The organism is Nostoc sp. (genome assembly GCF_036916735.1).
Classification (GTDB): Bacteria; Cyanobacteriota; Cyanobacteriia; order Cyanobacteriales; family Nostocaceae; genus Nostoc.
In genome coordinates this window covers 115,344-173,014 of record NZ_JBALFV010000121.1, presented here as the reverse complement: position 1 = coordinate 173,014, position 57,671 = coordinate 115,344, and the positions used below count along the sequence as shown (strand labels likewise).

Genomic DNA, 57,671 nt, shown 5'->3' with positions numbered 1-57,671 from the left:
ATGTAATAGTGAATAAGAGATAGTAAAGATATGTAGAGAAGGAAGAAAAGTAAAGTAATCAAGTAAGTAGGTAGAAGTTAAACATCCTTAAGTTCAAAAAAAATAAATAGTTTCGATTGTAATCACTATGTATGACAACATTTGCAAATTCATTGCTGAAAACTTCAAAGATGACTTAGCAACATGGTTACTAGGTTCACCAATTAAATTAACAGAACTAAGCCCCACAGAATTATCAAACGAACCGATTCGTGCTGACTCGCTAATACTATTACAATCAGATGACTTAGTTCTGCATACCGAATTTCAAACCGACCTTGATGAAGATATCCCCTTTCGGATGTTAGATTATCGAGTTAGGGTTTATCGTCGGTTTCCTCACAAAGAAATGCGTCAAATAGTAATCTATTTGAGAAAAACAAGTTCACAATTAGTTACTGAAAACAGTTTTAAATTAAACAACACTTACCATCAGTTTGAGGTAATACGGCTGTGGGAACAACCCACAGAAAGATTTATGAGTATTCCAGGTCTATTACCCTTTGCCGTGCTAAGTCAGACAAACGATCCTACAATGGTATTAACCCAAGTAGCTAAAGCAGTTGAAGCAATTAGCGATCAACAGTTACAAAGAAATATAGCTGCTGCCAGTGGCATTTTAGTAGGTCTGGTGTTAAATAAAAATGTAATTAGCAAGATTTTAAGGAGTGAGATTATGCGCGAATCAGTCATTTATCAACAAATCCTAGAAGAAGGGGAAGCGAAAGGGGAAGCGAAAGGGGAAGCCAAAGGTAAAGCACAAACAACAAGAAAGTTGGCTTTAAATTTGTTGCGAATTGGAATGAGTTTAGAACAAATTGCTCAAGTTACTGAATTACCTATTGAGCAAATTCAAGATTTACAAGAGGAGATTCAAAAATCTTAACTTTAACTAATCGCTTTATAAAATACGCGGCTATACAAGCAAAAATCTGCATTCGCGGGTTTCAAACTTCTTATGAGTACGCGCAGACGGACTTGGTTTATTTAGACGCGATTTCTAATCGCCTGGGTTTCAAATTCTCAAACTAAAACTCAGCACTTTGTGGTGTACGGGGAAACGGAATCACATCACGAATATTTCCCATACCAGTCATAAATTGTACGAGTCGTTCAAAACCTAACCCAAAACCAGCGTGGGGAACAGTACCATAACGACGCAAATCAATATACCACCACAAGTCTTCTGGGTTTAAACCCTGCGCTAATACCCGGCGTTCTAGAACTTCTAAACGCTCTTCTCTTTGAGAACCCCCGACAATTTCGCCAATTTTAGGTGCGAGAATATCCATTGCACGGACGGTTTTTTCATCGTCGTTCAAGCGCATATAAAAAGCTTTGATTTGCGCTGGATAATCTGTAACGATTGCAGGTTTTTTAAATAATTGTTCAGCTAGGTAACGTTCGTGTTCTGATTGTAAATCTAAACCCCAACTCACAGGATATTCAAATTTAACATCGGCTTTTTCTAAAAGTTTGATGGCTTCTGTATAAGTTAAGCGTTCAAACTGATTATTAATAATATTTTCGGCTGTTGCCAACACAGATTTATCAATGCGTTCATTGAAAAATTCCATATCTTCTGGGCAGGTTTCCAACACATACTTAAAAATGTGTTTGAGAAACGCCTCAGCTAAATCCATATCGCCTTCTAAGTCACAAAAAGCCATTTCTGGCTCAACCATCCAAAATTCTGCTAGGTGGCGGGAGGTGTTGGAATTTTCTGCACGGAAGGTAGGGCCAAAGGTGTAGACGTTAGAAAACGCCATCGCCATTACTTCCGCTTCCAACTGGCCGCTAACTGTTAAATATGTGGGTTTAGCAAAAAAGTCTTGGCTGTAATCTACTGCTTGGTTTTCTGTGCGGGGAATATTCTTTAAATCCAAACTAGTAACGCTAAATAGTTCACCCGCGCCTTCGCAGTCGCTAGCAGTGATAATGGGTGTGTGTACCCATAAAAAGCCTCTTTGTTGGAAAAATTGGTGAATTGCTGTCGAACAAGCATTTCTGACGCGGAAAACTGCACCAAAGGAATTGGTACGCGATCGCAAATGTCCAATGGTTCGCAGAAACTCGAAGGAATGGCGTTTCTTTTGCAGGGGATATGTATCGGGATCAGCTTCTCCGTAAACTTTCACGGAGTCGGCTTTCAACTCAATTCGCTGTCCTTTCCCAAGAGAAGCCACTAGTACCCCTGTCACCTCAACAGCAGCACCCGTATTCAATTTTTTTAAGATAGCTTCGTAATCTGGCAAATTCTGATTGATGACGACTTGCAAATTAGCTAGTGATGAGCCGTCATTGACTTCAATAAAAGCAAACCCTTTGGACTCGCGCTTCGTCCGTACCCAGCCTTGTACTAGGAGAGACTCATCAGGTTGACCACTTAGCAATATTTCTGCAATCCGTCGATTTGCCATATTTTAAACCAGTTAAACCAATCCAAAATCCAAAATCTAAAATCCAAAATTGGAATTATCCAGCATAAGACTTTAATATCCAGCCTATGATAACGCCCATTCCACCAAAGCGGACAACTTGCCAGAAAGGTTTTTTGAGGCTACGCCAAGAAAATAACTGGCTTTCCAAGTTTAGTTCTAGCATTTCTAACTGCTGTTGAATTTGCCGTAACTCTGCTTTTATTTCTAGTGTCTGAGATTTATTGTGCTTTAGTTGATCGCGGCGCTGTTGCCATTGTGCCTGTTCTTGGCGATCGCGTTGTACTTGATCGTAACGTTCTTTTAAGGATACGAGCGATCGCTCTACTTCTTCTAGTTCTTGTTCAAAATCTGGTTCAGGAGTTTCTCCTGGCTGTTGTGATTGTTTAGACGGCTTCATGTATAAGTAGTAAACTAAGATTAAATGTAAACCAATTGTCATTAGTTATTAGTCATTGGTAATTTCCCAAAGGACGAAAGACAAAGGACAAATGACAAATGACAAAAAACTTAAAATTATGTCCCAATCTACCCAACTGCCGAAAACCAGTCAACTGAATGAACTTAGTACTTTGGAACTAGCTCAAGCTCTCATGGAAAGGCTAACTATTTCCCCTAACGATTGGCATCGCCTCAAGTCTAACCGCAATTCCCGCGCTAATGAACAAGTGGCAGCAGCTATTATCTATCTTTTAAATAATCAGCCACAAGAAGCTCAAGCTAGATTAGAACAGGCTATTGGTTGGTTAGATCGCTCTATTTCTGCCCCTCCCTGTCCAACTCATGGAAAAAGTTAAAATTTAGGAGTGAGGAGTTAAAAGTTTTAACTTATTAACTCCTGTACAGATGCGATTAATCGCGTCTCTACTCCTAACTTCTAAATCAGCTACCGTCGCAGAGATAAGCGAGGACGATTTTCCATTTGTTTACAAAGTCTCAATTCTGTGCCTTTGTGGTTCCACTGTACTTGATCAAAGATTTGATGCAGAAGACATAAACCACGACCACTTTCTGACTCATCTGGTGGGAGATAGTCTGTTGGTTCTTCTTCATTAGTAGATGAAGGAGTAAAACCGCTACCCTGGTCTGATATTATCCACCAATATTGATTATCTATTAAGGAAAAACGGACTACAACTGTTTTACTAGGATCGAGATTATTGCCATGTTTAGCTGCATTTACTAGGGCTTCTTGAAGTCCTAGCCGCAGTTCTCCTTGTAATTTTGATGGGATTTCTGCCAACAGTAAATCTAATATTGGACAAAGGTAGAGGGTTGAGGCAAAGCTAATAGTGCCCCAATAACGTGCAACTGGACGGAGTGAAATTGTAATCACAAAAGAAACCCCATAGCTTTCAGTTAGCTAGACATCAGTTTGCTATTACAGGCACCCTGATAAAATTGAGGTGGTCATGCTGCCTTCAAACTTGCGTCTTTAAAACTAAATTTTGAAAATGCTAGGGAGCATTAGCTCTATAGTATGAATTGGAATTGTTTAGATAGATAACGGCTGGAATAGTCTTGATAATGGATTTAGCAACTTAAAAAGATGCTACTAATTTGACAGAGTATTGGCATACTCTATTTAATTGCCGATTTGTCATTTATACAATCCAAATCATATTTTTAAGAACCTATGCAGCTTGAATTTATTTAAACAAAATGAATTTTTATTTTTGCCTTAATTCAATTTTAGCATCTTTAGTATGCACTAGACTAAAAATTTCAAATTTCAGTTTTTGCAAAGGAATTACTATCCTTGTCCAAATGTGATAGCACAAGAAAGGCGGCAGCTTCAACATGAGCAGTTTGAGGAAAAAAATCAGCAGGTTGTACCCGTGTGATAGTATATTGCCCATCTTGACAAAGCAATTTCAAGTCGCGGGCGAGGGTGGCTACTTTACAGCTGACGTAAACTATCCGAGATGGTTTCAATTGCCGTAAAGTGTTTATGACTGAGCGATCGCACCCCTTACGTGGCGGATCAAGTATTACTACTTCTGGTACTGTGCCCATTTTTGTCAGTAATTTTTCTACTGCCCCAACTTGGAATGTCACATTATCAATTCCGTTGCGATGAGCATTCAAGATAGCTTGTTCCACTGCTGCTGGTTGCACTTCTAATCCTGTAGCAATACGGACTTTTTTGGCAAGGGGTAAAGTTAAAGTCCCAATACCACAGTAGGCATCAACTAGCAACTCATGTCCTTGAAGATTGAGTTCTGATTGAATTACCTGCAATAGTGCCTCTGCTGTTTCTGTATACACTTGGAAAAATGTATCTGGGCGCACTTGAAATTCCAGTCCAGCAAAATTTTCATGCAGGTGGGGGACTCCAGCGATGCAACGAGTTTCTGATCCAAAGATAGCATTTGTGCGATCGCCATTGCGATTGAGCGACACTCCTACTAACTGCGGATAGCGCTTTAACCATTCCTGGGCTTGGGTTTCAATTCCTGATAAATTCCAGTCCTTCACCACCAAAGTCAGCAACATTTCTCCAGTGTGTCGGCCAATGCGTAAACCAAGATGGCGAATTTGTCCAAGGTGGCGCTGTTCGTTATAGATTCGCCAACCCCGTTGTTGGATATCCTGCTTAACTTCGGCAAGTAAGGGATTTAATCGCGCGTCTTGGACTGGGCATTGATTTAAATTAATTAATTGGTGACTACCTTTTTGGTAGTAACCAGCTTGTACCTGTCCTGTTGCTGATGTATTTAGAGGATATGTAGATTTATTACGGTAGCCTAAAGCAGAAGGAGCGGCGAGTACAGGATTTACTGGTGGTTGGACAAAACCCCCAATGCGTTCCAAAGCTTGGATAACTTGATTTTGCTTAGCTACTAGTTGGTAATCATAATTAATATGCTGCCACTGGCAACCACCGCACTTATCCGCCACAATGCAATTGGGTCGGATACGGTGGGGGGATGGTTCCAATAGCTCCTGGAGCTTCCCGTGACCGTATTTTGGTTTAATATGTACCAAGCGAACAATAGCGCGATCGCCTGGTACTGTATCTGGGACAAACACTACACGCTCATCAGCGCGCCCTACACCATCACCTGTATCACTCAGGTTAGCGATCGTTACTTCAATTAATTCACCCTGTTGCCAAATTATTTTAGTCATTAGTCATTAGTCATTTGTTATTGGGCATGGGGCATTGGGCATTGGGCATGGGGCATTGGGCATTGGGCATGGGGCATTGGGCAAAAATCAATAGTTCTTTCTTCTCCCCTGCTCCCCACTCTCCCCACTCCCTAAACAGATAAATTCAATACATAACTAGCTCTTATCCCTTCACTTGTGTACCTCCAACTCGCTAAACTAACAGATAATATTTCAGGTGATTTCAATAATCATGACTGTAATTAGCCAAGTTATTCTCAAAGCCGACGACGAACTGCGTTATCCCAGCAGTGGCGAACTTAAAAACATCAAAGACTTTTTGGAAACCGGCGTACAACGGACGCGGATTGCGGCTACCTTAGCCGAAAACGAAAAAAAGATAGTTCAAGAAGCAACCAAACAACTTTGGCAGAAGCGTCCTGACTTTATCTCCCCCGGAGGTAATGCTTACGGAGAACGCCAACGCTCTCTATGTATCCGCGATTTTGGCTGGTACTTGCGTCTAATTACTTATGGTGTGCTTGCTGGCGATAAAGAACCAATTGAAAAAATTGGTTTGATTGGTGTGCGGGAAATGTACAATTCATTGGGCGTTCCCGTGCCTGGAATGGTAGAAGCGATCAATTCCCTCAAAACAGCCTCCCTTAGTTTACTGAGTGCAGAAGACGCTGCCGAAGCAGGACCCTACTTTGATTACATCATTCAAGCGATGTCTTAATACAAAGTGTGTGCTGGTTTTGGGAGTATACTTCCGGTCTACTAGAGTGAGTGCAATATCTTAGCGCTCGATAGGCATAAGATACCCAATTTGCTCATACCTTCCCCACATTTGGTAGTGGCTGTGGCAAAATCTCTGTCAAGTTACTAACCAGTTGTGGGGAAATTTATTTAAGTATAACTATGGGGCATTTCTCAAAGGATGAACAACATACAGACATAAAAAACCGACAGTCCTTGATTAAGGCTGTCGGCAATTAAGTGTGTTCCCTATTAATGACTCGGCTAGAGTTCAGTTGTCATTAATTATGCCTAGTTAGCGATTGCAGGGAGACGATCCTAATCATGTATAAGTGTGATTCTCGTCACATGATTGTTACATCTAAACTGCATTACTCGAATCATCTCTGAGTACCAGTAGATATCTAAAAATTTGTTAAAAATTATACTGATTTAATTGCTTAAGTTATTTTTAGGTTTATATTTACATATAAGTATAAGTACGTAGCTTGCCGCTATAGGCATCGCGCTTTGCAACATAAATTAATTAGCATCTCAAAATACTTTTAACGCTATTCACCAACATAGCTACTAATTCAAGTGATGCGGTGGTTGCAGTAATTGTATTAATCATTGCTGCTATTGCTGCTGATATCGCCTCCATCTAGCTCCTGCTATAAGCATTGTTATTACTGTACTTGCAATAGAAACAATCCCAGTAGCAGCTATACCCGAACCAACTAAAACTGCGCCAACTATAACAGTAACAATAGTTCATTCCAATGGATTAGGACTGTGACAAGCCAGAATAAAGATTATAGAAAAAATCATTTTATTACTTCAAGAATGTTGTATTTAGTTAATCTAAGTTTTACAAACATGCCTTGATTTTTGATAATAGTAAAATTACTCAAATTATCAACCTTCAGCTTAATTGGCCAGAAAATTAAATGTTTTTACAGTTGCCTTCATTGAGTAAATCACAATGGCGCGATAAGCTAAAGGACGAAAGGGTTGCTAAATTCAGCACTGGCACAACCTCAAGCCATCTTTGGCGGCGAACTTCTCTATCCTACAATTGTTGAGCAAGCAGCAGCATACCTGTACCATTTAGCGATTAACCATCTGTTTATTGATAGCAATAAATGCACTGCATTTGCGGTTATGGATACCTTCATAACCTTAAACGGCTACAGTTTGAACTTATCTCAAGAGCAAGCTTACAACTTGGTGATTCAAGTAGTCCAAAAATAAATATCCAAAGAAGAATTATCTGCATTTCTAAAACTGGATCTGCGAAGCAAGTAAATCGATAGAATAATGCTCTGTCGCCCAGAGTGCATTTTCATGACTCTTCCAAAAGTTAAAAATCAGCAATGTCATTTTGAGCAAAACGCAGAGGAGAGAATAATTTCACCAGATGTTTCGCTCTGCTCAAGATGACACGATATTTAAGCATATATGCAAGAGGTCTATTGAATCCCCTGACCACCCATCAGCTATAGAGCTATTTCAAGGTGCAGCAACGGGAGTAGGCGGTATTCTTAGAGATATTATTACAATGGGTCGACGTTCCATTGCTCCCCAAACTTTGTTAAAACACGAGATAGAAGAATTAACAAACCTATGCCCCGTTTGCCAAAGTGCTGTAAGAGAAAGAGCTATCTGCAAAGATAAATTTCTCAAAACCAGTGGTGGACAAGCTAATGGAGTTTCCATTGTTGTTGAAACTGATGTTGGCACTTTTAAGGGTATTGCCAGAAATAACACCAGATACAATCAGTTCGGAGCGATTGAAAGCGCCCAAATCCAGAGTGTCAAAACCGTCCCCGCCATCAACAGTGCCAGCACCGAAGCCTTTGAAGTAGTCATCCCCTGTGCCCAGATCAATCTTGATCCCGCCACCGATAGAAACTTTTTGTTGAACTCCATTTAGGATACTGGTGGCGATAAGAGAGTCATTCCCATCGCCAGTCTTGATGATTCCTTGTCCATAAATGCCATAAACAGTACTACTAATTGTTGAAGATGCCTGTCCGGTAAGTTTGTCAGAACCCTTGCCCGTATCAATGACTCCATCGTTGAAGATGCCATAGCTGGTGGCGTTTTTTTCAGAACTGTTCCCATAACCGGTAATCTTGTCGTTGCCGCACCCTGTAGTAATGGTGGCGTCTTTAGTGTTTTGGATGCCGATTCCAGCACCGCCATCACCGATGCCGCCAGTACTGGTGCCACTGTTGCCGCCGTTCCCTGTGCCGGTAATCGTGTCGTTTGCGTCCCCTGTATTCAAACTGCCACTATTGGTGATGCCTGTCCCAGTACCACCGTTGGCGCCATTGCCGAATTCCTCATTGTTGCCCTTTTCGCCACCGCTGCCGCCAGTACCTGTGCCAGTGATCGTGTCTTCTCCGTCTCCGGTATCCAGTTTTTTACTGTTAGTGATACCAGTTCCAGTACCGCCATCACCGCCGTTAAAAAACCCCCTGCCGCCGTTGCCGCCAGTACCTGTGCCAGTGATCGTGTCTTTTCCGTCTCCGGTATTAATACTGCCACTGTTAGCGATGCCGATTCCAGTAGCGCCATTTCTGCCGCCGTTGCCGGCGGCGCCGCTGCCGGCAGTACCTGTGCCAGTGATCGTGTCATCTCCGTCTCCGGTATCCAGTTCCTTACTGTTAGTGATACCAGTTCCACTACCGGCACCGCCGCCGTCGTTGCCACCGTCGCTGCCCTTCCCTGTGCCAGTGATCGTGTCTTTTCCTGAGCCTGTATTAATACTGCTACTGTTAGCTATGCCTGTCCCAGTACCACCATCGCCGCCCACATAACCACCACCACCGCCGCCACCAGTAGCGGTGCCGACGATCACGTCGTTTCCATCTCCTACATTAATATTGCCACTGTTAGCGATGCCGATTCCAGTACCACCATCGCCGCCGAAGTAACCCCCACCACCTGTACCGCCAGTAGCGGTGCCGGTGATCGTGTCGTTTCCATTTCCTGCATTAATACCGCCACTGTTAGTAATGCCTGTCCCAAAAGCACCATTGCCGCTGTCATTGAGGCCGCCACTGCCACTGCCGCCGTTGCCTGTGCCAGTGATCGCGTCGTTTCCATCTCCTGCATCAATACCGCCACTGTTAGCAATGCCTGTCCCAGAAGCACCGTCGCTGCTCTGCTCAAGGCCGTTATCGCCAGTAGCGATGCCAGTAATCGTGTCTATTCCTGAAAGTGTACGAATGGAACCTCCAGTTAAAATATCAATACCAATTGCTGGTGATGCATTTAACTCTTCTCCAATTAAAGTATCTGCACCCCCGATGCCAATGAAATTGGGTGGAACGGTAAGTCTAGGCATGATTAAAATCCTCTCAATTAGGTTATACCAATTCTGTATAAAGATGCGCCAAATTATATAAGGAACGAACTGCATAGACGCAAAGCGGCTTAAGGCAGAGATAGGGCGCAAAGGATATAAAGCAAGAAAAGAAAGTTTGGCGCAGCCTCACAAAGAAATGGTATTAGTATGGTCGGTTTTATGCACAAAGAAAGAAAAGAAAATTTTCTTACTTTCTAAGTAACACTACACAAATAACAGCATAATAGTAGCAGGATTTCAGAATTTCTAATCTAGATTTTAGACGTTTACGATATTTATTTAAGTAGATTTATTTAGCTGAACTGTACCGTATTGCCATGAACTATCGTAAAGTTGCACCTACAGGGCAAGTAAATCGATAGAATAATGCTCTGTACAATTAGCAACAATCTGTCCCCGATAGTGCATTTTCATGACTGCAAGCTCAAAACCAGCCTTTTTTGCCAAATAAATCGCCGTAGAAGGTTTAAGATTGGAAGAATACGCACAAATTGTCCGTCAGTTAGGGCGTTATCCCAACAAGGCTGAACTAGGAATCTTCAGGGTGATGTGGTCAGAGCATTGCTGTTACAAAAATTCTCGACCTCTACTTAAACAATTTCCCACCGATGGCCCCCGCATTCTCGTGGGACCTGGTGAAAATGCTGGTGTTGTAGATTTGGGCGACGGACTCCAACTAGCTTTTAAGATTGAATCCCACAACCATCCTTCAGCTGTAGAACCCTTTCAGGGAGCCGCAACAGGAGTAGGAGGCATTCTCAGAGATATTTTTACAATGGGTGCGCGTCCCATTGCTCTATTAGACTTGTCGGGAAATAAGAGAGAATAGACAGCAGTGGTAGGGAAGGATGATGCTGAATATTGAAGGTGCGCTGAAGCAAGATCGGCCGTTGAGGGCATTAACTGGGTTGAATAGGAAAGCATTTGATGCTCTTTTGCCTACCTTTACCACAATGCACCTTAATATTCAACAGACCAAGCCTCGCCAACGTGCCCTGAGTGGAGGACGCAAAGCCCGCTTACTTACAGCCCAAGACAAATTGTTTTTCATCCTTTTCTATTTCAAATGTTATCCTAGCTTCGATGTGGCAAGACTGCTCTTTGATATGCATCGCTCCCAGGCACATGAGTGGATGCATCGATTGCAGCCAATAAATATTAGAAGCGGCTTTGGGACAGAAGATGGCGCTCGCTGCCGGAACGCCATCTCGAAAACATTGAAGCATTTTTGTCACGCACTCCAGGAGTGCAACGAGTGATGATTGATGGGACAGAACCCCCAATTGCGCGACCTCAAGAAAGAGAACAACAACACAACTACTCCGGTAAAAAGAAACGTCATACACGTAAACACTTGGCGGCAGTTGATCAAACCAAACGGGTCTTGATCTTAAGCAAAGCACGAGAAGGTAAAATGCATGACAAACGTTTTCATGAGGAAGATGACATTGCAGGTAGTGTGCCTGATGAAATTCCGATTGAAGTAGACTCGGGCTTTCAGGGATTACAGAAGCAGTATGACAATCTCCATCTCCCTGACAAAAAGCCCAAAGGGGGCGAGTTAAGTGACCTTCAAAAAACGGAGAATCGTCAATTGAGTCAATCGCATGTAGTTTGCGAAAATGCCTTTGCTGGTCTAAAGCGCTACAACGCCGTCAGTGTCATTTCTCGTAATCGGATTGAAAACTTTGATGACCATTTGATGCTGACCGCAGCAGGATTATGGAACTTCTACTTGATGGCTGCTTAAGAGAATCCCAATTACAAGACCAGCATTGCCTCACTTATCTTTTATTTCCCGACAACTCTATTAAACTCACTGCGCTTCGGTTCTCTAGAAGATGCTAAAACTCAAAGGCTGTTCCAAGGCGTAGTGGCAGGAATTGCCCATTATGGTAATTGCATTAGCATACCCACCGTTGGCGGCGAAGTTTACTTTGACCTGGCTTACTCTGGTAATCCCCTGGTGAATGTCATGGCACTAGGATTAATGGAAACACGAGATAGGGGAATTAACAAACCTATGCCCCGTTTGCTAAAGTGCTGTAACACAAACAGCTATCTGCAAAGATAAATTTCTCAAAGCCAGTCGTAGACAAGCTAATGGGGTTTTTATTGTTGTTGAAAGTGATATTGGCACTTTTAAGGGTATTGCCAGAAGTAACACCAGATACAATCAGTTCAGAGCGATTGAAAGCTCTCAAATCGAGTGTGTCAAAACCGTCTCCGGCATCAACAGTTGCTTCCCCAAATCCTTTGAAATAGTCATCCCCAGTGCCCAGAGCAATGTTGATGCTGCCACCGATAGAAACTTTTTGTTGAACTCCATCTAGGATACTGGTGGAGATAATTTCGTCATTGCCATCACCAGTCTTGATGATTCCTTGTCCATAAATGCCGTATGCAGTACCACCAATTGTTGCTGTAGCCTGTCCGGTAAGTTTGTCAGAACCCTTGCCGATATCAATGACTCCATCGTTGACGATGCCATAGGCAGTGGAGTTTGTTCCAGAACTGTTCCCATAACCCGTAATCGTGTCGTTGCCCCACCCTGTAGTGATGGTGCCGTCTTTATTGTTCTGGATGCCGGTTCCAGCACCGACATCGCCGATGCCGCTAATAGTTTTGCCACCATTGCCGCCAGTACCGATGCCGATAATCGTGTCTTCTCTGTCTCCAGTATCCAGTTTGCCACTGTTGCTGATACCAGTACCAACTCCGCCGTTGCCGCCGATGAACTCAGTCTTGTTGATGCCGCCGTTGCCGCCAGTACCTGTACCGATAACTGTGTCTTCTCCATCTTCGGTATCCAGTTCGCTACTGTTGCTGATGCCAATCCCAGATCCGCCTGGGATATTATCGGAGTCATAAATGTCGTCTGAGCCGCTGCTGCCGCCACTACCAGTACCAGTAATCGTGTCTTTTCCGTCCCCTGCATTCAGACTGCCAGTGTTAGCGATGCCTATCCCAGTACCATTGACGTTGTTCGAGAAGCTCACGATAGAGTTGCCGCCAGTACCGATGCCAGTGATTGTGTCTTCTCCATTCCCTGCATTTAATTCGCCACTGTTAGCGATGCCAGTCCCAACTCCGCCGTCGCCACCGACCGCATCGGCGTTGTTACCGCCAGTACCGATACCAGTGATCGTGTCTTTTCCATCGCCTGCATTCAGTTCGCCACTGTTAGCGATGCCAGTCCCAACTCCGCCGTTGCCGCCGACCCCACCGCCGCTGTTGCCGCCAGTCCCTGTGCCAGTGATTGTGTCTTCTCCATTCCCTGCATTCAGAGTGGTACTGTTGGCGATACCGATCCCATCTCCGCCGTAGCCGCTGCCGACACCATTTCCGCCATTGCCGCCAGTACCGATACCAGTGATCGTGTCTTTTCCGTCTTCTGTATTCAAACTGCCATTGTTAGCGATGCCGATCCCAGTTCCGCCGTCGCCAGTATCACCGCCGTTGCCAGCGGGACCGCCGATGCCGCCAGTACCTGTGCCGATGAGCGTGTCATTTCCATAGCCTGTATTCAAACTGCCACTGGTGCTGATGCCTGTCCCAACTCCGCCGTTGCTGCCGCCGCCTCGTAGATTAAACCCACCGTTGCCGCCAGTACCTGTGCCAGTGATCGTGTCTTTTTCGTCTCCTGTATTTAAAATGCCACTGTTAGCGATGCCTGTCCCAGTTCCGCCGTCGCCATCAGGCTCATTGCCCCCGAGGATATCGCCGCCATTGCCACCAGTACCAGTGCCGGAAATTGCGTCTTCTCCATCCCCTGCATTCAGACTGCCACTGTTAGCGATGCCTGTCCCAGCTCCACCGAACGAGCCACCAGCCAAGGCACCGCCGCCATTGCCGCCAGTACCAGTGCCGGAAATCGCGTCTTCTCCATCCCCTGCATTCAAACTGCCACTGTTAGCTATGCCTGTCCCAGTTCCGCCAACACCAATGTCAACGCCTTCAACGTTGCCGGCCGAACCGCCGTTCCCGCCAGCACCGATGCCGATGATTGTGTCGTTTCTATCCCCTGCATTCAGACTCCCATTGTTGCTGATGCCTGTTCCAGTTCCGCCATTGCCGCCGTTGCCGTTACTATCAAAGCTGACATTAGTATTATTGCCACCGTTGCCGCCAGTACCAGTGCCGATAATTGTGTCTTCTTCGTCTCCGGTATCCAGTTCGCCACTGTTGCTGATGCCGATTCCAGAGCCGCCAACGCCGCTGATGCCTGGATTCTTGCTGCCGATGCCGCCGTTGCCACCAGCACCAGTGCCGATAATTGTGTCGTTTCCGTCCCCTGTATTTAGAATGCCACGGTTGTTAGCGATGCCTGTCCCAGTTCCGCCATTGCCGCCGTTGCCATCGCTGTTGATCTTGTTGTCGCCGTTGCCGCCAGTACCAGTGCCAGAAATTGTGTCTTCTCCGTCCCCTGTATTGAGATTGCCACTATTAGCAATGCCTGTCCCAGATCCACCCTCGCCTCCCACGTAGCCGCCCTTGCCGCCGTTACGCCCAGTACCAGTGCCAGAAATTACGTCATTTCCATACCCTGTATTCAGACTACCACTGTTAGCGATACCAGTCCCAACTCCACCGCCGCCGCCCTCGTAATTGCTGTCAAGATTGCCGCCATTGCCGCCAGTACCAGTGCCAGAAATCGTGTCTTCTCCATCCCCTGTATTCAGATTGCCACGGTTGGCGATGCCAGTCCCTTCTCCACCCTGAGCAACGCCGATGCTGGCAGCACCTGTGCCCTTAATGGTGTCATTCCCTGAAAGCGTGTAAATCAAACCTCCAGTTAAAATATCAATACCAATTGCCGGTGAGCCATTTAACTCTTTCCCAACTAAAGTGTCGGAACCAGGGGTACCGATGAAATTTGGTGGAACAGTAAGTCTAGCCATGTTCAAAATCCTCTTTATTAGATTAGTACGGTCAGTTTGTTCATTGAGATGAGTAGTCTATCAAAAAAATTCCCAGAATCCTTTCTTCAACAGTCATTCAGTGATTGAGTCTGCCGTTGTAGAAGTTACTTCAGGCGAATAAAATGCCAACTAAATAATCAGATTTCAGAGCATCAAAACTTGCGAGCGCCTCCTATGAATTTTTTCTGTCTTCAGATAATCGCTCGTTTGACAGGCTAATAGCCATTTCCATAACCTGGAAATCATCTATGCACATTACTATAAAACAAAATTTTATTACTTTATAATTCTCAGTATAATTACCATTATTACAGAATATAATACAATCTCCTTTTAGACGTATTACAAAAATCAAGCGAGTAAATAGATAAATTTACTTGCTTGATTTTTAACATCTAGCTATGAACCATCGTAGAACTGCACCTACAGGGCAAGTAAATCGATAGAATAATGCTCTGTACAATTGGTGCATTATTATCCATGACCGCCACATCTCCTGCTTTTTTTTCCCCGCAAGAAATCGCTGCTGAAGGTCTTAAACCAGAAGAATACGCAGAAATTGTCCGTCGGTTAGGACGTCATCCCAACAAAGCCGAACTAGGAATGTTCGGGGTGATGTGGTCAGAGCATTGCTGTTACAAAAATTCTCGACCTCTACTTAAACAATTTCCCACCGATGGCCCCCGCATTCTCGTGGGACCTGGTGAAAATGCTGGTGTTGTAGATTTGGGCGACGGACTCCAACTAGCTTTTAAGATTGAATCCCACAACCATCCTTCAGCTGTAGAACCCTTTCAGGGAGCCGCAACAGGAGTAGGAGGCATTCTCAGAGATATTTTTACAATGGGTGCGCGTCCCATTGCTCTATTAAACTCACTCCGCTTCGGTTCCTTAGAAGATGCCAAAACTCAAAGGCTGTTCCAAGGCGTAGTGGCGGGAATTGCCCATTATGGTAATTGTGTTGGCGTACCCACCGTTGGCGGCGAAGTTTACTTTGACCTGGCTTATTCTGGTAATCCCCTAGTGAATGTCATGGCACTAGGATTAATGGAAACACCAGAAATCGTCAAATCTGGTGCATCTGGCTTAGGCAACCCCGTGCTGTATGTTGGTTCTACCACTGGGCGCGATGGCATGGGAGGCGCAAGTTTTGCCAGTGCAGAATTGAGCGATCAGTCAATAGATGATCGCCCTGCTGTGCAAGTGGGAGATCCATTTCTGGAAAAGTCGTTAATTGAAGCTTGTCTGGAAGCGTTTAAGACAGGTGCAGTTGTCGCTGCCCAAGATATGGGAGCAGCCGGTATCACCTGTTCTACCTCAGAGATGGCGGCAAAAGGCGGTGTGGGAATTGAACTCGATTTAGATAAAATTCCCGTCAGAGAAAGGGGGATGGTTCCCTATGAATATCTGCTTTCGGAATCTCAAGAACGAATGCTGTTCGTTGCCCACAAGGGGCGTGAGCAGGAATTAATCGAGATTTTTCAGCGTTGGGGACTGCAAGCCGTTGTCGCTGGGAGTGTCATCGCTGAACCCATCGTGCGGATTCTCTTTCAAGGTGAAGTAGCAGCAGAGATTCCTGCTGAAGCTTTAGCAGAGAATACCCCACTATATGACCGGGAATTATTGACAGAACCGCCAGAATATGCACGTAAAGCTTGGGAATGGACACCTGATTCCTTACCTCCTTGCACAACTGCTGGAATAGAACTCTCAGAAGGGGTGCAAAGTTGGAATGATATTCTGTTAACTTTGCTGAATACACCCACGATCGCATCTAAAAACTGGGTATATCGTCAGTATGACCATCAAGTACAAAATAATACAGTAATACTACCAGGTGGTGCAGATGCGGCTGTTATCCGTTTGCGCCCCCTAGAACAAATTCCCAATCTAAAATCTCAAATCGTTCGACTGAGCGTTCGCGCAGCGTCTCGTAGAGAAGCCGAAGTCCAAAATCTCAAATCAGGAGTGGCGGCGACAGTAGATTGCAATCCTCGTTATGTTTATCTTGACCCTTACGAGGGAGCTAAGGCAGTGGTGGCAGAAGCTGCACGCAATCTTAGCTGTGTAGGTGCAGAACCTCTGGCGGTGACGGATAACCTGAATTTTGGCTCTCCAGAAAAACCGATTGGTTACTGGCAGTTGGCAGAAGCTTGTCGCGGTTTGGCAGAAGGTTGTCGAGAATTGGCAACACCCGTTACAGGCGGTAATGTCTCTTTGTACAATGAAACTCTTGATGCCCAAGGCATCCCGCAACCTATTTATCCCACCCCAGTAGTTGGTATGGTGGGGTTGATTCCCGATATCACCAAAATTTGTGGTCAAGGTTGGCAAGCAGTCGGCGATGTGATTTATCTTCTCGGATTGCCTCTGGCATCCAAAATCAGTTTGGGAGCATCGGAGTATTTAGCTACTATCCACGGTACTGTTGCCGGAAAACCACCACAGGTAAATTTTGACTTAGAACGCCGCGTCCAGAAAGTTTGTCGTGAAGGAATTCGTAATGGTTGGGTACGTTCAGCCCATGATTGTGCTGAGGGGGGATTAGCGATCGCAATAGCAGAATGTTGCATTTCTGGCAATCTTGGTGCCGAAATCAATTTAGAAATAGCACCAACACAGTTAAACAGATTGGATGAGGTGTTGTTTGCCGAAGGTGGTGGCAGGATTTTTGTTTCTGTAGCATCAGAACAACAAGAAATTTGGGAATCATACTTACAGGAACATCTGAATCAAGAGTGGCAAAAACTGGGTACGGTTCATAATTATGAGACGGGTTTGGGGGTTTTCACTACTGATAACCAAGCCTTAATCAAAGTTAGGATCGAAGATATGAACGATCGCTATTCCCACGCGATCACTAGGCGTCTTGCCATCCACACTACTACCTAAGTCCTGAGTATTTAGATTTCACTCAGAACTGTTAGCCTCTATGAGCAGAATTACGGTACTGTTTTAATAGATGGTTAAAGATTTATTAAGAAAGCTACAACTATCTATACACATAATCCCAGTGACTTGACCCCCCCACCAGGAGCAAAGCTAGCATGATTTCGATTCATTCTGTCACTTCGGATGAATACCCCGACCAGACCAACAACCCAATCAATAGTCATGAAAATCAGCCTGACAAGCCAGAAGAAGCTTGTGGTGTTTTTGGCGTCTACGCACCAGGAGAGAACGTTGCTAAACTGACCTACTTTGGATTGTATGCCCTCCAGCATCGGGGTCAAGAATCAGCTGGTATTGCCACCTTTGAGGGTACACAAGTACACCTTTACAAAGATATGGGCTTGGTGTCTCAAGTCTTTAATGAATCCATCTTGGATCAGTTGCCTGGTAGCCTTGCTGTTGGTCACACTCGTTATTCAACTACAGGTTCTAGCCGCAAAGTTAATGCCCAACCTGCAGTGTTGAAAACTCGTTTAGGTTCATTAGCACTAGCACATAATGGCAATTTAGTCAATACGGTGCAATTACGTCAAGAGTTGCTTGAGAAAAAATACAACTTAGTTACGACAACAGACTCAGAAATGATCGCTTTTGCGATCGCAGAAGCCATCAACGATGGCGCAGATTGGTTAAAAGGTTCAATTCAGGCATTCCATCGTTGCCAAGGAGCCTTTAGTTTAGTTATTGGCACTCCTGAAGGTGTTATGGGTGTTCGGGATACTAATGGGATTCGCCCCCTAGTGATTGGCACTTTGGCTGGTAATCCAGTCCGTTACGTTTTGGCTTCGGAGACTTGTGGTTTAGATATCATTGGAGCTGAATACCTGCGAGATGTAGAACCAGGCGAATTAGTTTGGATTACTGAAAAAGGTTTGGCTTCCTATCATTGGAGTCAACAGCCCCAGAGAAAATTGTGTATCTTTGAGATGATTTATTTTGCGCGCCCTGATAGCATCATGCACAACGAGAGTTTGTACAGCTATCGGATGCGGTTAGGACATCAAATAGCTAAAGAATCCTTTGTAGATGCCGATATTGTTTTTGGTGTTCCTGATTCAGGTATCCCAGCTGCGATCGGATTTTCCCAAGCTTCTGGTGTAGCTTATGCTGAGGGACTGATTAAAAATCGCTATGTTGGAAGAACCTTTATTCAGCCAACCCAAACCATGCGTGAGTCAGGTATTCGGATGAAACTTAACCCCCTCAAAGATGTACTGGCGGGTAAACGAGTAATTATTGTTGATGACTCGATTGTGCGGGGTACTACCAGCCGTAAACTAGTCAAAACTTTGCGTGAAGCAGGTGCAATAGAAGTACACATGCGAATCTCTTCCCCGCCAGTAACTCATCCTTGCTTCTATGGCATTGATACCGATTCTCAGGATCAGTTGATTGCTGCTACCAAGTCAGTAGCGGAAATTGCCAAGCAACTGGAAGTAGATAGCCTTGCCTATCTCAGTTGGGAAGGAATGTTAGAAGCAACACGAGAAGACCCCAATAATTTTTGCTCTGCCTGCTTTACTGGAGATTATCCCGTAGCGATTCCTGAGCAAGTGAAGCGTTCTAAATTGAGTTTAGAAAAGGTAGTGGTATAGGAATTGGGGAATGGGAAATGGGGAATAGGGAATAGGGAATAGGAGATGACACAGAAGAATTAATAACCAATGCCCCATGCCCCATTTCCACTCAGGCTAAAATAGGCCAATCCGCTAACAAAGATGATTTATGAACCAGCCGATATCTGAGCAAGCGCGCTGGACTTCCGCTTGATGACATTTCAGAACCAAAGTGAGTTTACACTAGGTAAAACGATGTCAAAGTCTTTATATATATACGTTTGAGAGTTTTTTCAGGCTACTTTTTGTCTAAGTCCCACTACCTAACACCTGAGATGATCAAAATAAAAGATGTTTGAGTAGGTAAGATTTTTACATCCCCTTTTGAGTTTCGCCTTATTCAGTAGTTGAGCTTAACTATGCTGCAAAAACTCAACCTTTGGCAATAACGGGTCAGTCACAATACCCACACCGCTAAAACCCCAGCGTTTGAGTAAGTTTCCTAACTGTGTACGCGCAATAGATTCCACAGAAAAGCGATTTGCCACTTCTGCTGCGTGGGTGTTGAGATAGCTAAGGGCATCAAAGTTTTCCTGAAACAGCAATAAATAACCTGATGTTTTGGTGTCAGGACGAGCTATGAGATAATTACCGTCAGTTTTTGAGCGCACTAAGTAATAGACTTCGGACAGCATGGGAATAGGGATGGGGAGAGTGGGGGAGCAGGGGAAGTAGGGGAAGAAGAATTAATAACTAATGACCAATGACTAATACTTCGGCTACGCTCAGTACAAGTGACTAATTAAGATTTTCTAGGCGAATGCGTGGATCGGCGGCTTTTAACATTAAATCAGCGATTAAATTACCAGCAATCAGCAACACTGCGCCCATTACCAAGCTTGCCATTAACAAATATAAATCTTGAGCTTGTAAAGCCTGTAGAGTCAACCTCCCTAAACCGGGCCAGTTGAAGAAAAATTCGGCAATGAAAGCACCATTTAATAAACTAGCTAATTCAAAACCCAATAAGGTAATCAAGGGATTTATCGCATTGCGGAGTGCATGAACGTAAATGACGCGATTTTCTGGCAGTCCTTTCGCACGAGCCGTTTGGATGTAATCTTGGCGCAGAACATCCAATAATTCGCCGCGAGTAATGCGTTGTAAACCAGCAAAACTAGTAATTGAGAGAGCGATGGTGGGTAAAATCATGTGCCAGCCGATATCTAAGATTCTGCCAAACCACGACAGTTCTGAGTGAAAGATGCTAGTCATACTACCCACTGGGAACACAGGAGAGGTGAGTTGGGCGAAAACCAGCAACGCTAAGGCAGTGATGAAACTGGGAAAGCCTTGTCCGGCGTAGCTAATTACCTGTAAAACCCGGTCTGATAGCTTATTTTGGTTAACAGCAGCAAAGATTCCAAGAGGGATAGCGATCGCCCATGTGACAATTAAAGATGCGATCGCTAATAGCAAAGTCGCTGGTACTCGTTCCCACAACAGCGATGCTACTGAACGTTGATAAATAAAACTCGTGCCAAAATCCCCTTTTGTCAAAATTCGCCATAGCCATAGCCAAAATTGCTCTGGCCAAGACTTATCCAAACCAAACTGCCGTTTGATTTCTTCAATTCTTTCTGGCGATATCTTCGGGTTTTGCCGCAGCGTGTCTACATAATCTCCAGGAGCGAGTTGAATAATGAAAAACGACAACGCTGACGCCAACAACAAAGTCAGTAGTGCCTGCAATACCCGCTTTCCCACATAAACAAAAGTTTCACTCGTGACTAGCGTTATTAGCCAATCCCGACCTGTCTCCACTGAAATTTTCGTAGATGTCATTTGTCCTTTGTCCTTTATTATCTGTCATTGGTCATTTGTCATTTGTCCTTTGCTAATGACCAATGACAAATAACTAATATTCTATAAGAGAGATAATCGGCACATCCGGCAGATATTTACGCCCTTCTAAATCCCGTAGCTCGATAATAAACCCAAATCCTACTAGTTCGCAGCCAATCTTCTGCACTAACTTTGCTGTTGCACTCGCAGTTCCACCTGTGGCAATCAAATCGTCCACAATTAAAATTCGGCTACCTTGATGTAAACCGTCTTGATGCACTTCTAGGCAGTCCATACCATACTCTAGTTCATATTCAATTGAATAAACGGCTGCTGGTAACTTACCTTTTTTACGGACGGGAATAAAACCAGTTCCTAATTTATAAGCCAGAGGTGAACCAAAAATAAATCCCCTCGACTCTATACCAATGACATAATCCGCCGTTATCCCAGCTTCAATGCATTTTTGTGCTAGAAAGTCAATAGTGTAACGCAGTCCCTCTGGATCGCGCAGCAGGGTAGTAATATCCCGAAATAAAATTCCGGGTTTAGGGAAATCTGGGATGTCACGAACAAGAGACTTCAAATCCATAAAATGGGGAGTGAGGAATGGGGAGTGGAGAATAGGGAGTAGGGAATGGGGGAGAAGAATTAATAACCAATGCTCAATAATTCGGCTTCGCCCAACTCTACCAGAGGCTGCGCCCTAAGCGTAACTATACCGCAGGCTTTACGACTACGCCCTTCGACTACCAAGAGGACAAGCTCAGTACAAGTGCCCAATGCCCAATTTCAGATACCTGAAAAATCGTACACTATAATGTCATACGCTGGGGGTCGAGGCTGAAGCTTCGCCCTTTATTGACGATAATTAGGATCTAAATCAAGCTAGAAGAGGTATTGCACTAAATAAATGAGGTGAATTAAGTTATGTTTTAAAATTTTGATTTCAATATAAAGAAAACTTTGAGTAGAAAGAGTTAAGTAATGTATATATCAGGTAGTCATGCTACAGCTACAAGTCTAATGCTTAAGTCTTGGCTACCGATCTTAAATTTGTTTTATCTAGTCTGTTGGAACCGCACAAGGTATTTGTAGAATGAATGTCTCAGCAAGTTTAACGCCGTTCAACAGTCCAACTCAAGATTCACTGCCGATGGTTTTGGACACTTTGCCAGATCCTGCGATCGCTTCCAAAACGTGTCCTCGCAGAACCCGGTTGCAAATTGACCTGATTTTACTGGCAATTGAAGCTTTAGAGCTTGGTGGTTCAGAAGCAATCCTGACTTTTGCTCAAGAGTTGGATTTAAAAGGAATTATTAAAGACAGGGTAAATTTATGGCGGATGCGTAGCTCTAATCCACTACGGAGAGCGCATATCCGCCGTCCCTTAAGTATCATGGAAGCAAAAGCTCTAGTGGTCATTGCTTGCTATATAGCACGGCGTTTAACTGTTGTGATTCGCCAGTTACTAATGATCTGTCAACAAATGGAAGAAAAGCAGATTCCATTAGAACAGAATTTGCGCCTATCTAATTACCTAGAACGGTTTAGAGCGCATTTTAAGAGCCGGATGAATGCTCGACGTTCTGGTGTCCTGGCATTAACTTCTGATGCAAAATTAGATGAGCTAGCGATTAATTTGTTAGGACAATTACTATTTTGTACTGGTACAGCTGGAATGCAGCGATTCTGGATTAGTCTTTTTGACGGTGAAGTGGAATGAATATTCAACGTAAGTACAGTTTGCCTAATTGTACACTGCTTTTGGAAGGGTTAAGTGATCTCAGTAGGGCTGCACACTTCCAGGAAATGCGCCCGGAATTATCAATATTGGTAAATGTAGAATGTTATTTATCTGGTTACAACCAACCCCTAACGGGAGGGCGGGAGTTTTTTGAAAGTTTGGTAAGGGCTGTTAGTGGCTATGCCCAAGAATTTTTAAGTAGTGTACCCAATCCGCAGGCACACAACCAGGAATCGGAGCTAGTAGAGTTTCGGAAAATTGACAGCAACCGACATAGGTTAATTATATATTCAGAAGGCGTTCCAGAGGGGTTTGATCGCTCTAACAATTCCAAACTTCCGCCTGTCGAAATAGATTTGAATACGGTACAGTTGTTTGATTTAGTGGAAGCAGTGGATCAGTTTTTTGCTGATACCCAAACTTTACCTGAACTTTCCTTACAACTACAACCAGTTACTAGACGCTATGGCGGTGCTAGTCAAGCTGTAATCAGGCAGGCTGTTCCTGCTGCTGTGGGTGTGTCAAGTTTAGCAGTAGCAGCGATCGCCTTTAACTTAATTCCACCTCCCCAAATGCGTCCACCGCAGCCTAAACCAGATGAGCAAACTAGTTCTTCTACTACAAACAATATCACTGCTCCAGCATCAGCTGCTGCAACCCCCACACCAACATCCACAGCTAATAGAAAGCCGCCAGTTAAAGATTTAGAAGCACTTTTAAACACAGTTCCAGAAATTACCGATCCATCCCAGTTGCGTGCATTAAATCGTCAAGTTTACAACCAAATTCATCCAGCTTGGAATAATCGTTCAGGATTGCAAGAGGATTTGATCTATCGTCTGGGTGTAGCTGCGGATGGAGCGATCGTCGGTTATAAAGCGGTGAATAAAGAGGCAAATACAGAAGTAGGTCAAACTCCTCTGCCTAACGTACTTTACAATGCAGCTAGCCGCCTTTCCATTTCTAAAGAACCGATCGCCCAATTCCGAGTAGTATTTACTACAAAAGGTGTGTTAGAAGTTAGTCCTTGGCGGGGATATGCTAGGACGCCAGAGGTAGTAGGTGCAAAAATTACTGACTCTAATATAGTCAAAGGTTTAAACCAAAAGCTTTATAGTACAGTTCGGCAAACTTGGAGTGGCACTCCCACCTTTACACGAGATTTAAAATATCGGGTAGCAGTTAACAAAGATGGTGTAATTGCTGACTATGAACCACTCAACCAAGTCGCCTTTGACTATTTCCGCGAAACACCCCTTCCCAAGATGTTCAACGCTGTCTACGGTTCCAATGTAGCAGCTCCCAACAATAAAGAACCTCTCGCCCACTTCCAAGTGATATTCAGGCCTAATGGCACGCTGGAAGTTACTCCTTGGCAGGGATATCAGTAATTGGGCATGGGGCATGGGGCATTGTGAAAAGAATTAAGTTGCTATTCCCTATTCCCTATTCCCTATAGATTTTAGATAAGCATTGAGCTTGGGTAATAGTTCATCAAGAATTGGTTTAAATCTGCTTACCTGTTCATTTGTCAATAACTGTCTGGCGTAGGCTAACCTTAACCAGCTGATAGTTTCATACAAAGAGCCTCTCCCAATTTTGACAAAACGTCGATTGTCTAAGTCGTTGTATCTACCTCTATCTTCTGCAATGTTCGCACAAATACTATCAGCAGACCGAACAAGTTGCTTACCCAGTGTATCTTTAATGAAATTGTTCCATCCCTTATAATACGCCAAATTTGGCGTTGCTGATTGAAAGTATGAATTAGTCTCACGCAAAGACGCAAAGGCGAAAGAATCGTTGTTTAGTTATATCAAAAATGTCAATTCATACTTTGATTGAGCAACGCCCCAAATTTCATTAGCTAGCTTTTCAGCTAGTTGATAAACTTCTAAGTCCTCAAAATCAGGTCTTCTCACAAAATTCCCTTGATCATTTCTTGATCAATAGTTCCCAATTCTCAATGCCCAAGACTTCGGCAACTCTTGGAGACGCTACGCGTTAGCGGAGCTTTCGCTTTAGCGATATGCTCAGTACAAGTGTCCAATGCCCAATTCACCTTGTAATTCTCTGCATATAATTCCCCCACAATTGAGCTGCTTGAGCGCTGCTACCATATGTAGGAGAATTATTGTCGTTTCCCAACCAAACACCAGTTACAAGCCGCCGACTGGGGATAAAACCGATGAACCATAAGTCAACGTTTTTATCAGTCGTGCCTGTTTTCCCAGCTTCCCCCAGTCCAATGGCAGCACTACGCCCAGTACCTCTGGTGACTACGCCACGCATCAAACTAGTCATCTCATCGGCTACACCATTTGACAGCACTCGTTTGTTAGCATTTGGATCTTGGTCGAAGGAGTAGATTACACGACAGGTTTTGATATCATTGCGATCGCGGCAATCACCACTGTCTAAAATTCGGTTAATCGCATGGGGAGGATTCCGTACACCGCCATTACCAATAGCGCCAAAAGCACCAGTCATCTCCAAAACATTGACTACACTTTGACCTAGTACCAAGCCAGGAACTGGATCGAGGCTTGACTTTATTCCCAAATTCTGTGCCATTGCCACCACTTTATTCAGCCCGATTTCTTTGGCAACTCGTAGGGCAATCGGATTTTCTGAAAGAGCCAACCCTGTTGCAATATCTAAACTAGTGTCAGCACCAGCACGACAAGGTTTATAAGTAAAGCCTTGCCAAGTTAAAGGGGCGCAAGAATAACTTTTGGATTCTGAAATTCCCTGTTGAATAGCAGCAGTGTAAGTAAAGATTTTAAAGGTGGAACCTGGTTGTCTTTTGGCTTGAACGGCACGATTGAACTGATTTTTTCTGTAATCAGTCCCGCCCACCATTGCCAGGATACTGCCTGTACTAGAGTCAAGAGTGACTACTGCCCCTTGAGAAAAATTAAAATTTCTACCGACGTTGTTCACTGAATTATTCAATGCTGCTTCTGCTTGGCTCTGTATGGCTGGATCGAGCTTGGTTTCAATGATATAATTTCCTTCTCTTGCAGCTCCCTCCCCCAAGATTGATTCAAGTTCAGAGAAGACGTAACTGTAAAAATAAGGAGCGATCGTCTTAGCTTGCTGTTCGCAGACTTTAGGACTAATTTGCACAGTGGAGCGTCTAGCTCGGTTCGCATCCTCTTGTTTAATTTTGCCCATCTCCAGCAACCGCTTAATCACACGATTTCGGTATTCAGCTGCTTCTAGCTTATTTGGACTATCCCCACAAAAATCGAAGGCGTTGGGAGCAGGTAAAATTCCTACTAATGTTGCTGCTTCTGCCAAAGTTAATTCTTTAGCCGGCTTCTCAAAATAATACCGCGATGCATCCTCAAAGCCAGAGGTATCTCCGCCCAAAAAAACCCGATTTAAGTACATCAGCAAAATATCATCTTTGCTGTAAAAGGTTTCGAGCTTCAGAGCAACAACTGCTTCTCGCAATTTGCGACCAAGGGTATCCTGTCTGCCTACATACTCGCGGAACAAACTGCGGGCAACTTGCTGGGTAATAGTGCTGGCTCCTTGTTGCACATCCCCACTACGGCTATTGATCAATACGGCTCGTAAAATTCCTACAGGATCAACCCCAAAGTGCCAGTAATAACGACTATCCTCTGAAGCCACCACCGCAGCAGGCAAATAAGGGCCAAATTCGTCTAATCGCTTCATGTCTACATGGGAGGTAGTCCGAGGCTCTCTTAGGGGAGTGGCTCCATCACGAGCGTAAACAACTACTGGGGCGCGTGTAGCTGTAGGTAGGGGTTTAACTTGAAATTTTAGCCATTCGACGCCAATTACTAACGCTAACAGGGTACTAGTACCGCCAACGCCATAAGCTGTCCAACTTGCAGCTTTCACATACCAAGCTGGTGGATCGACGTATTGCAACCGCACAGAAGCAGCGAGTTCTGGGGGCCCCAGAGTCAGAATATCGCCGTGACGCAGTTCTAGAGAACTAACACGACGCTTACCACGATAAATGCCATTGGTAGAGTTTTCGTCTTTGATAACGAAAACTGGTGTGCGTTGAGTAGAATTCCGCGATAGCGACAGGTGAATCTGGCTGACAACAGGGTTACGGATGACGATATCGCTGGATTTAGAGCTACGACCTAGAATATAGCGATCGCCCAACAGTGGATATACCTCTGCTTTATCCGTTCCCGCATCCTGCACCCAGAGTTCCGGTACTTTGGCATTAGGCTTGAGCGCCAATTTGGAAAAATCGACCCTAGCTTGGATCGTATGTACCGCTTGAGTCAGTTGACCAAGTAAAGTTTGTGGCTTTTGAGGGGGTTGGGGAGAACTCATCGGCTATTCACATCACACTTTTTAGTGAAGAATCGGGCGAATTACAATTTAGATGTTAGTCTTTCATCATTTTACTCATAAGCCAAAGCATAAATTATCTATACGGAATTTTTTGAGCTAATTTATACTTAATTTTAGCTCAAAACCAAAAATTATTTGTTATTTACGTCACTTAGTTATAAGAAAAATTTCTTTATAAATTTTTAAAGCCTTGTGATATCTACTATTAATCTTAGAAAGACTATAAATATACTATGGCTTTTTGTGTTATTAAATACTAGCTAATAAAAAATAACAGATTTAATTTTTACTAATTTACATATCCACATATTCTGAAATAAACCTAAATATCTTCATTTAGGAAGATTTTCTAAATCTTAATTGTCTGTTTTAATAAACCGAGTGTTCCGTTGAGGTTAATTACAGTAATGATGGGAAAATCTCTGACTCTGATTGGTGCAGCTTTATCTTTAGCATTCACCGCTAACATTGCTGTGGCCGAATCTAGTAAATCCTCCATAGCCCAATCCAGTAGCGACTCAACTAGTGCACCAACGGAAATTAAGATGTCGCCAGAAGGGATGAAAATTCTGTGCGAGTATTTTCCACTCAACTCCCGCTGTCCCGGCGGCACAGCACTTACACCCACTAGCGCTCCTGGTAGCACTACCGCACCAACAGAAACCACGCCCAGTAGCACTACCACTCCAGATAGCACAACTGCACCAGGCAGCACAACTGCACCTGGATCTGGAACTGCCACTCCTGAGACCACTCCAGCACCAGGCAGTACACCTGCACCTGAACCTGGCGCTCCTAGCAACTTAACTCCAGCACCAGGAACCGTTACCCCACCTGATTCTGGCGCTCCTGGCAACTTAACTCCACCAGGAAGCGTTACTCCAGTTCAACCTGGCACTCCTGGCAGCAGTACCGAACCAGGTAGCTCAACTTCACCTGAGTCTGGCGCTCCTGGCAGCATTACCGTACCAGGAAACCCAACTACACCTGAATCTGGTACTACTGACAGCAATCCCGAACCAAGTACAGGTTCTCCCAATAATACTCCAGGCTCTAGTTCGCCAACTCCTAGCCGATAATTAATCTGAATAATAGTTTGCCATCAGTGATCGCCAGTGCATCTTAACTTTTTACACCAGTTATGCAACCTGGTGTAAGATAATAATTTAAAAATACCTCGAACCAATAGATCAAGTCTTCGCATATAAGACTGAGCAAAGGTTTTAGTAATCAATAGCCTGGGATTAATCATCCCAGGCTTAAGAGTTTAATGCGACCTGTCAATTGAAGTCGGTGTTTTTTGGAAAGAAGCAATTAAAAGGCAAACTATACCGATACTGATAAATGAATCTGCTACATTAAATACAGCAAAGTTAATCAGGCGAAAATCAAGAAAATCAACGACGTAGCCTAAAACAAAGCGATCAATACCGTTGCCCATAGCTCCACCTAAAATCAAGCCATAGCCTAACTGATCCCAAAAATTTAAGGTTGGGCCAAACAAGGCCAACGCTATCAATACTAAACTCACTCCTAAAGATAACCAGCGCAACCACTCTACTTTCCCACTTAACAGACTAAAAGCAGCACCAGTGTTAGTGACATAAGTGAAGTGAAATATTCCAGGTAAGAGTGGCAGTGTTTGCCCCAAGCTAAAGGTTTGTACCACCCAGTATTTTGTTATTTGATCTAAGAAAAAAGCTATGAAGGCAGCGATCCAGAAAAGGCGATTTTTTAAACGCATGAAACTAGGGGCTAGGATTAGGGACTAGGAGCTAGAGATTAAAAGAATTTTAATCCTTAGCCCCTTGATGACTAATAAAACATTAAGTGACGCAATATATATGCTATTACAGTAACGGCACAGACCACACTTAGTTGACCTGGTAGTGCAAACCAGGAGTATTTGAGGATTGCTTGGATTAAGGGTAGGTTTTCTGTACCTTTCCACTGAAAAATATAGCTAATAATCAAATAACTAATACCGCATAGGTGGAGAGTTAACAAGCCACACATGCAACTAAAGGCGAGAGTTTCTAGTCGAGGTCTAGCTTTAAAAGCGAACAAGCCACAAATCCAAGCTCCAGGAATAAAGCCTAAGAGATAGCCGAATTGGGATAGCTTAATATAACCAATACCGCCCCCATCGGCAAATACAGGTAATAAGGTCAACCCCATGACTAAATAGGCAATTTGTGAGAGCGCTCCAGCATTTTTGCCCCCTAAACAACCTACCAACAATACTGCGCCAACTTGAAAAGTGACACCTAATGAAAAAGTCTGAATTCCGTGCTTACTCCAATTCCAAGGTGAGGTGATGCCATAAGCTTCTAGGAAAGTACCACCCATTGTCAGGAGCAAGCCAATCATTGACCATAGTAATTGATTGGAAGCAGCAAACATTTATCAGTCAACCAGGGAAAGGCAAAAGGGAAAACCAACAGCAACTAGTATATTCATTAGTGTTAAAATAAGGCTTGTGCTGACACCTTTAAGAATTAACATATTTTTTTTGCCTTTTTGGTATGTAATTTTTCTATTGTGTAAATTATGGCTTAGGTGTCTATAGCTGTAATTTATTGACTGAAGCGTAGTCTAAATATAGTATTTGACCTAATTTAATATTAGTAAAATATAGTATTTCAACTAAATTTTTAGATTCAATGCTTACTTCTGTACAAAGTGGTAGAGGTAGTTGCTTAATTCGCTATTTTGTTAGCGATCGCCCCGCCTACTCTCCATAAAAGAGGCAATTTATGGTTTTTCTTCTGCTTTCTCTAAACAATAAGTTCACTGTCTAAACTTAGATTGTTTAATTATGAATTTAAGTCTGTTTAGACCTCTAAGCAGCAAGAACTTTCAGAAATTATTAATTTTATATAATAGTTTTAAATCATACCAGAATTTGTGATTTTTTGAGACATTTTTTCTCACTTGACAAATAAAGTTACTCTAATAATAGAGTTTTGTAAATATCTATAATCAATTTACTGTGATACTCTTTCTAAAATGTAACTAAAGCAGTAGTATAAATTTTATTAAGTAAAAGTAGCAATAAGTGTTTGTTCTTCATCAAAAAAAAATAAGTATTTTTTATTTTGTTAACCTATCCTTTACCTTAACCTTCATCCTTTAGGAGTATCCTGAGAAGCGCTCACCTGAAAAGTTATACAAACATTGATAGCGATGCCCTTGCCTCTGAGTGTAACAAAAATTCATCGCCTCACAGCTTCAGTTTCAGTGTTAGCACTGACAATCAGCCTAGCTGCATGTGGCGGACAGCAAAACCCAGATAATACAGCCACCAAAGATACTCCTTCTGGCACAGCTACAGATACCACAGCCTCTAGCACAAACAAATTAGATTTGGGTGGAAATCTCAAGTTAAGCGGGGCTGGTGCGTCTTTCCCAGCACCACTGTATGATACATGGTTTACGGATTTAAACAAAAAATATCCAAATCTGCAAGTTGACTATGCTTCAGTTGGTAGTGGTGCTGGAGTTGAGCAGTTTATTAAAGGAACTGTAGACTTTGGTGCTAGTGATGTTGCCATGAAGGATGAAGAAATCCAGAAAGTGCCAGCAGATAGAGGTGTTATTTTACTGCCTGTAACTGCTGGTAGCATTGTGCTAGCTTACAACTTGCCAGATGTTCCAGAACTAAAACTACCACGAACTGTTTACGCTGATATTCTACTAGGCAAAATTAAGTCTTGGGATGATCCCCAAATTGCTAAGGCTAACCCAGGAGCAAAGCTTCCTAAACAGCCAATCACAGTTGTTTATCGTTCTGATGGTAGCGGAACAACAGGTGTGTTTACAAAACACCTCAGCGCTATTAGCCCAGAGTGGAAGACTAAAGTTGGTGAAGGCAAAACTGTCAACTGGCCTACAGGAGTTGGTGCGAAAGGGAATGAGGGTGTTACCGCCCAAATCCAACAAACACAAGGTTCTATTGGTTATGTCGAGTACGGCTATGCCAAACAAAATAGTCTTAAGTTTGCTGCTTTAGAAAATAAAGGTGGTAAGTTTATTGCACCTAGTGAGGAGTCAGCCTCTAAAACTTTGGCATCAGCAACTCTACCGCCCGATCTTCGTGTTTTCATTTCCGATCCACAAGGCGCTGATTCCTATCCTATCGTCACTTATACGTGGATTTTGGCTTACAAGAAATATGCCAATGCGGCAAAAGGTAAGGCAGTTGAAGCTGCGATCGAATACGCTTTAAATGAGGGACAAAAACAGGCTGTTGCACTAGGTTATGTTCCTCTACCCCAAAACGTCATCACAAAGGTAGCTGCTGCTGCCGATCAAATTAGTCCAGATTATAAAATCGCTGTTGGTAATAGTACTAACGCTAGCAAATAGCTACAGTCCAAACTATAGGCATTTTTAAACAATAGTTTTAGGCTGCTTAGTGGACTATAGGCATTTGTAATTTAGAACTCTAGGTTACCAATATCTCAGTTTCAAAAGACGATGAGGCAACAAAATTGTTGATATGGTTGCCTCCTATATCTTCCTCTGATTTAATTGTGAAAGTCGGTAGTCATGACTACAAATTCTCAAAACCTTTCATCAGCGACAAAAAATCGCTCTGATGTAGAAAAGTCCCTAGATCGGGGTTTTATTTGGCTTACTAAAATTTTCGCCTTTGGGGTCGCTGCTACTTTATTATGGATCGGCTTCCAAGTTGCAATTGCTTCTGGCCCAGCTATCCAAAAGTTTGGTGCTAGCTTTTTAGCTAACACCACTTGGAACCCAGTTAATGATAGCTACGGGGTTCTCCCTCAGATTTATGGAACTCTCTTGAGTTCCTTTATAGGTTTACTAATAGCTGTACCGATTGGAGTTGGTACTGCGATTGTATTAAGCGAGGATTTTTTACCCGCAAAAGTGAAGTTGGTATTGGTTTTTGCAGTAGAACTGCTCGCAGCTATTCCCAGCGTTGTCTACGGCGTTTGGGGTATTTTTGTTTTAGTGCCTATCTTAACTAACTTGGGAAAATGGCTCAATAGTTACTTTAGCTGGATACCATTTTTTAGCACCTCCCCTACAGGTCCGGGAATGTTACCGGCGGGAGTCATATTAGCAATTATGACTTTGCCCATTATCACAGCCCTATCGCGCGATGCTTTGATTTCTATACCTCCTAGTTTGCGCCAAGCCGCCATAGGACTAGGAGCAACCCGATGGGAAACGATCTTACAAGTTCTGATTCCAGCAGCCTTTTCGGGGATAGTTAGTGCTGTGATGTTGGCACTCGGTCGGGCAATGGGAGAAACAATGGCTGTAACGATGTTGATTGGTAATTCCAACAACATTAGTATCTCACTGTTAGCACCAGGCAATACGATTTCTTCTCTACTAGCAAATCAATTTTCAGAAGCTAGTGGTTTGCAAGTTTCGGCTTTAATGTATGCTGCTTTAGTTCTATTCTTCTTGACCTTGGTAGTCAATATCATGGCAGAGTTTATTGTTTTGAGAGTCAAGCGACTGTAGCTTATTTTTGGGTTGAATTATGACTTCTAGTTTTCCAGAGCGCAGTCTCACTCGCGCTCCCATGTCTCAAAGGACATTGTTTAATACAGTAATGACTGTAGTCGCATTTATCTGTGGGGTATTGGCACTTGTGCCTTTGCTAGCAGTACTTTCTTACGTTATTATTCAAGGCTTTAGCAGTTTGAGTCCTAGTATCTTTTTTGAACTGCCACCCAAAGCTTTACAAAAGGGAGGAGGCTTTGGTAATGCAATCTTGGGTACCCTATTAATGGTAGGAATTGCTGCCCTAATTAGTATTCCATTTGGTGTTTTGGCGGCGATTTACATTACAGAATTTAGCTCGGCCCAAGTAGCGAGATGGGTACGTTTTGCGGCTAACGTCCTGAGTGGAGTCCCGTCAATTATTGCTGGAGTATTTGCCTATGGCATTGTAGTTTTGACACTGGTAAAGTTAAACTTAGGATCGTATTCTGCTCTCGGTGGAGGGTTTGCACTGGCAATTTTGATGTTGCCAATTATTGTCCGAACCACTGATGAAGCCTTGCAGTTAGTATCCCAAGATTTGCGACAAGCATCTGTAGGGTTAGGAGCAACTAACTTTCAAACAGTAACACAAGTAGTGTTGCCAGCAGCCTTACCTGCAATTGTAACAGGGGCAACGCTAGCGATCGCCAGAGCATCTGGAGAAACCGCACCTTTACTATTTACCGCGCTGTTTTCCAATTTTTGGCCTGATAGCTTATTCCAACCAACAGCTTCCCTTGCTGTTTTGGTCTACAAATATGCTATTTCTCCGTTCAAAAATTGGCAATCACTAGCTTGGGCAGCATCTTTGATTTTAGTATTGATGGTTCTAATCACAAGTATCATCGCTCGCTGGGCAACTCGCAAGAAAGCTTAGTGAAATAGCATCTACATAGCGGATTTGTATCGCTAAAACTAATACTACATTTAATTTATGGCTAACAATATTAGCACACTCAACGATACTCAAACTGTTTTACGCACCGAAAACCTCAACGTTTACTACGGCAAATTTTTAGCCTTGCAAAATATCTGGCTAGATATACCAAAAAATCAGGTTACAGCCTTTATTGGCCCTTCTGGTTGTGGTAAAAGTACCTTGTTGCGATGCTATAACCGTCTCAATGACCTGATTGAGTCATTTCGGGCAGAAGGTAAAATACTTTTTTACGATAAAAACTTATATGCATCCGACATTGATCCTGTAGAAGTACGTCGGAGAATTGGGATGGTGTTTCAAAGACCAAACCCATTTCCAAAATCAATTTATGACAATATTGCTTTTGGAGCCAAAATCAACGGCTACAAAGGTAATATGGATGAATTGGTAGAACGGAGTTTGCGACAAGCTGCTTTGTGGGACGAAGTAAAAGATAAATTGCGACAAAGTGGTTCGTCTTTATCTGGTGGACAACAACAGAGGTTATGTATTGCTCGTGCGATCGCAGTCCAACCTGAAATTATATTAATGGATGAACCTTGCTCTGCCCTTGACCCTATTTCTACGTTGCGGGTTGAAGAACTAATTCACCAACTTAAAGAGCAATATACAATCGTTATCGTTACCCATAATATGCAACAAGCAGCACGGGTTTCTGATAAAACAGCCTTTTTTAACGTTCGGACTACAGAGGGCGGAGGCCGTAACGGCTACATGGTAGAGTACGACGCAACAGAACTAATTTTCAACAATCCTCAGCAGCAAGATACCAGAGATTACGTTAGTGGCAGATTTGGATAAATAGATAAATATACATTGTTGATTTTAGAACAATGAGGGATACTCGAAAATTAAAACTAGGCGATATTCCTCTAGTTTTTTATTTGTTTGCCAAGGTTAGCGTAGGCGTACCCCGCCGCAGGCATTGCTTGATCAATTATGGTTGTTTATTAGTCAATAAAAGGAATAATTAAGCTGTTTATTTTTGCCTAGCTTTGACGAGAATTGTATCTTGCCCCTTGTCTTTAAAATATCAGGTGGAATTACACCATACTCAACCAGTGCATTTCAGAGTTTTTCTAAGCGGGCGGCGGGAATCGAACCCGCATTAATAGCTTGGAAGGCTATAGTTTTACCACTAAACTACGCCCGCAAAATCCCAACTCTCTAAATTTAACACAGTTTTCGTAGAAATTCAAGCATTTAGTTGGAATTAGCAGGTTGGATTTTGATCCTGACATACAGATTGCTTAATTCTGGTTTTGTGCCATCGTTGTTGTGAGCAGCAATAAAGTTTTCTGTTTTAAAAACTTCGCTAAGGACTCGCTGGTATGTGCTTTTTTCACTTCGCAATGTTGCTGGTTCTATTTCTAAAACTACAGCCTGTTGAAAATTGCCATTGTTATCAATTATTAAGCTAGCCAAGAGTTGTGCTGGTTCAAGTCCAGAATTGTGGACAAGAAAACTTGAGTCTAATTGTTTTGTGTTGCTTCCCCTATATAAAGCGATAACGTCGGGTAAAGCATCTTGTCGTAATTCTCCTGATTGTATCAAGCTACTAACTTCATTTCTAAGCAAAGGAGCTACTATTGCTACCGATGCTCCCTCAATAGGAGTTGCTGGAGTTTCTCTAGTCGAAGTTGTTGGAGTTTCCTGAGTGGGAGTGCGTGTAGTTTCTCTAGTCGGTGTTGCTGGAGTTTGGCTAGTCGAAGTTGTTGGAGTTTTTTTAGTCGCTGTTGCTGGAGTTTCCTGAGTGGGAGTGCGTGCAGTTTCCCTAATCGGTGTTGCTGGAGTTTGGCTAGTCGAAGTTGCTGGAGTTTTTTTTATCGCTGTTGCTGGAGTTTTCTGAGCGGGGGTACGTGGCATTTCTCTGTTTTCGGCTTCCAAACCCGGTGAATTTGATGGATTATCTGTTGGTAGTAGCGTTCCCTTTCCCAGTTTGATTTCTTGACGGCGGTTCCAAGGTAGATTACCGACTGGAACTGTAGGTTTAGGTGTCGGTGTAGATTTCGGTGTCAATGTCGGTGTCGCCCTAGCAACTCTCTGTTGTCTAATGCGTTGGCTATTAGGTTGAGAGGCGTAAGTTTGCTTCTTCTGCTGGAGATTATCCGCAGAATTTCTTGCGCCAAAATCTTGATTTCTAGGTGTAGTTCGTCGTGCTATTTGTGGTGAACGTGCTGGTACAGACTTTTGAGTTGTGAATGCTGGCTTTGGCGAAGCTGTTTTGGCTGTTGATTTTGATTTGGTTATTGATTTTGTTTTGGGAGTAATGTCTATTAATTCAATGGGAACAACAGATTGACTTTGTTGAGGAAACCACAGACTGAATATATTAGATGAGCGCATCAGCCAAAACGCTAGCAAGTGCAGAGAGACTGAACCTATAAAGACAGAAATCCATAAAGCTGGTGGATCAGTGTTTCGCCTCCAGACTTTGCTTGGAATTTTGGTTTTGTCTGCAACTGATGGTCTCATATTATATTATAAACTGGATATGATTAGGCACTCTTACTCATTGCTAATGCTTTAAAAAACCAGTCTAAATTTTAGCGATTAACCATTACCTCTGGTGTAACAGCAAAAGTCAAAACTGTTTCATCTACTCCTTTCAGTTCTAGCGGACTACCTTTAATAATTTCTTCTTCCTGCAAATAATCTGCCACAGCAGCAGAAACCAAGATAGTACCGGGAACAGCAGCAGCTTGCAACCTTGCAGCAATATTCACACTTGGACCAATGGCAGTATAATCAGCCCGTTGAGCACTACCAAACATCCCCACAACAGCAGTCCCTTGGTGGATACCGCACCGAAACTGGACGCTATTAAGTCTGTCACCATCGAATACACCTTGGTTTCGCCAGCGCTGGTTCAACTCAGCCAGTGAGCGGTGCATTGCTCTTGCTGTATTAATGGCACGACGCACTTGTTCATTGGGGGTTAACTCTTCCGGCGCTCCATATAAAGCTAAGATAGCATCTCCCATAAACTTATCTACAGTGCCGCCATTGCCAAATACAACCTTGGTCATGGCTTCTAAATATTCATTTAGCAACTCTGCGACTCTTCGGGATCTGAGAGTATTTGATAGCTGTGTAAAACCTACGATATCACTAAACAAAACTGTAATTAAGCGTGGTTCTGGGCGCAAATCTAACGTCAAATCTCCAGTTGCAGCTTTTTGTACCAATACAGCCGGTAAAAAGCGCTTTAACACAGATTCTGTTAGATAAGTATTTAACTCCACAATTCGCCGTTCATTTTCCTTCAATGCCAAAAGATTCCGAACTTCCGCTAAAAGTTCCCGATCATTGAATGGTTTTGCTAAATAAGCATCTGCGCCATGTTCTGTACCTTCGATGCGGGTTTCTTCGTCAGCTTTTGCTGTCAGCAGAATGATTGGTATTCCTCTCAATTTCTCTTCTTTGCGGATCATTTGAATCATCTCAAGTCCGCTCACCAAGGGCATCATTAAGTCAGTCACAATTAAGCTGGGTATAATTTCCTTAGCTATACTGTGCCCTTCAGAACCGTTACGAGCTGTCTGCACATGATAGCCGTTACGGCGGAAAATAGCAGATACATAGGTTCGTAAATCCGGGTTGTCATCTACAACTAAAATTGAGGAGCCAGCCGTGTGCAGGGGTTCCTCCTGTTGAGCGGTCTGGCGTTGCTGAGTCTTAAGTACTGAGTCTTGATTATCAATACAGGGGAAGAGGTTTATTGTAATATCTTCAATATTGTCTGTTGTTGACTCTACTACTTCTAAATCAGCCAATTCTACGCTAGCGCGGCTAGTATTCAGTTCGCTAGGCGTTTCTAGTACTTGCTGTGCAGGTAAATGAGCATTTCCTGTCACCAGCCATAAACTAAAGGTAGTGCCTTGTCCGTAAACTGATTCTACAGTGACTTGACCACCATGTAATTCGACCAATTCTTTAACTAAAGCTAAACCCAAACCACTACCCTCATATGATCGGTTTGCTGAACCTTCAGCTTGGCGAAAGCGTTCAAAGAGGTGGGGAATTTGTTCTTTAATAATGCCAATTCCAGTGTCTTGTACTTGTAATATGCAGCGATCGCGCTCAGATTTTAATCTGACACTAATCGTCCCACCTTCGGGAGTAAACTTCATCGCATTTGACAGGAGGTTATAAACCACTTTGTCAAATTTTTCCATGTCCAAGTACACCGGAGAACATTCATCTAACTGGGTAACGAGATGCAGTCTCTTTTTCTCACAGTAGGGACGAAAAGATTCCACTATTTGGCTGACAAATTCCACTAAATCGCAGCGATGGAAACTAGGCTGCATTCTCCCCGCATTCAGGCGTTGTAAATCTAGGAGTTGATTTACCAGTCGCAGGAGGCGGCGGGAGTTACGCAGGGCGATCGCACTTTGGGAGTAAGATAATCCTTCACTAGCAGCCACCGCCGACTCTAAAGGCCCTTGAATCAAGGTGATGGGTGTACGAAACTCATGGGAAATATTTTGGAAAAATTCGGTTTTTTGTTTATCTAATTCCAGTAAGCGTTCAGCTTGTTGACGAGTTTTTTGATATAGGTATGACTGCTGCACAGCGATCGCTGCTTGAGATGCTACTGCTTTCGCCAAATCAATATCAGATGAGAGCCATTGGCGTACTTTTTTACCTTCATGTAAAGTAATACTACCGATGCATTTACCATCAGCCAATAATGGCACAAACATTAGCGATCGCGCTGGCATTTTTAAAGGTAAATCAAAACCCTGCATATCTAACAGAGAATGGCTTACATTACCAATTACCACAGGTTCATGTGTCTGTAGCATTTGTTGGAGGATTGGATTCTCCTGTATAGATGCTTGAGAATAGGGTAATTTCAGAGGAACTAGGTAATTTTGACTACCTTGATTATTGTTTAGGGCTGGCGATGCCTGGGTTGGGCTATCCCTACGCAAATTTTCCGAATGTTGAAAACTGTCATACAAACCCACACACTGGACAAACTCATTTTCCTCTGTCCACAAAGACAGTACGCAGCCATCGACTTGTAAAGCTTGTCCCAATTGCTGGGTGATCGCCGCAAAAATATCTTGGGGGTCTAAACTAGAGCGAATCGCGCTAGTAATTGTATTAATTAGGGCTTCTCGCTTGGCAAGGGCACGTACTTGTTCGTAAGCATAAGCTTGAGACAAAGCTAAAGCTGCCTGATCCGCCACCATCAACACTAGCTGCACCTCATCATCTCCCCAGAAGCGAGGCAGAGAACACTGATGTAGTGCCAGCACTGCCATCAGTTCTTGTTGGCAGATCAATGGCACAACTAAACTAGAGCAAATGTTAGCGGCAGCAAAAGCTTCCCCACGTTGACGCAGTTCGGGAGTATGACCGTGAATACGCTCATCATCAGTTACATCGTGAATCACCTGCACTTCACGAGTTTCCCATACAGTTTCAGCCAAAAGAGGCAGAGGAGCAGAGAGTGAGAAAGGCACAGCAGAAGAATGATTTGTCTGTACCTCTGTTGGTGTCTGTTCCCCTGCTTCTTCAGAAAGAGGCTTCTGATAAATAAATCCTGTATCTGCTAACTGCTCATCTTGGAAAGGACGCAACAGGCAAACATCCACCTCCAACATGTGACCCACTGTATCTACAATTGCCTGCAAAATTTGGCGATAGTCTAAAGCACTGCGAATCGTATTTGTAACAGTATTCAGCAACGATTCTTGTCGGAGTGTGCGGGTAAGCTCGCGGGTACGGGCTTTGAGGACATTATGAGTATCCAAAGCTTGGCGTACCACTGCTTTGAGTTCCTCAGCTTCCCACGGTTTAGTGACATATTTAAATACCTTACCAGCGTTGATAGCTTCCACCAGGTCTTCGACATCGGTGTAGCCAGTTAAAATAATCCGGATAATATCTGGATATTGAGTTGCTGTCAGGCTCAAAAATTCTGTACCGCTCATCATCGGCATCCGCTGATCGGAGATGATCACTGCGACCTCCCCTTCTTGAGCCAGCAGATCAAGTGCCGCAGGACCAGAATTCGCCCTTAGCACCTTATAGTCGCGATAGAAAGTGCGGTAAAGCAAGTCAAGGTTGTCTGGTTCATCATCGACAACCAAAATTTTAGGCTTACTGTTTGCTTGGGATTTCATGCACCGCTTTCCTGCTGCAACGGCAGTCGGATAAAGAATAATCTGATCAGGTAAGGATTTTTCTGAGTCAGGTAAGAGCAGAGCATTTTGACCAATAAGGCTGTTTGGCTACATGACTGCTGAGTGTAGGAGCGTTTACGCACAGTAATTCGTCTCAATGGCTTATGCCTATTACCATTTGCGTTGGTGCAGTGTAATTTTTCATAATCAGTTTGAGGGTTACAGAGCATAGGTGTCAACTTAACCTATAAGCTAGATTTGGTGAACTTTCCAGTTTTGACCCTCACCCCCAACCCTGAAGGCAATTTTGCCAGAGACGAGCAAATTCTCTAGTTCCCCTTCTTCCAAGTTAGGAGAAGGGGTTAGGGGATGAAGGCAAAACGTCCTCTCAAAGCAGATTTTTTCTTAAGTTGACACCAATGGTTACAGAGTCGCTGCTTGCCAAATTTTCCTTCACCTCCTGTGAGCAATGTCTGATACTACATACAGCGCTCATAGCTAGCTGACAAATCCAGATGAAGCTGCATATTAAGTTTTCCCTTTGCGGCAGTTGTAATAACACTTGCAGGTAAATTTTATTTATGGTAGTCATGGTAGAGTCAGTAATATTAAAATAAAAAAATTTAAAGCCAAAGTATACTATTAGACAAATACCTCCTTCTAATTTAGCAATCAGAACTATCATTAAGACAAGTGTAGAGTTAAGAAGTTAGGGATCTTGGAGATTCTGCTCCAGTAACTGCCAGCCTACTAATACAACCTATTACCGCAAGGCGGAAGTCAAAAGGAACCAGTGTACCCTTGCGGCTTTGCTGACTTGTTCGCTCTTAGCGTTAAGGCAGGGTAGCAACTGGCTCTCAAAAATCAAAAGCCTTTAATTTTGAACTTTTTGGCTGTAATGAAATGGTAGGTTTATTTTTGCCGACCTGTACTAGTAGTAAAATCCTGTTAGTGTAGCGGCAATTGCTTAAGCGAGTTCATGTAACTAAAAGTGGTTTGCAAGCAGAATTTGTCGGTAGTGTACTTACTTAACAATTTTGTAGATAATGTTTACGGACAGGTTATGCTATTTATCTACCTATTCACCTAAACCTGTTCGACTTTATAGATGTTTTTGTGGTAAACAGATTGATATTCTCCCTACCTAAAGCAAGGGATGCACCTGAACTGAAGATAGTAGATTGATGAAGCTGTAACTTCTAAGACTTTTCCAACAATACAGGCTATGAAGCCTCAAACTAAAGTGTAAAACTTTGTATGCTCCACAAGCAAAAGCGAATTAGCAATCTTAGGTTAGTTCAATCTCCTGGGCAGATTAAAGTTTTTCTTCAGTTTAAATGGCGTTTAAGGATATTTGAGAAAATTTTCGTTGAATAAAATCAATACTAAATTAGCCTTGAAATATCGGTTTTTTCATCCATGCCAGCAACAGCCAATCAATCCAGCTTGCTGGCAATTTCAAATTCGTACAGCTACACCTGCTGATTTGATCAGTGTTTCTCAAATTATTGCTGAAAGCTTTCACTCCCAACAGGGTATATGGGGATGGGCTTTTCCATTGCTACGTCTGGGTATTTACGAAGACTTAAGGCATCGCATGGCATCACCTCCGTCGCGTCATATTTGTTTAGTAGCCTTTGAAGCTACTACTGGTGCGGTTAATCATTTAGTAGGAAGTGTAGAACTGGGTGTACGTTACAGTGATTCATGGAGCCAGATTGGCATGGGTTTTCCTTACTTATCTAACTTAGCGGTTCACCCACAATACCGTAGACACGGTGTTGCTTCAGGGTTACTAACTAGCTGTGAGAAAATTTCTCGTGATTGGGGATTTGAAGACTTATATCTCCACGTTTTGGAAAATAACCATCAAGCAAGGCAACTTTATTTCAAGTTGGGATATCGGGTGCATAAAGTTGAATCGAATTGGAATAAATTTTTCCTAAAACGCTCAAGCCAAATGTTATTGCACAAGCATCTGAGTACTGATTTCACGATTTGAATTTTTTTGCAGTAAGTTCTGATGTTGTAATTAATTTTGGTACAATTTATCACTAATATAGACAATCAAAGCACAAACTAACTTAATTAAAAACTATAGGATTAGTATTTTATTTTTGAAATATACATAGGGTGTCAAGGCTAAAATAATGCATTAAACGTAGGTTGTTGAGCAACGTGAAACCCTACATTCATCGGGGTATTAGGTTTCATTCTTCGCTGCGCGACGCTGACGCGAACGACCCAACCTACAAAATTTATTGTACAAATTTAGCCTTGATACGCTACTACAAGACTACTGAAATTTTTCAGAAATCAAATATGATTCTTATAAGCTAGTATTAATTATAGGATTGATATTTTATTTTTGAAATACATGTAGGGTGTGTCAGACGATAGTATAACACTGTCTAAAGACTTTGTTACTGACTCTGTCCTAACACACCCTACATCAACTTAGATTTTTGAAAAAATTATCGAACCACTATCTCTATAAAAGGTATCTGCCAATGCGTAGCGTCTCTTATAAAAGAAAAGAAGCAAAAAAAGTTACGAATTATTTAGGGCTACTACATAGCTTTGAATAATTATTTAAAGCATATTTTGTTTGGACTTTTTACGGAACTTATTATTCGTAAGATTAATAAATATATAACTTTGAAAAAATTATTTGAAATAATTAACTTATTAAAGTTTGTCTTTTTTGTTTGATATTAAACGACAAGTATTTTAAAATTTTTTATTATAGACAAATAAATTAATTATAATAAAATATAGCTGCACAATTGCCCTAGTAAAACTAGCAATAGCTCATAATAACTTTTTAATTAAGATGTTTATCTTTATAAAAACTTTAATAAAACCCTCTCGAAATTGGAAGACAAATCTAATTATATCTCATAAAATATGATCACTCAATTACTAAACAATGCCTATTTATTACTATCTTAGTAAAATTGGTCAAAAGACTCTTGATAATATAAAGAATTCAAAAACCTGATTTGACATAACAGTTAATTTTGTTTTGAAGTGCATACTACTACCAAATTCGTTGAAAGTTTAAAAAACATGGATAGCGAACAGCATCGGCGCTATCAGACCTCTATGGTATCAACTTATTACCCTGAAGCTAGTTTCCTTGACTATCTTGTCATGCCAGATGAAACTGAGCAATCACAAGGCTCGGATATCCTTACGCGTTTACACAGTGGGGAAGTTTTCATCGTCAATAGTCGTAGACGAAATGGATTAATCCTCTTTAAACGCTATCATGCAGAGTTTGCTGGGCCTGGGGCTGCTGTAGGTGGGGATTACGATTGTGATTGCCAAAGGGCACTGCCCATAGGGAATCTGTCTTTATTAACTCCCGAATCTAATGAAGAACGCCAGAAGGCTTACTTGATTAGACGACAGTGGATTCGATTGATCAAACAAATTACAGAAAACCCAGTGCCTGGGCAGCGAGTTCAGAAAATTCTCGATCAATTTGAACAGTACTTTCCACCAGATATAGTGACTCTTCTGCCGGATGCTGCTTTTGCTCTTTTAGTAGGTGTGCTGCCACAAACAGTGGGAATAGTACGCCGTTTGGGCAGTGAGGTGAACAGCCGATTTAATTATTGAGTGAATTGCTAAAATTCTAAATTTGCTAAAACAGCTTGTACTCGATTAATGGTGCGGGCGTTTTCCTCAATTGTTCCTACAGTAATTCGCAGTCCTCCGCTAATGTGTCGCACAACGGTGCCAAGTGTTCTAAGTTTTTGGTGGAAAGTTTTTAACGCAGCATCTGGTGACTTAAAGCTATTTGGTTTAAGACGTAGGTAAATAAAGTTAGCAGTGCTTGCAGTAATTTGTAGTTCTGGTTGCTGGGATAAAATTTCGATGAGTTTGGCTCGTTCACTCAGGGTTTGGGGAATTGACTCTAATAAGAGTGTGCGGTTTTGTAAAGCAACTAATGCTGCTGCTATGGAAAAGCTAGGGAGATTGTAAGGTAAGCGAACTTTTTCTAAGATGGCGATCGCTTCAGGATGAGCAACGCAATAGCCAACACGGAGAGCTGCCAACCGGAAGGCTTTAGAAAAAGTACGTAATATCACCCAATTAGGGCGCTGTGCTAATTCACTTACTAGAGTAGTTTGACTGAATTCAAAGTAAGCTTCATCAATTACTACCAAAATATGCTCACTCAAACTTCTTAACCATGCCAACTCTGCCGTAGTTAAGCTATTGGCTGTCGGTGAATTGGGATGCACTACAAAAACTACGCGAATGGGGGGATTTTGAGTTTGTTCAATCGCAGCCTGTGCGGCTTTTAAGTCAATTTCAAAATTTGTTTCATTTCTACCCACCCCCACTACACGAATACCCAAAGTTTGCGCCAAAATCCCGTACATAGAGAAAGTGGGATTGGCAACTAGAATTGAACCTTCTCCTCCTAGACAGGTGGCGATTAATAAAGAACGGATTAACTCATCTGAACCATTTCCAACAGAAATATTGGCAGTAGTATTGGATAGCGACAGACCGGCTGATTCATTGACGTATTGGGCGATCGCATCTTTAAGTGTCTCATGTCCGCCATCAGGATAACGATTTGTTTCAATTACTTGCTGATATGTCCAGGCTAGCTTCTCTTTCAACTCAGGTGGTAAATCATAAGGGCTTTCATTTGTATCTAGCCGATCAAATTGCACAGGGACAGATTCGGCTGTATCGCTGCTGGGGTGAGGTTTGTAGGCGGTAAATTTGGCTAAATCTGACCGGATAAAGGGAAGCATATTAATTTTAGATTTTAGATTTTGGATTTTAAATCAATACTGTTGACAAAAGACTTACTTTCCCTTATCCATGCTTGATAGTGGGTAAATATAGCCTCTTTGGATCTACGAGTTAAGTAGTACTTACTGAAAAATATTAGATTAAGTCCGAGTTTAATATTTTACAGCTTCAAGGTAATTGGCAAAAGAGGCGAATTGCCTGCCAAATTTCTTCCATAACATTACCCAAGGCGTGGTCACTATTGAATTCGACTAACTTTACCCAAGAACGGCAACGCGCAAAGTCACGACTAGCTTCGATCGGGATGACTTCATCATTTTTCCCATGCAAAATCAGGGTGGGGATAGAACGTTGCAAAAACTCCTCTTGGTATTGGCCAGCATCTGTAACGAAATCGTAACTTAAGGGAAGTTTTCGCTCCTCCCCATAGTGGTAGACCATAATATATTTTTCTTGCCGCCACTGTTGTACTTCTTCATAACCTAGTTTGGGCAACCAATGGGATAAAAACTCAAAAGCTGGTGCTAGTAGCACAAGACGTTGCACTTGTAAATATTGCTGTCCTAAGTGGGCACAGGTCAAGCCGCCTAAACTGGAGCCAATGAGCGTTACTGGCGTAGAATTATTACTAAATTCTGCTAAAACTTGAGTAATCTGACGAGTGATTGTCAACTGCGAAAAATCGTCAGCATTTAGATCGGGAATTTTTAGCTTTGTGTGAATTTGGGCAAAGCGATCGCCTATATCCTGCGCTTTGGCAGAATTAGGGCTGGAAGCAAAACCGTGAAGATATATATATTGCAAAGCCGTAGATAGTAGGGAGTAAGAAGTTAAGAATTTTAAGTTTTAAATTATGAGTTTCTTTCTTCAACTCCTAACTCTTAACTCCTAACTCTTAACTCCTAAATCTGATTACCGCATTGTGACAAATTCTTCCGCTACTGAGGGATGGATACCAACGGTGGCGTCAAAGTCTTTTTTAGTTGCGCCCATCTTCAGTGCGATCGCTACACCTTGAATTATCTCACCGGCATGTTCACCCACCATGTGAGCGCCTAGCACTTTGTCAGTGTTGCTATCAACCACCAATTTCATCATTGTTTTTTCTTGCTTACCAGTCAAACTATAGTACATGGGGCGAAAGCGAGTGTGAAAAATTTTGACGGCATCACCGAGTTTTTCCCGTGCTTCGGCTTCTGTCCAGCCGACTGTAGCGGCTTCTGGGGTAGAAAATATGGCTGTAGGAACTGTTTCGTGACTGAATTCGCGGCGGTTATTGCCGAATTCACTATCAGCAAAGGCGCGACCTTCGCCAATGGCGACGGGAGTTAAATTGATTCGGTCTGTGACATCGCCAACGGCAAAGATATTGGGTTGATTAGTTTGACTATATTCATTGACTGCGATCGCATTTGTGGTATTGTACCCGGGCCCTTCCATAGAAGTAGCAGCAACATCAATCCCAGCGTTTTCTAAACCTAGTCCATCTATATTGGGAGTTCGACCAGTTGCCACTAAAAACACGTCGGCAATTACTGGTTCTTGGTCTTTCCCTGATAAAATCAGTTTAAAACCTTCCGGCACGCGTTCAACTGTTTTTACCACATTATTCTTAATTAGCCGAATTCCGTGGTTCGTCATCCCCTCTTCAATTTCTGTACGGATATCCTCATCAAACCCCTTCAAAATCTTTTCACCTCTGGTAATTTGTGTAACCTCAGAACCCAAACCACGCATGATACACGCAAATTCTGTGCCAATATAACCAGCGCCAAGAATGACAATGTGTTTTGGTTGTTCTTTTAGATGAAAAATTTCGTTAGAGGTAATCCCATATTCCATCCCTGGTAAATCTGGCTTAATGGGACGCCCACCAACAGCAATTAAAATTTTATCTGCTGTAACTTTGCGTCCATCCACTTCTACTGTATGGGGGTCTACCAATGTAGCGCGACCAGAAATTAGTTCTACTCCCGCTTTTTCTAAAAAGCTGATATGTAGTTGCGACAGTCGTCGAACTTCCTTATCTATAGATGTAATGAAATATTTCCAGTCTAACTCGGCATTACCTACTTTCCAGCCATAGCCTGAAGCTTCACTGAATAGTGCAGGAAAGTGAGAGGCATAGACCATGAGTTTTTTGGGAATGCAACCACGAATCACACAAGTGCCACCAACTAAATCATATTCAGCGATCGCCACTTTTGCCCCATAGCTAGCCGCCCGTTTGGAAGCCGCCAAGCCTCCAGAGCCCGCACCAATTACAAACAGGTCGTAATCAAAAGTCATAAATTTATGTTCTCTTTAGCAATAAATCAGTTCCTGGTAACTTACACAGAAAACGTCATTGAACTATATAAGGATATCCGGTGAACCCTGTGTAAGTCCTGTCCTTGATTTAATCTAGCGTTAGCAGATGTTCTCTGGTCGTAGGGAATATCACTTTTTGCTTTGGTTGCTGTAGAGGCAGTAACTAAAATTCTTCGTTATGGTTCTGCCTCTGGTTTTGGGCATAAGTTTGTGCTATTGCATTGGAGTAGCTAAGTTCCACAGTACTTATGCAAAATTAAAATTATGACAAAACCAACCGCGTTCGGCATTTGCAGAGCATCTTGTACCCCCATTAACAGTTTTTATGTGCTTGGAAGCTGAGTTGGGGTTACGGGTGTTGGAGGAGTTGGGGTTACAGGTGTTGGCTCAGTTGGGGTTACAGGTGTTGGCTCAGTTGGGGTTACAGGTGTTGGCTCAGTTGGGGTTACGGGTGTTGGAGGAGTTGGGGTTACAGGTGTTGGCTCAGTTGGGGTTACGGGTGTTGGCTCAGTTGGGGTTACGGGTGTTGGCTCAGTTGGGGTTACGGGTGTTGGCTCAGTTGGGGTTACAGGTGTTGGCTCAGTTGGGGTTACGGGTGTTGGCTCAGTTGGGGTTACGGGTGTTGGAGGAGTTGGGGTTACGGGTGTTGGAGGAGTTGGGGTTACGGGTGTTGGAGGAGTTGGGGTTACGGGTGTTGGCTCAGTTGGGGTTACGGGTGTTGGAGTAGTTGGGGTTACGGGCGTTGGAGTAGTTGGGGTTACGGGCGTTGGAGTAGTTGGGGTTACGGGCGTTGGAGTAGTTGGGGTTACGGGTGTTGAAGTAGTTGGAATTACGGGCGTTGAAGTAGTTGGGGTTACGGATGTTGAAGTAGTTGGAATTACGGGTGTTGAAGTAGTTGGGGTTACGGATGTTGAAGTAGTTGGAATTACGGGCGTTGGAGTAGTTGAAGTGTTGGGTGATTTCTCAGTTGAGGTTACAGATGTTGTCTCAGTTGAAGTGTTGGGTGATTTCTCAGTTGAGGTTACGGATGTTATCTCAGTTGAAGTGTTGGGTGATTTCTCAATTGGGTTATTAGGACGAGTTAGCCGCATTTCAATTACTCCCTCGCCTTTTACCGATGGCTGTGCTTTCAAAGCCGCAGTAGTTTCAGCTTGAACACTGGTGATTGCTGGATCGTGATGTGTGGGGACAGGACTTTGCCTGTTCAAATCAAGTTCCCGAACCAGTTGGCTCGTTTCATAAAAATTTCTTAAATCAAAATCGTATAAGTTCTGAAATTCCCCTTTAATTAAAATTATCATCTGCCCTGCTTTTAGCACTTTTGTTTCAGAAGCATCCTTGTTAGAAACTTCAATGCCACTATCTGTGAGCGCACCCACAATTGTGGTGTCTGTTTGTTGGTCGTAGCGTACAAATAATGCTGAACCACGAATTGCTGCTGCTGCACTTGGCGTTTGTATACGTGTTTGCCCCCTTCCTGCGGGGATGAGCAGCAATACAGTCCCATTTGACAGTTTAAAGTCACGAGTCTTCGGCAAAAATTGAAATAATGCCTGTTCTCCAACTCGTGCCAAAGAGCCATCATTGAAACGCAAATCTGCTAACGAAGCTCGACCAGTTGACAGCCCGTCCCCAGGAGTCATTGCATCTAACTTACGTGCAGGACGTTTCTTGAGTTTATCTTTGGGTATTAGTTGTACGATGTTTTGGAGGTCTTGAATCTCTGCTCGTGTCAAAGGGGTTATGGCATTTACTTTATTTGGCAAAGGTAGTACTATAGCTCCCCATAAACCAATCACTAACAATGGAAACGATTTATAAAACATAATTTGATAACTTATGATTTTCAATTATTACCAAAAAATTAATATTTTAAGCAGCTACTAATTTTTATAGCTAATTTATTTAATAAATTTATCTATAATTTAGTCTAAATTTAATAGACAAAATTGACAACAAATAGATTATATGTTTAGTTAGTTTAATTTTTTATGAAAATGGCATTACATAAAATAAAGCCTGCGGGAAATTTCAAGGTTAATACTTGATATCAATAATAATTAAATCAGGAGTACCTTATAAATAATCCATTTTAATCAGATCAGCTACAGGGACAAAAAATAGTTAGGTATCTGTTGTAAAATAACTCACCGTCTGGATTTAACTACATTTGAGCATAAACTGTAACTGTATCCGATCATCTCAGTTTTGCAAAATAATCTCGGAAAAAATCCGAAAAGTAACAATTCCAGTTTGTAGTTTCAGTATATACCTTCAAAGCTAAGATAGATGTACTCAATTAATATATTCTGAGTTGGAACTTATGATACAGCTTGTGGGTCTTATACATACATTTGCTTAAGGCGATCAACGCAATCTAACAGATGCGACTCAAAAACTGGAAGAATTTGTTTTTTTGTATTTTATTAGTTTCCAGTGGTGGAAGCTGGTGTTGCATTAGAGTAGATGCGGCAGAATCTGCAAATACAGATATTTTGCATTCTAAAAATTTAGCAAGCACACAGGTAAATTATCAGCTATGTGAGAATTTGGAACAAGAGGTAATTAACTTTTTGTGCAAGCAGTCCAGTGAATTGCATCCTTCAAACTCGCAGATGCCGTTGAAAAAGAGGCAAGGGAGCAGGGAGCAGAAAGCAGGGGAGATAGTAAATATTGGGATTCGACCCCACCTGTTGCGCCAGCTTCCCCTAGGGTACGATAACCAATTTATAGAAGTGGGGGATTCAGACTCATTTTCCCTTGTCCCCTGCCCCCTTTTGTCTGCTTCTTCGTTAAAGCTGGCGCAGCAAACACCCGAAACTACTCAAGCTCCAGACACAACCAAAGAACCTGAAGATACTCAAAAGCAAAATGACCCGCCACAGTTAGAATCGCAACCAAGTAATTTGCCTACATCTCCTCCTGACTCAAAAGAAGAACTGTTGAATGCACCTAAGATAAATCAGTCCCAAAGGCTAGAGAGGCTAATGCAGCTGCTACAATTGCCAAAACAGCCACCTGAATCTGATATTGATCGCCAATTGGGATTGCGAGTGCGGTTACGACCCCTAGAACAGCCTACTTTGCCACCAATAGAACAACCCGTAATTAAGTTTAAACCTATAGGCTATCTACAAGGGCATATAGCCTACTTCCAAACGAGTAATATTTTTTCCTCAAAAGATATTCCTATAGAAGATGGTTTAATTTTTTCTGGGCTGACGTTAACCTCTGCATATTTCCCTTTGGGAACTAAGACTTTTTTAAACGGCTCAATTGATGGCAATCTCATTCGTTATATCAATCAATCACAATACGATTACAACCAGGTAAGATTTAATCTCAGTATTTACCAGCAGCTATCGCAGCGAATGTATGGAGAAGTTAGTTGGAGCAATCAACAGTTATTTTATGCCAACAACAGCGATCGCCTGGATAGCTTCAAAGCAGGCGATCGCTTTTTAAATGAGAATTCCTTCCAAGTGTCTTTAGGACGGCGAGATCCCCTAACTTCAAAATTAGTACTAAATAGCTTTTACGAATTGAGTGTAAATTTTGCTGATCCCCAAAGTCGTGATCGGATAATCAATTCTTTTTGGGTGTCTCTAAACTACTACTTGCAACAGCCTCTCCAGGTTGGTATTGACTATCAGGTGAACTTTTCGGACTTTATACAGCGCGATCGAGAAGACCAATTTCATCGGCTATTCGGGCATTTAAATTACCGAATATCTGATACCAGTAATATGAGTGTACAGGCTGGAGTGAGTTTAGGTAGTTCAACCGCCGAAAACATTGATTTTGATGGCTGGTTTTTCACTATTAATTACAGTTTGCAATTAGGTCAGTTTTGATAAAAGTTAGGAGTTTGGAGTTTGGATTTTGGATTTTGGATTTTTAATTATTAACTTCTCACTCCTAACTCCTCACTACATATAACTAATCCAATCACTCCAACTGCCAGCATAAAGTTTACCCTTGCTAATACCAGCTAATTCTAAAGAAAGTAAATTTACGCAAGCAGTAACGCCAGAACCGCAATAAACCAAGATTTCCTCGGCTGTTTCTAGCTGTTCCCAACGACGACGTTGTTCTGGTTGAGACAGTAGGTAGCCGGAAGAGTCTGTAACTTCTTGCCAAGGATAGTTGACTGCACCAGGAATATGTCCAGCAATTTTATCAATTGGCTCTCGTTCACCTCGGTAGCGATCGCTTTCTCTTGAATCTACCAATACTACCTCATGGCTATCTTTTCGGCTTTTTACCTCTGTAATATCTACCACCTTTTCTGTTTGTACTTGAGCTACAAACGTACCCATCCGGGGCTGAGGAATGATATCTGTAACAGGATACCCAGCTTTTTGCCATCCAGCAAAGCCTCCATCCATTACTGCTACTTGTTCATGCCCTAAATAGCGCAAAACCCACCATAGACGAGCTGCAAAGGCAAAGCGCGAATCATCATAAGCTACAACTAAACTTTTTTGGAAATTTACCCCAATCGCTGCAAATTTGTTAGCTATATCATTAGGGTTAGGTAAAGGATGTCTCCCACCATGTTTACTCACTGGACTGGAAAGATCCTGATTCAAATCTAGGTAATATGATCCTTTTATATGACTTGTTTGGTACTGTTGTCGCCCTAGTTGTGGATCGGCTAGAGAAAAGCGACAATCCACAATAACGACTTGCGGATCTTCTAGATGTTCAAACAGCCAAGCTGGCGAAATAACAAATTGAGGATTGAGCATTGGGAGTGGGGCACTTGTACTAAGCGAACGCGAGTGCGTCTCGTAAAGAAGCCGAAGTATTGGGCATGGGGCAAAACAGTGCTGAGTTTGGAGTAGAGACGCGATTAATCGCGTCTGTACAAGAGTTAAGAATTATTCTCCCCACTCCCCACTCAGGACTCTTGAATAGCATTGGTTATTATTTAGTTTTTTGATAAAATGTCAGACTTAGAAAATTTTACACCTAAGTTAACAGCAGATGGTTCTTTCACCTTTGTCTCTCAAGAGTTTGGTGAATCCTTTCACAGCCATTATGGTGCAAAGCAGGAGAGTTTTTTCAAGTTTGTGGAACCTACTCAACTGACTACAGCTGCCCAAAAACCAGTTTTGCGACTATTGGATATTTGTTATGGTCTAGGATATAACACAGTTGCTGCTTTGCAGACAATTTGGGCAGTGAATCCTAACTGTTGTGTTGAAGTAATCGGTTTAGAACTGAATCCAGCAGTGCCACAAGCTGCGATCGCTCATCACTTGTTCGACAATTGGAACTGTAACTATATTGAAATTTTATCCCAGCTAGCTTTTGAGCATCAAGTGCAAACACCTTGTTTAAAAGCAAAGCTATTAATTGGCGATGCTAGAACTACGATAACCCTACTACGTCACTCGGGTTTCTGGGCAGATGCAATTTTCCTTGATCCCTTTTCACCACCTCAATGTCCTCAATTATGGACTGTTGAATTTATTAAACAACTGTCATTGTGTTTACATCAAGATGGTTTATTAGCTACCTATTCTTGTGCTGCTGCTGTACGCACAGCACTTTTGTCTGCTGGTTTGGCAATCGGTTCTACCCTACCTGTGGGAAGGCGATCGCCTGGTACTTTGGCAGCCCATTCTAAGAGTGCTGAGTCTAAAGACTACTCAGCACTCCCTATGCTCTCACAAGCTGAAAAAGAACACTTGCTAACCCGTGCTGCTATTCCGTATCGCGATCCTGGATTAAGCGATTCAACCGAAGTCATAGTGATGCGGCGACAACAAGAGCAACAAGCCTCTTCACTCGAACCTACCTCCCATTGGCGAAAAAGGTGGCTATTAGAAACACAAGGCAGAGATTTTATAGGAACTAGTGGTCTGTCTGATTAATTTTGATGAGTTTGTAGTTATGTTTTCAGTAGTATTCAATACTACATACCATTTTAAAGTAATATAAATATTGTTATAACTGAGTAAGTAAAAAGTGATATACATAATGATTAGTATAGAGACTTAACATTCAAAACCGATTATCTCGATATAAAACAAGCAATTAAAGGCTTTTAGCTTCGCTAGATGAAAAATGTCCGTAGAAAACCTGATTTAAGATTTGTACCAATTAATCATACTGGAATTAGAAGCAAAACAAAAAATTTGACAACAAGATACCCCTTGTTTGTAACATAAAAGATAGATGCTGCGAAAAACTTAGATACGTAGCTTGATATAATGCATAATCTTTATTAAAACTCTGGCTCAGATATAGTTGAATATTAAATTTGTTTTTGAAATCTGACACTGTTAACTTGTGCAAAAAACTGGAGTGCCTTTGTGATTCAATGGAAATCCAACCATACAGGCTTTACAGAACAAATTGTTAGTGACCCAAACCCTATTAGCATAGTGAAGAGTATCGGTTCAAATCTTGCCGTAGGATTGCAAAATAATGTTGAGGGCTATTCTTTAGGCTTATCTCAAGAAGACCTGATACCTAAAGATAACCAAGCAGTGTCTTCTTGGATAAAACCTGATGTTAATTGTGCTGATGATTCATTGGTCTCTAGAACACTACAAACCAAAGGTTCTAAAGTGAATGAGTTTGATTTAGATCCGGCGAAGGTTTTAGTAGTTGACGATCATGCCGCCAGTCGCCTGACTGCTGTTGCCCTCTTGGGGATGGAAGGATACGAAGTGATTGAGGCGGATAGTGGTTCCATTGTTGTAGGGTTGGTAACTCAAAAACAACCAGATTTGATTTTGCTGGATGTAATGATGCCAGGAATGGATGGATTTGAAGTGTGCCAATTACTCAAGCAGGATGAACAGACTAGGTTAATTCCAGTGATTTTTATTACGGCCTTAAATGACAGGCGATCGCGTATTCGGGGAATTGAAGTTGGAGCAGATGATTTTCTCACCAAACCCTTTGATCGTGTGGAACTGGCGGCGCGTGTAAAGTCCTTAGTGCGGCAGAAGCGTCTGAACGAAGATTTAGACCATGCCGAACAAGTACTATTTTCTATTGCTATATCGATTGAAAGTCGCGATCCCAATACAGGCGACCATTGTGAACGCCTGGTAAAACTGGGACAAGTTTTTGGTGAATACCTCAACCTCTCACGTTACCAAATTCGAGATTTGATGTGGGGTGGTTATCTCCACGATATCGGCAAGGTGGGTATTCCCGATGCTGTGCTGCTGAAAAAAGGCAAACTTACCCCCAAAGATTGGCAGATCATGCGGCAGCATGTTTTGATTGGAGAAAAAATCTGCCAGCCACTACGCAGTATGCGGGGTGTAATTCCCATTATTCGTCATCACCATGAACGCTGGGATGGCTCAGGCTACCCTGATGGACTCAAAGAGGATGATATTCCCTACCTGGCGCAAGTATTTCAGTTAATTGATATTTACGATGCCCTAACCAGCGAACGACCTTACAAAAAAGCTTTTACTTCAACAGAAGCACTTTCAGTGATGCAACAAGAAACTGATTCCGGTTGGCGTAATCCCAAATTAATGTGGCAATTTGCCAAGTTTATTCTCTCCTATTATGAAAACGAGTAGGGAGTAAAAAATTTTGTAGCTGCCGTGATGAGCAAAAATTGGTATAATCCTGACTCATTGTATATTTCAGTCTTCTATGATTAACTGGTATAATTTGAGCCAATATTTTCAAGTACCAATAGCATTAAACCAATTCGCACTCTTGCTACACCCCGCTTAGCTCTAAGCGCAGCTATGCCGCAGGCTTTACGCAATTACGTTTTGTGACAGAGATTTAGATTTAGGCTTCCATTCGCGCTGCTTGATAGAAGCTCTTTACTTAAATCCCCAAACTAGGTTAATCATAGTTTCACTGATAGCTGATAGCTAATTATGGTAGTTGTAGCAATTCTAGCGGCGGGACGCGGCACACGGATGAAATCATGCTTACCCAAGGTTTTACATTCTTTGGGTGGGCGATCGCTAGTTGAAAGAGTTCTCGAAAGTGTAGAACCAGTTTCGCCCTCACGGCGAATCGTAATTGTAGGGTATCAATCCGAGGAAGTGCAAGCCGCCATGCATTCAATTCCCAGTTTAGAGTTTGTTGAACAAACTGTGCAACTAGGGACAGGTCATGCCATCCAGCAATTACTTCCTCACTTGGAAGACTATACTGGGGATTTGCTGGTACTTAACGGCGATTTACCCTTGATACGTAGCGAAACCCTCAAGCAGATGTTACAAACTCATGCCCAAAATAAAAACGCTGCCACTATTCTGACCTCGAACCTATCCGATCCTACGGGCTACGGGCGAGTTTTTTGTAACGATGAAAATATTGTGCAGCAAATGGTCGAACACAAGGATTGTAGTGCTGTTCAAAGACAAAATCACCGAATTAACGCTGGAGTTTACTGCTTTCGCTGGCCAGATTTGGCAAAGGTGCTTCCCGACCTACAAGCAAACAATGCTCAAAAAGAATACTATCTCACTGATGCCGTGACTCAAGTAGGAAAAGTTATGGCAGTGGATGTGGAAGATTACCAAGAAATTCTCGGCATTAACGATCGCTTACAACTGGCAACAGCCTACGAGATTTTGCAAAAACGAGTCAAGGAAAAATGGATGTTAGCGGGTGTCACCCTCATCGACCCCACAAGCATCACCATTGATGAAACAGTCGAATTACAGTCGGATGTAATTATTGAACCCCAAACTCACCTGCGGGGAAATACAGTGATTCAAACAGGAAGTCACATTGGGCCGGGAAGTTTAATTGAAAATAGCTACTTGGCTGAAAATGTCACGGTGCAGTATTCGGTGGTGACAGATAGCACTGTGCAGGCAGGAAGCCGAATCGGGCCTTATGCTCATTTGCGCGCTCAGGTAGAAGTGGGTGCTGGTTGCCGTGTGGGTAATTTTGTGGAATTGAAAAATACTCAATTAGGCGATCGCACTAATGCTGCACATCTATCCTATATAGGTGATACCGTTGTTGGCAATCAGGTAAATATTGGTGCAGGTACAATTACTGCCAATTATGATGGCGTGAAGAAACATCGTACCAAAATCGGCGATCGCACAAAAACTGGAGCCAATAGCGTTTTAGTGGCTCCAATCACCTTGGGAGATGATGTCTATATTGCAGCTGGTTCTACAGTTACAGAAGATGTGCCTGATGATTCTCTGGTGATTGCCCGTAGTCGTCAGGTGGTGAAACCAGCTTGGCGCAGGAAAAGTGTTGAAAATGAAACCACAGATCAACACAAATAATTCATCTGTGTTAATCGCAGTTGAGCCGTGATTTTAGACAATAAACCAGGATTTTTGCAAGATGTTTAATCTAGCTAGATTAGTAGTGAAGCCGAAATTTCAACATATAACATGGAAGAACTGCTAGAACTTAGTACAGCATTTCATTAATTTGTAGCGAATTAAATTTGGCAATACCCTGCAATGCCAATGCATCGACTGACAATACCAATGCATCAACTGACAATGCCAATGCGTCCCTTTGGATTAAAAACGCTACGATTTTACGCAAAGCTGTACTTAGTACAGCATTTCATTAATTCGTAACGAATTAAATTTAGCAATGCCAACGCATCGGCTGACAATGCCAATGCATCGGCTGACAATGCTAATGTGTCTCCTTGCATTAAAAACGCTACGATTTTACGCAAAGCTGTACTTAGAAGTCACCTTTGAAAATGAGGGTGATACCAAAGTAACTCTGCAAAACTTCCTCTTAAAAAACCTGGATAACCTGCCAGCAACTTCAACTTCAGTAGCTATTGGCAATATAGAGTTTAATGGGCAAACAAGCATCACCGACAGCTTTGATGTGATTAATGCTAACTCTACTCAAACTAGCATTTTCAACAAAAACACTGTCACCTTCCTCAATGACTTAAACAATAACATCGCAGGTTTTGATAAATCCAATGATGTGATTAATGGTCAAGGAGGTAATGACATCATTAATGGCAACAGTGGCAATGACCTGTTGCGGGGCGGGTCAGGCGATGATATTCTCATCGGTGGAGAAGGTAATGATACTCTTGTGGGTGGATTCGGCAATGATATTCTTGCTGGTGGTGTAAGTGCTGACTCTTTCCTTTACAACACCGATGCTACTTTTGCCTTGACTGCTATTGGTCAAGATGCGATCGCTGACTTCAACAGTTCCCAAGGTGACAAGATTGTACTGGATAAGACTACCTTTAGTACAATTACCTCTACTGTGGGAACAGGTTTTAGTAACTTGAAGGAATTTCAAGTCACGAATTTAGCAGCGACTAGCACAGCGAAAATTGTCTACGATCCTGTGAGTGGGCAGTTATTTTACAACCAAAATGGCTGTGCGGCTGGTTTTGGCAGTGGTGGTCTATTTGCAACTCTAACTGGTGCGCCAACTCTCACGGCATCAGATTTTCTGTTGCAAGTGTAGTTTGCTCAAAACACGGAATGTCGAGTTTGGAATAGGAAACTCCGAGTTCATACCAATTCTGTATGAAGATACGCTTATGGGGCAAGAAATAAAAAACGAACCGTCAAGAGTGCCAAGTACGCCAAGAAATAAGAAATTAAGAGATTTAGCACAGCTTCACAAAGAAACGGTATCAGAACAGGAAACTTCTAGTTCAGAACAGGAAACTTCTAGTTCAAAACAAGAAACTCCGAGTTCAGAACAGGAAACTTCGAGTTGAGAACAGGAAACTCCGAGTTCAGAACAGGAAACTTCGAGTTGAGAACAGGAAACTCCGAGTTTGGAGCACAAAACTCCGAGTTGAGAACAGGAAACTCCAAGTTCAAAACATGAAACTCCAACTTCAAAACCTGAAACTTCAACTTCAGAAACTTGAAGCTTATTTCTTCACTAAAAACTCTGAGCTATTTAGATGTGGAAATCATAATTAATTAC

The 57,671-nt window shown here is 42.6% G+C and carries 43 protein-coding genes, 1 tRNA gene and 3 pseudogenes; 25 read left to right on the top strand and 22 right to left on the bottom strand.

Features of this window, described 5'->3' with window-relative positions:
* Positions 1-127: 127 nt before the first annotated feature.
* Complete coding sequence (locus tag V7L20_RS30120; protein WP_334747593.1) at positions 128-925, top strand: Rpn family recombination-promoting nuclease/putative transposase; 798 nt, start codon at positions 128-130, stop codon at positions 923-925.
* A gap of 142 nt (positions 926-1,067) precedes the next feature.
* On the opposite strand, the gene asnS is transcribed toward V7L20_RS30120, so the two are convergent.
* Positions 1,068-2,459, bottom strand: coding sequence for an asparagine--tRNA ligase (gene asnS / locus V7L20_RS30115; protein WP_334747592.1), 1,392 nt, complete (start codon positions 2,457-2,459; stop codon positions 1,068-1,070).
* A gap of 55 nt (positions 2,460-2,514) precedes the next feature.
* Positions 2,515-2,877, bottom strand: coding sequence for a hypothetical protein (locus V7L20_RS30110; protein ID WP_334747692.1), 363 nt, complete (start codon positions 2,875-2,877; stop codon positions 2,515-2,517).
* A gap of 118 nt (positions 2,878-2,995) precedes the next feature.
* Here V7L20_RS30110 and V7L20_RS30105 point away from each other — a divergent pair, with 118 nt between their 5' ends.
* Positions 2,996-3,274, top strand: coding sequence for a DUF6439 family protein (locus V7L20_RS30105; RefSeq protein WP_334747691.1), 279 nt, complete (start codon positions 2,996-2,998; stop codon positions 3,272-3,274).
* 89 nt (positions 3,275-3,363) lie between these two features.
* On the opposite strand, the gene V7L20_RS30100 is transcribed toward V7L20_RS30105, so the two are convergent.
* The gene (locus tag V7L20_RS30100) at positions 3,364-3,813 is read right to left on the bottom strand and encodes an ATP-binding protein (RefSeq protein WP_334747591.1); all 450 of its coding nucleotides are present in this window, start codon (positions 3,811-3,813) and stop codon (positions 3,364-3,366) included.
* 389 nt (positions 3,814-4,202) lie between these two features.
* Positions 4,203-5,609: a 23S rRNA (uracil(1939)-C(5))-methyltransferase RlmD gene (rlmD, locus tag V7L20_RS30095; protein WP_334747590.1), complete on the bottom strand. Its 1,407-nt coding sequence runs from the start codon at positions 5,607-5,609 to the stop codon at positions 4,203-4,205.
* A gap of 232 nt (positions 5,610-5,841) precedes the next feature.
* Here rlmD and V7L20_RS30090 point away from each other — a divergent pair, with 232 nt between their 5' ends.
* Together V7L20_RS30090 and V7L20_RS30085 are read left to right on the top strand one after the other, a co-directional pair.
* Positions 5,842-6,327: an allophycocyanin subunit alpha-B gene (locus tag V7L20_RS30090; protein ID WP_190729985.1), complete on the top strand. Its 486-nt coding sequence runs from the start codon at positions 5,842-5,844 to the stop codon at positions 6,325-6,327.
* 1,013 nt (positions 6,328-7,340) lie between these two features.
* Positions 7,341-7,580 (top strand): type II toxin-antitoxin system death-on-curing family toxin, encoded by a 240-nt coding sequence (locus V7L20_RS30085; protein WP_334747589.1) that lies wholly within the window; start codon positions 7,341-7,343, stop codon positions 7,578-7,580.
* Positions 7,581-7,950: 370 nt separating this feature from the next.
* On the opposite strand, the gene V7L20_RS30080 is transcribed toward V7L20_RS30085, so the two are convergent.
* A complete protein-coding gene (locus tag V7L20_RS30080) occupies positions 7,951-9,681 on the bottom strand; it encodes a hypothetical protein (protein ID WP_334747588.1) in 1,731 nt (576 codons plus the stop codon).
* Between the two features lie 472 nt (positions 9,682-10,153).
* On the opposite strand from V7L20_RS30080, the pseudogene V7L20_RS30075 reads away from it, so the two are divergent.
* The 4 genes and pseudogenes from V7L20_RS30075 to V7L20_RS30060 all read left to right on the top strand — a co-directional run.
* Positions 10,154-10,507 (top strand): annotated as a pseudogene (locus V7L20_RS30075) (AIR synthase related protein); the annotation flags it as partial.
* A gap of 43 nt (positions 10,508-10,550) precedes the next feature.
* A complete protein-coding gene (locus V7L20_RS30070) occupies positions 10,551-10,961 on the top strand; it encodes a helix-turn-helix domain-containing protein (RefSeq protein ID WP_334747587.1) in 411 nt (136 codons plus the stop codon).
* The gene (locus tag V7L20_RS30065; RefSeq protein ID WP_334747586.1) at positions 10,931-11,452 is read left to right on the top strand and encodes a transposase family protein; all 522 of its coding nucleotides are present in this window, start codon (positions 10,931-10,933) and stop codon (positions 11,450-11,452) included. Before V7L20_RS30070 ends, V7L20_RS30065 begins: the two co-directional genes overlap by 31 nt.
* Before the next feature lie 48 nt (positions 11,453-11,500).
* Positions 11,501-11,701: pseudogene (locus tag V7L20_RS30060) on the top strand (AIR synthase related protein); the annotation flags it as partial.
* A gap of 22 nt (positions 11,702-11,723) precedes the next feature.
* Here the strand turns inward: V7L20_RS30060 and V7L20_RS30055 are convergent.
* Positions 11,724-14,603, bottom strand: coding sequence for a beta strand repeat-containing protein (locus tag V7L20_RS30055; protein WP_334747585.1), 2,880 nt, complete (start codon positions 14,601-14,603; stop codon positions 11,724-11,726).
* 501 nt (positions 14,604-15,104) lie between these two features.
* On the opposite strand from V7L20_RS30055, the gene purL reads away from it, so the two are divergent.
* Together purL and purF are read left to right on the top strand one after the other, a co-directional pair.
* On the top strand, positions 15,105-17,516 hold the full coding sequence (purL, locus tag V7L20_RS30050; protein ID WP_334747690.1) for a phosphoribosylformylglycinamidine synthase subunit PurL: 2,412 nt from the start codon (positions 15,105-15,107) through the stop codon (positions 17,514-17,516).
* Between the two features lie 155 nt (positions 17,517-17,671).
* Positions 17,672-19,171 (top strand): amidophosphoribosyltransferase, encoded by a 1,500-nt coding sequence (gene purF, locus V7L20_RS30045; RefSeq protein ID WP_334747584.1) that lies wholly within the window; start codon positions 17,672-17,674, stop codon positions 19,169-19,171.
* Between the two features lie 374 nt (positions 19,172-19,545).
* Here the strand turns inward: purF and V7L20_RS30040 are convergent, their stop codons facing one another.
* From V7L20_RS30040 to V7L20_RS30030, 3 genes are all read right to left on the bottom strand, one after another.
* A complete protein-coding gene (locus V7L20_RS30040; protein WP_334747583.1) occupies positions 19,546-19,827 on the bottom strand; it encodes a hypothetical protein in 282 nt (93 codons plus the stop codon).
* Positions 19,828-19,930: 103 nt separating this feature from the next.
* Positions 19,931-20,977 carry an ABC transporter permease gene (locus tag V7L20_RS30035; RefSeq protein ID WP_334747582.1) on the bottom strand — a complete coding sequence of 349 codons (1,047 nt, stop codon included), beginning with the start codon at positions 20,975-20,977 and terminating at the stop codon, positions 19,931-19,933.
* 73 nt (positions 20,978-21,050) lie between these two features.
* Positions 21,051-21,569: an adenine phosphoribosyltransferase gene (locus V7L20_RS30030; RefSeq protein ID WP_334747581.1), complete on the bottom strand. Its 519-nt coding sequence runs from the start codon at positions 21,567-21,569 to the stop codon at positions 21,051-21,053.
* Between the two features lie 507 nt (positions 21,570-22,076).
* On the opposite strand from V7L20_RS30030, the gene V7L20_RS30025 reads away from it, so the two are divergent.
* Positions 22,077-22,703 (top strand): DUF3038 domain-containing protein, encoded by a 627-nt coding sequence (locus V7L20_RS30025; RefSeq protein ID WP_334747580.1) that lies wholly within the window; start codon positions 22,077-22,079, stop codon positions 22,701-22,703.
* Positions 22,700-24,115, top strand: a complete 1,416-nt coding sequence (locus tag V7L20_RS30020) for a DUF4335 domain-containing protein (protein ID WP_334747579.1) — start codon at positions 22,700-22,702, stop codon at positions 24,113-24,115. The genes V7L20_RS30025 and V7L20_RS30020 overlap by 4 nt, the downstream gene beginning before the upstream one ends.
* 48 nt (positions 24,116-24,163) lie before the next feature.
* On the opposite strand, the gene V7L20_RS30015 is transcribed toward V7L20_RS30020, so the two are convergent.
* Positions 24,164-24,463: a four helix bundle protein gene (locus V7L20_RS30015; RefSeq protein ID WP_334747578.1), complete on the bottom strand. Its 300-nt coding sequence runs from the start codon at positions 24,461-24,463 to the stop codon at positions 24,164-24,166.
* Positions 24,464-24,782: 319 nt separating this feature from the next.
* The gene (locus tag V7L20_RS30010; protein WP_334747577.1) at positions 24,783-27,053 is read right to left on the bottom strand and encodes a transglycosylase domain-containing protein; all 2,271 of its coding nucleotides are present in this window, start codon (positions 27,051-27,053) and stop codon (positions 24,783-24,785) included.
* A gap of 428 nt (positions 27,054-27,481) precedes the next feature.
* Between V7L20_RS30010 and V7L20_RS30005 the strand changes: the two genes are divergently transcribed.
* Complete coding sequence (locus V7L20_RS30005; RefSeq protein WP_334747576.1) at positions 27,482-28,153, top strand: hypothetical protein; 672 nt, start codon at positions 27,482-27,484, stop codon at positions 28,151-28,153.
* A gap of 188 nt (positions 28,154-28,341) precedes the next feature.
* On the opposite strand, the gene lspA is transcribed toward V7L20_RS30005, so the two are convergent.
* Complete coding sequence (lspA, locus tag V7L20_RS30000; protein ID WP_334747575.1) at positions 28,342-28,818, bottom strand: signal peptidase II; 477 nt, start codon at positions 28,816-28,818, stop codon at positions 28,342-28,344.
* Between the two features lie 71 nt (positions 28,819-28,889).
* Entirely contained in the window at positions 28,890-29,477 is a 588-nt protein-coding gene (locus tag V7L20_RS29995) for a biotin transporter BioY (protein WP_334747574.1), read from the bottom strand.
* Positions 29,478-30,260: 783 nt separating this feature from the next.
* Here V7L20_RS29995 and pstS point away from each other — a divergent pair.
* The 4 genes from pstS (at position 30,261) to pstB (ending at position 34,341) form a co-directional block, all read left to right on the top strand.
* Positions 30,261-31,442, top strand: a complete 1,182-nt coding sequence (pstS, locus tag V7L20_RS29990; protein WP_334747573.1) for a phosphate ABC transporter substrate-binding protein PstS — start codon at positions 30,261-30,263, stop codon at positions 31,440-31,442.
* Positions 31,443-31,625: 183 nt separating this feature from the next.
* On the top strand, positions 31,626-32,576 hold the full coding sequence (gene pstC / locus V7L20_RS29985; RefSeq protein WP_334747572.1) for a phosphate ABC transporter permease subunit PstC: 951 nt from the start codon (positions 31,626-31,628) through the stop codon (positions 32,574-32,576).
* A 19-nt stretch (positions 32,577-32,595) separates the two neighbouring features.
* Positions 32,596-33,477, top strand: coding sequence for a phosphate ABC transporter permease PstA (pstA, locus tag V7L20_RS29980; protein ID WP_334747571.1), 882 nt, complete (start codon positions 32,596-32,598; stop codon positions 33,475-33,477).
* 57 nt (positions 33,478-33,534) lie between these two features.
* Positions 33,535-34,341, top strand: a complete 807-nt coding sequence (gene pstB / locus V7L20_RS29975) for a phosphate ABC transporter ATP-binding protein PstB (RefSeq protein ID WP_334747570.1) — start codon at positions 33,535-33,537, stop codon at positions 34,339-34,341.
* Between the two features lie 281 nt (positions 34,342-34,622).
* Here the strand turns inward: pstB and V7L20_RS29970 are convergent.
* The 3 genes from V7L20_RS29970 to V7L20_RS29960 all read right to left on the bottom strand — a co-directional run bounded on the left by V7L20_RS29970 (position 34,623) and on the right by V7L20_RS29960 (position 39,680).
* Positions 34,623-34,693, bottom strand: a tRNA-Gly gene (locus tag V7L20_RS29970).
* A gap of 50 nt (positions 34,694-34,743) precedes the next feature.
* Positions 34,744-36,015 carry a hypothetical protein gene (locus V7L20_RS29965; RefSeq protein WP_334747569.1) on the bottom strand — a complete coding sequence of 424 codons (1,272 nt, stop codon included), beginning with the start codon at positions 36,013-36,015 and terminating at the stop codon, positions 34,744-34,746.
* A gap of 71 nt (positions 36,016-36,086) precedes the next feature.
* On the bottom strand, positions 36,087-39,680 hold the full coding sequence (locus V7L20_RS29960; RefSeq protein WP_334747568.1) for a response regulator: 3,594 nt from the start codon (positions 39,678-39,680) through the stop codon (positions 36,087-36,089).
* 1,369 nt (positions 39,681-41,049) lie between these two features.
* On the opposite strand from V7L20_RS29960, the gene V7L20_RS29955 reads away from it, so the two are divergent.
* Complete coding sequence (locus tag V7L20_RS29955) at positions 41,050-41,682, top strand: GNAT family N-acetyltransferase (RefSeq protein WP_334747567.1); 633 nt, start codon at positions 41,050-41,052, stop codon at positions 41,680-41,682.
* 1,067 nt (positions 41,683-42,749) lie between these two features.
* Entirely contained in the window at positions 42,750-43,304 is a 555-nt protein-coding gene (locus V7L20_RS29950; protein ID WP_334747566.1) for a hypothetical protein, read from the top strand.
* Between the two features lie 8 nt (positions 43,305-43,312).
* Here V7L20_RS29950 and V7L20_RS29945 read toward each other — a convergent pair whose 3' ends face one another.
* From V7L20_RS29945 to V7L20_RS29930, 4 genes are all read right to left on the bottom strand, one after another.
* Entirely contained in the window at positions 43,313-44,458 is a 1,146-nt protein-coding gene (locus V7L20_RS29945) for a histidinol-phosphate transaminase (protein ID WP_334747565.1), read from the bottom strand.
* A 169-nt stretch (positions 44,459-44,627) separates the two neighbouring features.
* Positions 44,628-45,263, bottom strand: coding sequence for a YqiA/YcfP family alpha/beta fold hydrolase (locus V7L20_RS29940; RefSeq protein ID WP_334747564.1), 636 nt, complete (start codon positions 45,261-45,263; stop codon positions 44,628-44,630).
* A gap of 108 nt (positions 45,264-45,371) precedes the next feature.
* Positions 45,372-46,748: a glutathione-disulfide reductase gene (gor, locus tag V7L20_RS29935; protein ID WP_334747563.1), complete on the bottom strand. Its 1,377-nt coding sequence runs from the start codon at positions 46,746-46,748 to the stop codon at positions 45,372-45,374.
* Positions 46,749-47,092: 344 nt separating this feature from the next.
* Positions 47,093-48,595: a FecR family protein gene (locus tag V7L20_RS29930; RefSeq protein ID WP_334747562.1), complete on the bottom strand. Its 1,503-nt coding sequence runs from the start codon at positions 48,593-48,595 to the stop codon at positions 47,093-47,095.
* A 558-nt stretch (positions 48,596-49,153) separates the two neighbouring features.
* Here V7L20_RS29930 and V7L20_RS29925 point away from each other — a divergent pair.
* A complete protein-coding gene (locus tag V7L20_RS29925; protein ID WP_334747561.1) occupies positions 49,154-50,623 on the top strand; it encodes a hypothetical protein in 1,470 nt (489 codons plus the stop codon).
* Positions 50,624-50,698: 75 nt separating this feature from the next.
* Here the strand turns inward: V7L20_RS29925 and V7L20_RS29920 are convergent, their stop codons facing one another.
* Positions 50,699-51,520, bottom strand: coding sequence for a sulfurtransferase (locus tag V7L20_RS29920; protein ID WP_334747560.1), 822 nt, complete (start codon positions 51,518-51,520; stop codon positions 50,699-50,701).
* 198 nt (positions 51,521-51,718) lie between these two features.
* Here V7L20_RS29920 and V7L20_RS29915 point away from each other — a divergent pair, with 198 nt between their 5' ends.
* The 3 genes from V7L20_RS29915 (at position 51,719) to glmU (ending at position 56,020) form a co-directional block, all read left to right on the top strand.
* Positions 51,719-52,651, top strand: a complete 933-nt coding sequence (locus tag V7L20_RS29915) for a tRNA (5-methylaminomethyl-2-thiouridine)(34)-methyltransferase MnmD (RefSeq protein WP_334747559.1) — start codon at positions 51,719-51,721, stop codon at positions 52,649-52,651.
* Between the two features lie 441 nt (positions 52,652-53,092).
* Entirely contained in the window at positions 53,093-54,328 is a 1,236-nt protein-coding gene (locus V7L20_RS29910) for a two-component system response regulator (RefSeq protein ID WP_334747558.1), read from the top strand.
* Positions 54,329-54,640: 312 nt separating this feature from the next.
* Entirely contained in the window at positions 54,641-56,020 is a 1,380-nt protein-coding gene (gene glmU / locus V7L20_RS29905) for a bifunctional UDP-N-acetylglucosamine diphosphorylase/glucosamine-1-phosphate N-acetyltransferase GlmU (protein ID WP_334747557.1), read from the top strand.
* Between the two features lie 130 nt (positions 56,021-56,150).
* Here the strand turns inward: glmU and V7L20_RS29900 are convergent, their stop codons facing one another.
* Positions 56,151-56,291 carry a hypothetical protein gene (locus V7L20_RS29900; protein WP_334747556.1) on the bottom strand — a complete coding sequence of 47 codons (141 nt, stop codon included), beginning with the start codon at positions 56,289-56,291 and terminating at the stop codon, positions 56,151-56,153.
* Between the two features lie 147 nt (positions 56,292-56,438).
* On the opposite strand from V7L20_RS29900, the pseudogene V7L20_RS29895 reads away from it, so the two are divergent.
* Together V7L20_RS29895 and V7L20_RS29890 are read left to right on the top strand one after the other, a co-directional pair.
* Positions 56,439-57,197: pseudogene (locus V7L20_RS29895) on the top strand (calcium-binding protein); the annotation flags it as partial.
* Between the two features lie 76 nt (positions 57,198-57,273).
* Positions 57,274-57,456, top strand: a complete 183-nt coding sequence (locus tag V7L20_RS29890) for a hypothetical protein (RefSeq protein ID WP_334747555.1) — start codon at positions 57,274-57,276, stop codon at positions 57,454-57,456.
* The last annotated feature ends 215 nt before the right edge of the window (positions 57,457-57,671 follow it).

What these genes read in the sequence shown, in the direction of transcription:
- V7L20_RS30120 (WP_334747593.1), top strand. Translation starts at nt 128, where the DNA reads ATGTATGACAACATTTGCAAATTCATTGCTGAAAACTTCAAAGATGAC.
- asnS (WP_334747592.1), bottom strand. Translation starts at nt 2,459, where the DNA reads ATGGCAAATCGACGGATTGCAGAAATATTGCTAAGTGGTCAACCTGAT.
- V7L20_RS30110 (WP_334747692.1), bottom strand. Translation starts at nt 2,877, where the DNA reads ATGAAGCCGTCTAAACAATCACAACAGCCAGGAGAAACTCCTGAACCA.
- V7L20_RS30105 (WP_334747691.1), top strand. Translation starts at nt 2,996, where the DNA reads ATGTCCCAATCTACCCAACTGCCGAAAACCAGTCAACTGAATGAACTT.
- rlmD (WP_334747590.1), bottom strand. Translation starts at nt 5,609, where the DNA reads ATGACTAAAATAATTTGGCAACAGGGTGAATTAATTGAAGTAACGATC.
- V7L20_RS30090 (WP_190729985.1), top strand. Translation starts at nt 5,842, where the DNA reads ATGACTGTAATTAGCCAAGTTATTCTCAAAGCCGACGACGAACTGCGT.
- V7L20_RS30080 (WP_334747588.1), bottom strand. Translation starts at nt 9,681, where the DNA reads ATGCCTAGACTTACCGTTCCACCCAATTTCATTGGCATCGGGGGTGCA.
- V7L20_RS30070 (WP_334747587.1), top strand. Translation starts at nt 10,551, where the DNA reads ATGATGCTGAATATTGAAGGTGCGCTGAAGCAAGATCGGCCGTTGAGG.
- V7L20_RS30055 (WP_334747585.1), bottom strand. Translation starts at nt 14,603, where the DNA reads ATGGCTAGACTTACTGTTCCACCAAATTTCATCGGTACCCCTGGTTCC.
- purL (WP_334747690.1), top strand. Translation starts at nt 15,105, where the DNA reads ATGACCGCCACATCTCCTGCTTTTTTTTCCCCGCAAGAAATCGCTGCT.
- purF (WP_334747584.1), top strand. Translation starts at nt 17,672, where the DNA reads ATGATTTCGATTCATTCTGTCACTTCGGATGAATACCCCGACCAGACC.
- V7L20_RS30040 (WP_334747583.1), bottom strand. Translation starts at nt 19,827, where the DNA reads ATGCTGTCCGAAGTCTATTACTTAGTGCGCTCAAAAACTGACGGTAAT.
- V7L20_RS30035 (WP_334747582.1), bottom strand. Translation starts at nt 20,977, where the DNA reads ATGACATCTACGAAAATTTCAGTGGAGACAGGTCGGGATTGGCTAATA.
- V7L20_RS30030 (WP_334747581.1), bottom strand. Translation starts at nt 21,569, where the DNA reads ATGGATTTGAAGTCTCTTGTTCGTGACATCCCAGATTTCCCTAAACCC.
- V7L20_RS30025 (WP_334747580.1), top strand. Translation starts at nt 22,077, where the DNA reads ATGAATGTCTCAGCAAGTTTAACGCCGTTCAACAGTCCAACTCAAGAT.
- V7L20_RS30020 (WP_334747579.1), top strand. Translation starts at nt 22,700, where the DNA reads ATGAATATTCAACGTAAGTACAGTTTGCCTAATTGTACACTGCTTTTG.
- V7L20_RS30010 (WP_334747577.1), bottom strand. Translation starts at nt 27,053, where the DNA reads ATGAGTTCTCCCCAACCCCCTCAAAAGCCACAAACTTTACTTGGTCAA.
- V7L20_RS30005 (WP_334747576.1), top strand. Translation starts at nt 27,482, where the DNA reads ATGATGGGAAAATCTCTGACTCTGATTGGTGCAGCTTTATCTTTAGCA.
- lspA (WP_334747575.1), bottom strand. Translation starts at nt 28,818, where the DNA reads ATGCGTTTAAAAAATCGCCTTTTCTGGATCGCTGCCTTCATAGCTTTT.
- V7L20_RS29995 (WP_334747574.1), bottom strand. Translation starts at nt 29,477, where the DNA reads ATGTTTGCTGCTTCCAATCAATTACTATGGTCAATGATTGGCTTGCTC.
- pstS (WP_334747573.1), top strand. Translation starts at nt 30,261, where the DNA reads ATGCCCTTGCCTCTGAGTGTAACAAAAATTCATCGCCTCACAGCTTCA.
- pstC (WP_334747572.1), top strand. Translation starts at nt 31,626, where the DNA reads ATGACTACAAATTCTCAAAACCTTTCATCAGCGACAAAAAATCGCTCT.
- pstA (WP_334747571.1), top strand. Translation starts at nt 32,596, where the DNA reads ATGACTTCTAGTTTTCCAGAGCGCAGTCTCACTCGCGCTCCCATGTCT.
- pstB (WP_334747570.1), top strand. Translation starts at nt 33,535, where the DNA reads ATGGCTAACAATATTAGCACACTCAACGATACTCAAACTGTTTTACGC.
- V7L20_RS29965 (WP_334747569.1), bottom strand. Translation starts at nt 36,015, where the DNA reads ATGAGACCATCAGTTGCAGACAAAACCAAAATTCCAAGCAAAGTCTGG.
- V7L20_RS29960 (WP_334747568.1), bottom strand. Translation starts at nt 39,680, where the DNA reads ATGAAATCCCAAGCAAACAGTAAGCCTAAAATTTTGGTTGTCGATGAT.
- V7L20_RS29950 (WP_334747566.1), top strand. Translation starts at nt 42,750, where the DNA reads ATGGATAGCGAACAGCATCGGCGCTATCAGACCTCTATGGTATCAACT.
- V7L20_RS29945 (WP_334747565.1), bottom strand. Translation starts at nt 44,458, where the DNA reads ATGCTTCCCTTTATCCGGTCAGATTTAGCCAAATTTACCGCCTACAAA.
- gor (WP_334747563.1), bottom strand. Translation starts at nt 46,748, where the DNA reads ATGACTTTTGATTACGACCTGTTTGTAATTGGTGCGGGCTCTGGAGGC.
- V7L20_RS29930 (WP_334747562.1), bottom strand. Translation starts at nt 48,595, where the DNA reads ATGTTTTATAAATCGTTTCCATTGTTAGTGATTGGTTTATGGGGAGCT.
- V7L20_RS29925 (WP_334747561.1), top strand. Translation starts at nt 49,154, where the DNA reads ATGCGACTCAAAAACTGGAAGAATTTGTTTTTTTGTATTTTATTAGTT.
- V7L20_RS29920 (WP_334747560.1), bottom strand. Translation starts at nt 51,520, where the DNA reads ATGCTCAATCCTCAATTTGTTATTTCGCCAGCTTGGCTGTTTGAACAT.
- V7L20_RS29915 (WP_334747559.1), top strand. Translation starts at nt 51,719, where the DNA reads ATGTCAGACTTAGAAAATTTTACACCTAAGTTAACAGCAGATGGTTCT.
- glmU (WP_334747557.1), top strand. Translation starts at nt 54,641, where the DNA reads ATGGTAGTTGTAGCAATTCTAGCGGCGGGACGCGGCACACGGATGAAA.
- V7L20_RS29890 (WP_334747555.1), top strand. Translation starts at nt 57,274, where the DNA reads ATGGGGCAAGAAATAAAAAACGAACCGTCAAGAGTGCCAAGTACGCCA.